Below are 57,026 nucleotides of genomic sequence, written 5' to 3' on the forward strand. Positions count from 1 at the left end.
GTGTCGTCGGGTTCGTCCTGCACGAGCAGCACGCTGACGCCCAGCCATGTGCTGAAGGCGATGGGAGTGCTGAGCGAGGGGAATCCGGACGGGGCCTGCGGCCGACGCGGTGGGGGGGGTGGGGCTCAGATCAGGCCGAGGGAGCGGACCGCCTCGCGCTCCTCCTCCAGCTCCTTGACGGAGGCGTCGATACGGGTGCGGGAGAACTCGTTGACGTCCAGGCCCTGGACGATCTCGTACGCGCCGTCCTTGCAGGTGACCGGGAAGGAGGAGATGAGGCCCTCCGGAACGCCGTACGAACCGTCGGACGGGATGCCCATGGAGACCCAGTCGCCGTCGGCGGTGCCGTTGACCCAGGTGTGGACGTGGTCGATGGCGGCGTTGGCGGCGGAGGCGGCCGAGGAGGCGCCCCGGGCCTCGATGATCGCCGCGCCGCGCTTGGCGACGGTCGGGATGAAGTCCTCGGCGAGCCACTTCTCGTCATTGACGACCTCGGCGGCGTTCTTGCCGGCGATGGTGGCGTGGAAGATGTCCGGGTACTGGGTGGCGGAGTGGTTGCCCCAGATGGTGAGCCGCCTGATGTCGGAGACGGTCGAGCCGGTCTTCTTCGCGAGCTGGGTCAGCGCGCGGTTGTGGTCGAGGCGGGTCATCGCGGTGAAGCGCTCGGCCGGTACGTCGGGCGCGGCGGCCTGCGCGATGAGCGCGTTGGTGTTGGCCGGGTTGCCGACGACCAGGACCTTGATGTCGTCCGCGGCGTGGGCGTTGATGGCCTGGCCCTGCGGCTTGAAGATGCCGCCGTTGGCCTCCAGGAGGTCACCGCGCTCCATGCCCTTGGTACGGGGGCGGGCACCCACGAGCAGCGCGACGTTGGCGCCGTCGAAGGCGACGTTCGGGTCGTCCGAGATGTCGATGCCCTGAAGGAGCGGGAACGCGCAGTCGTCGAGCTCCATGGCGGTGCCCTCGGCGGCCTTGAGCGCCGGGGTGATCTCGAGAAGCCGCAGCTTGACCGGCACGTCCGCGCCGAGCAGCTGGCCGGAGGCGATGCGGAAGAGCAGGGCGTAACCGATCTGGCCGGCCGCGCCGGTGACGGTGACGTTCACGGGAGTGCGGGTCATGGCGTTCTCCGTATGACAGCTGGCGGTGGGCGTCCCTGTCCCGAGGGGTGGGACGTACAGATGATCGATCTCTTGGCGTCAAGATAGATCAGCCGTCAGGCTATCGCGCATCCGGGATCCCGGACGTCCGGGTCGGTGTGGCCCACCCCACAGAAGGGCCGCCACTACGGCAAAAGGGGGGCGGCCGCCCGGTCCGGGAGAGGGAGGACCGGAGCGGCCGCCGGGTGGGGGTACCGATTGCCGGACTCCCGTGGGGGTACGGTGCGCGTGCCCACTTTGCCGACGGCCATTCCTGCCCGCTCCGAAATCTTTTCGGCCTCGCCGCTCCCCCGCGTCCTACCGCGTGCACCCCTTCTGGCCCGCTGCCAACGTCGCGCAGGCCGTCGCCTCGCCGGCGTCCTTCACGGCCACCATCGGCGTGTACGCGATCGTGTCGCCCGCGACGGTGATCGTGCCGGTCTGCTTCGCCTTGCCGACCGTCACCACCACCTCGTCCCCCTGCGCGGCCTGCGTGATCCGGCCCCACGCCGCGCCGCACGTCTCGCTGTAGCGCACCTCGACCACGGCCGAGCCGACCGTTGCGGTCCTGGCGGTCGTCACCAGGTCACCGCTGCATCCCATGCTCTCCGCGTCCTTGCCGGTGCAGGAGGCGCCGCTGCACTTCACCCCGGCCGGCAGATCGGGGTCGGTCGTCACGGACGGCGAGGGCGACGCGCCGGCCTCCTCGTTCTTCGTCCCGCGGCCGCCGTCGGTGAGGTAGAACACCGCGGCGATCACGACCAGCACACCGACGACTCCCGCGAGGAACATCGTCAGCCGCCGCTTGCCACCGCCGCCGGACGCCCCAGGCCCCGGACGAGGGCCCCGCGGAGGCTCGCCGTACGGACTCGGCGCCCCCGGCACCGCTCCGGACGGCGCCGCTCCGGACGGCACCGCTCCGGACGCCGCCGTCCCCGCCGTACGACCACCCGTCGGCGACGGACCCCGATACCCCGCGACACCCCACGAGTTGCCGCCGGAGGATCCGCCCTCCCGGACGTCATCCCCAACGGAGTCCCGGACCGGGGAGTCCCGCACCGAGGAGTCCCGCACCTCCGGCGCGGTCGGCTGGGCCGGCACCGAGGGCGGCACGGTCGGCGCCACACCCGCCGGGCCCGCCACGCCGGGCGTCACCGTCGCGCTCCCGCCCTTGCGGACGGCCTTGGCCGCCTTCGCGCCCCCCTTGGCGTTGGCCGGCGGCGCCCCGAACTCGCCCAGCGCGGCGCGCGCCTGGGAGATCCGGATCGCCTCCATGGTCATGTCGTGGCGCATCTCCGAACGGCTCCACGCCCGTTCGGCGAGCTCCCACATCGTCGTCAGATGGATGGGATTGGTGCCCGTGACCTCGGCGAGCGCCACGATCGCGCCCTTGGGCGCGAGCAGCCGCCCGTTCAGATACCGCTCCCAGGACGTCTTGCTGTAACCCGTGCGGTCGGCCAGCGCCGCGATACTCAGACCGCTGCGGTCCACGAGCCGTCGTAGCTGGCTCGCGAACTCCCTTACCTGCGGGTCCAGTTCATCCGGCAAGTCCTTCCAACGAGGCATTGCTTCCCCCCTCTTCCCCCGGTTCGTGCTGGTGTTTCTCGCGTTCCCCCGCGCGTGGTGCCCTCCGCCGAGTCCCCGTTCTGGCTACCCACGGGGATGCGCCCGGCAAGGATCTCAGTTCCCGGGATGGGGGCGCGCGGGAGCATGGGGACCGAGGGCACGCGCCGTCGCACGCCCATCGGGCTGCGTCCAGTGTTCCACCGGCCTCCCCCTCCAGCCGAGACAACCCTGGCAGTAAGCCCTTGCAGACACTCGGGGACGCCCCGGACCGTCCCGATCGACCACGCTAGCCCGCTTGTCGGACGACTTCCTTGCAAATCCGCGAACTTGTCCACACATCGACACACAGAAATCACATAAACGATCACTCACGCCACATGCGCTGTATTCGGGCAAGTCCGACGCGACAGCCTCAACAGGCTCAGCCCAGCGCCACGGCCCCGATCACCGCCGTCAGCACCAGAGCCCCGACGAGCACGACGGCGACCATCAGCAGCCGGCTCGACGGCGGCCGCGGCTCCTGCGGCGGCGCGTCCCACCAGGGAAGGGTGGGATCGTCCTCGTACTCCTCGTGCTCCCCGTACTCCCCGTACTCCTCAGGCCGTTCCTGCTGTTCGCGCTGTTCGCGCTGTTCGTGCTGTGCGCCCTGTTCCCGTCCCGGCTTCGGTGGCACCGTCGCCGGCTTCGGCCACGCCCGCACCGCCAGTTCCCACCGCACGCCGAAGCGTTCCGCCTCGTCCTTCTCGACCCCCGCCACCCGGCACAGCGCGGCGACCGCCTGCCGGGGCGGGGGCTGGGTGGCGTTCAGGTAGCGCTGCCAGGAGGACTTGCTGTACGCGGTGCGCGCGCCCAGCGCGACCAGGCTCAGGCCCGTACGGTCCTTGAGCTGCCGCACCTGCTCCACGAAGTGCCGCACCTCCGGCGGCAGATCCTCCGGCAGCGGCTGCCAGGCACCCATCCCTCACCTCCGAACCAGACCCGATCGAGTGACGACTCCAAGCAGCGGCTTGGTTCCCGGCGGGCCCGGCTCGCGAGGGTGGACGTGCTTCAGTTCTCCACGGTGAAGTGCAGCGCGTCCTTCAGGAACGGGATCTTCAGCAGCGGGTCCGGCTGTGCCATCAACGCCAGCAGCACGATCACGAGGCCCAGCACGGCGTAGGTCACCATGTCCGTGAAGCGCGAGCGCACGGCGAGCATCCCGACGCTCGGCAGCAGCCAGCGCAGCACCGCGCCGGTCAGCAGGGCGCTGCCGATCAGCAGCGTGCCGACGCGGAAGACGTCGAGCGCGGTGATCAGCAGGCCGATCCCGACGAGGCCGAGGACGAGAAGGACGGGCCACTGCCGGGCGGGCGCCGGCGCGTCACCGGGCGCGGCCCGGCCGCCGCCCTCGGGGCGTGCCGTGTCCCTGGTGAACAGCGGGAACCGGCGGGTGGTCCGCCGGGGCACACCGCCGGCGTCCGGCGCGCTCACCGGGTCCCGGACCTCGATCTCCTCCGCGCTGTCGGCGCGACGCTCAGCCGACACCGCGCTCCGCCGCCTCGACCACGTTGACCAGCAGCTGCGCCCGGGTCATCGGGCCCACGCCACCGGGGTTCGGGGAGATCCAGCCGGCCACCTCGGCGACACCGGGGTGGACGTCACCCACGATCTTGCCCTCGGCGCTGCGCGAGACACCGACGTCGAGGACGGCCGCACCCGGCTTCACGTCCTCGGGGCGGATCAGGTGGGCGGAGCCCGCGGCGGCGACGATGATGTCCGCGCGCCGCAGATGCGCCGCCAGGTCCCGCGTGCCGGTGTGGCACTGGGTCACCGTCGCGTTCTCACTGCGCCGGGTCAGCAGCAGCGGCATCGGGCGGCCGATGGTCACACCGCGGCCGACGACCACGACCTCGGCGCCCTTGATCTCGACGCCGTAGCGGCGGAGCAGGGTCAGGACGCCGTTCGGGGTGCAGGGCAGCGGGGCCGGCTCGTTCAGGACCAGGCGGCCGAGGTTCATCGGGTGCAGGCCGTCGGCGTCCTTGTCCGGGTCCATCAGCTCCAGGATCCGGTTCTCGTCGATGCCCTTGGGCAGCGGCAGCTGGACGATGTAGCCGGTGCAGGCCGGGTCCTCGTTCAGCTCGCGGACGACCGCCTCGATCTCCTCCTGGGTGGCGGTCGCCGGCAGCTCGCGCTGGATGGAGGCGATGCCGACCTGGGCGCAGTCGCGGTGCTTGCCGGCGACGTACTTCTGGCTGCCGGGGTCGTCCCCGACGAGGATCGTGCCGAGGCCGGGCGTGACGCCCTTCTCCTTCAGGGCCGCCACGCGGGCGGTCAGATCGGACTTGATCGCGGCTGCGGTGGCCTTGCCATCGAGAATCTGGGCGGTCATGGCCCCCATCCTCCCGGATGACGCCCTCCCGGTTCCACTCGGTCCGGCCTCACCTGGCTCGCGCCCGGCCCGCGAAGATCCAGAAGATTGCATCTGCACAACAGCTCCCGCCACAGACTGGACAAAATCGCACCGTACCTAGAACGATGAACGGCGCAGTTTCGCGGATCGTGTTCGGGGGGCAAACCGCTCAAATCGTGAAGTTCCTCCGCGCAGTGCCGCATCGTCCCCGCATTCGCAACGGAGGAAACCGGCCATGAGCTTCGGCCAGCCCAACCAACCTTACGGTCAGCCCCAGGACCCACAACAGGGCTACGGGTACCCGCAGCAGGGACAGCCGCCGGGTTACCCGCAGCAGGGGCAGCAGCCGGGTTACCCGCAGGGACAGCAGCCGGGTTACCCGCAACAGGGGCAGCCGCCCGGTTATCCGCAGGGACAGCAGCCCGGTTACGGCTACCCGCAGGCACCGCAGGGCGTCCCGCCGCAGGGTGGCTACGGCTACCCGCAGCAGCCGGGTTACCCGGGCGGCCCGGGCGTTCCTCCCCGCGTCGCCTCCATGGGCCGCCGCTTCGGTGCCCGGCTGATCGACGGCGTGGCGTTCACGGTCATCTACTTCATCCTCGCCGCCATCGGTGTCGCCGGTTCCTTCAGCGCGGCCCAGGACTGCGACCCGTCCGCCGCCGACTACAACACCTGCATCAACGACGCCAGCTCGAGCATGGTGGCCTCGATCGGTGCCGTGGTCGGTGTCTTCGCGCTCATCGGCCTGCTGTACGAGTGGCTGATGGTCGGCCTGGTGGGCGCCACGCTGGGCAAGATGGCCGTCGGCCTCCGGGTCGTGAAGGCCGACACCGGCCAGAAGCCCGGCCTGGGCTCCTCGTTCATCCGCTGGATCATCCCGATCGTGGGCAGCCTCGCCTGCGGTATCGGCCAGCTCCTCGTGTACCTGTCCCCGTTCTGGGACAAGTCGGGCCGCCAGCAGGGGTGGCACGACAAGGCCGCGAGCACCATGGTCGTGCAGAACTGACCGGCGCCCGCCCAGCCGCTGATCGATTTCCGCCGGAGCCGACTGCCCCCTCAGGACGGGCAGTCGGCTCCGGCGCGGTCTGCCGGCCTTCCGCTCGCACACACCGCCACACACCGCGGACGAAATGCCGCTGGACAACCACGGGGCCCTCAAGAACGATGAGTGCCGCAGTGTCGCGGGGAGCGCCGGGGGGACGAAACCGCAGATGCAACGCCTTCCTCCGAACCGTGTCACGCATCGTCCCTGCGCACGAAGACAGACGGAGGAAGACCACCATGAGTTTCGGCGACCCGAACAACCCCTACGGGAACCCACCGCAGCAACCGGCCGCACCCGGCTACGGCTACCCGCAGCAGCCCCCTCCCGGAGCCCCGCCTCAGCAGCCGTACGGCGCATACCCTGCCGCTCCTCCGGTGCAGCAGCCCTACGGCGGCTACCCGCCTGCCGGTCCCGCCACCATGCCCGGCATCACCAAGGCCGCACGGACCATGCTGGGTCTGGTCGCCCTCGCCCACGTGATCATCGCCGGTGCTTACGTCTGGGTCCTCTCCCGGTGGGACCAGGAGATGTCCGAAGCGGGCATCAGCGGCGACAGCGAAGCGGAGCGCATCGCCGACGTGGGCAAGGGCTTCGTCGTCTTCCTGGTCGGTCTCGCCACGGTGTTCGCGATCCTCGGTCTCGTGCTGCTGCTGCAGTACGCCAAGGGCGGCAACGGCGTCCGCGTGTGCTCCATCGTCTACGGCTCGTTCGCCATCGTCACCGGCATCTTCATGCTCGCCGCCTACGGCCTCGGGCTGCTCATCATGATCGCCGCCGTCCTGCTGATCGTCTTCGCCGCGAAGCGCCCCAGTGCGGAATGGTTCCGGCGCCCGCGTTACTGAGGCGTCACAGGACCCGCACCGAAACCCCCCTGGCCAGGGCTCAGTTCCCGCCAATCCCACCCGAGGGCCGTGTCTCACCCGTTCGAGGGGGACACGGCCCCGCCGCGTCGCCCTACCCTGACGGGACAGCCGTCAGGCACGGGGAGACGCACCTTGTACAGCATCATCGTGGTACCTCCGCCGACCACGGAGGACGACAACCACCGCACCCAGATCCGGCTGGCGCCCGGCGAGCGGCTCGGCTTCGGGCGTTCGGCCGCCGACAACGACCTCACGATCGCGCACGACGGGGTCTCCCGCAGAGCCGGGGAGATCACCGCGCAGGGCGCCTTCTGGATACTGAGCAACCTCAGCCGGGAGCAGACGTACGTCGTCGAGAACCCGGAAGGGGCCGGCGAGCACATCAAGGTCGGGCCGGGGCGCCTCGACGCACCGGTCCCCTTCGAGTTCTCGCGGATCGTGCTGCCGGCGGCCGGTGACCTGCTGCCGATCGAGGTGTGGGCGCCGCGCCACGACTACCTCAGCTCCGAGGGCGGCCTGGACGGCGCGACCACCGCCCCCGCCTTCTCGGTCGACCGCACCAAGCGCTACTTCGCGGTCCTGGCCGCCCTGTGCGAACCCCGCCTGCGCGGCGAACCGCACGCCCCGCTGCCCACGGTCGACCAGGTCGTGGACCGGCTCCGCCCCAACTGGCCCGCCGCGTCCCGCGCCACCGTCCAGTGGAACATCGACTACCTCGCCGTGAAGCTGCGTCTCAAGCCCGGCCCGGAGACGGCGGACACCGGACCGCGGCTCAACGGCAAGAAGGAGTCACTGGTCTCGCTGGCGCTGCGCTTCGATCTCGTGCGGGAGGACGACCTGATCGTGCTGCGCGAGCCCGCGTCCTCGACGGCCCCGGCGCCCGGCCGGGCGGCCCGGTGACCGAGCCGTACGCCGTGCCGGTGCCGAAGGGGTACCGGGTGGGCGGGTGGGAGGTGCGGGAGCCGATCGCCACGGGGGCGTTCGGGAGCGTGTACGCGGGCAGGCGCGTCGGAGCCGGACCGGACCGGCCGGCCGAGGTGGCCCTGAAGTTCCTGCCCACCGGCACCGGAACCCCGCGCCAACTCGCCCACCTGCGCGAACTCATCGAGCGTGAGGTCGAGTTGCACCGCAGGCTGAAGCAGCCGCGGCTGATCCGGATGTACGAGACCCTCGTCGTCGACGACGCGGACCACCCGGCCCTCGACGGCGCCACGGTCCTCGTACTGGAGAAGGCGCAAGGGTCGCTGTCCGCGTTGCTGGCGCACACGCCGAGGCCGCAGGGCGGGCCGGCGCTGCTCGCGCAGATCTGCGAAGGTCTGGCGCAACTGCACCACGCGGGCTGGGTGCACGGGGACCTCAAACCGGCCAACGTGCTGCTGATGAAGGACGGTTCGGTACGGCTCGCCGACTTCAACATGGCGGCGGAGCTGGAGGGCACGCACGCGTACACGCCCGCCTTCTCGACCCCCGACTACACGCCGCCGGAACTGCTCTGGTCGGAGATCGGCGAACGCGGCCGCCGTATCCGCCCGTCGGCCGACGTCTGGGCGTTCGGTGTCCTGGCCCATCTGGTCCTCACCGGCTCCTTCCCGCTCCCCGGCGCCACGGCGACGACCCGCCGTGACGCGGCCGCCGCCTACGCCCGCGGCACCGACGAGCTGCGTCTGTCGCCCGAACTCCCGGACGTCTGGCGGGAGATCGCCCGGGACTGCCTGACCCGTACGCACGCCGACCGGATCGGCACGCAGGACCTGCTGCGCCAGGTGGAGGCCGCGGCGGGCACCGGCCGCTCGCCGCGCCTGCCGCGCTCCCTCCTCCCCCGCCGCCGCTCCCGCCGTACGACGATGCTGGCCGCCTCGACCGCCGTGGTGGCGGTGTCCGCCCTCGGCTACGGCATCAACACCTGGGCCGGGGCCGAGGGGGCCGGTGGGTCGGGCGGCGAGACCACGAAGGTCACGGCCGCCACCTACGGCGCCGCCGAACTCCGTACGGACAAGGGCGTCCCGGTGGCCTACCGCCGCCTCATCGTCGACGCCGCCCACGACTGCGTCCAGCCCGAGGTCACCCCCGCGCTGATCGCCGCCCTGCTGAAGGCGGAGAGCAACTTCGACCCGAACCTCTCCGACCCGTCGGTGGGCAAGGAGGGCGAGTACGGCATCGCCCGCTGGACGCCGAGCCTGCTGCGCTGGTACATCCGCGCCGACGGCGTCCCCGCGAAGGAGACCCCCAAGCCTCCCCTCACGCCGGCCGAGTCGATCCCGGCCGTGGGCCGCTACCTCTGCTTCATGGAACCGCGCCTGAATCAGACCGGCTTGTCCGGCGACCGCCAGGTGCTGCTGGCGGCCGCGTACCGGACCTCCACCAAGGTCGTGAACAACGCGGGCGGAGTTCCCCCGCAGTACCGCGACTACGCCGCCCGCGTCGCCCACTACCTCAAGGAGTACACACCGCCCGGCAAGAAGTGACCCTGAGAGTTCCGAGGTACCGCCCGTGGCCGCCCGGCGCCATCGTGGTCGTGTCCACCAACGGGGGTGGCAAGACCGGAAGGACACCGACCATGAAGCGCATGCTCGCCTCGCTGGGTGCGGCGGCCGTACTCGCCACGGGCGCCGTCGCCCTGACGCCGACGGGCGCCGCCGCGGCACCGAACGGCTGCTGGGGCAGCGGGCCGAACAACTCCCGCTACTGCCACAACTACCAGGGCGGCAACGTCATGTTCAACGGCGCCGTCGCCGGCTACCTCAACGCGGGCGACAACTGGTTCGTCTGCCAGAAGAAGTTCCCGGGCCAGGAGAACCCGCCGGTCGGCGACGCCCGCAACGACTGGTGGCTGTGGACCCAGGCCGACACCAACGTCAGCAACGGCGGCTGGGGCTGGTTCCCGGCCAACAAGGTGTCCGGGGGCGTGAACTACGGGGCGGTCCCGGGGCTGCGCACCTGCTGAGCGCCCCACGACCAGCGGCCTCCGGCTCCCTCGGGGGAGGGCCGGAGGCCGCGACGCGCCATGCCGTGCCAAAGCCTCGCTGCCGCGGTTAGGTCTCCCTTACCCTTCCCTGGGTTGAACGTTGAACTGGGGATCTTGAGGGGGACGGGTCCATGTACAGCGTCATCGTCGTGCCGCCGGCCTGCGGCAGTGTGGACGACCAGGTGCGGATCGCCACCGGTGAGCGGCTCCCGTTCGGCAGGGCCACGCCGGACGGCGGCCTGACCATCGCGCACGAAGGGGTGCCCCGGGTCGCCGGGGAGATCACGGCACACCGGTCCTTCTGGCTGCTGAGCAACCTCAGCGAAGACCAGACCTATGTGGTGGAGAACCCGGAGGGCGCCGGAGAGCACCTCAAGGTGGCGCCGGGCCGACTGGAAGCCCCCGTGCCGTTCGAGTTCGCGCGGGTGGTCCTGCCCGCCGCGGGCGACCTGCTCACCTTCGACGTCTGGGCACCGCGCCATGCCTTCCGCAGCGCCGACCGCCGGGGCCTCCCCGGCGCGGCCACGGCACCGGCGTTCGCCCTGGACCGCACCAGCCGGTACTTCGCGGTGCTGGCCGCCCTGTGCGAACCCCGGCTGCGCGGGGAGCCGCACGCGCCGCTGCCGGCGGTGGAGCAGTTGGTGGAGCGACTGCGCCCGGCCTGGCCGACGGTCAGCCGCTCGGCCGTCTACTGGAACATCGACTACCTGACCCTCAAACTCCGGTTGCGCCCCGGCCCCGACACCGCCGAACCCGGCCGGCGCGTCAACGGCAAGAAGGAGTCACTGGTCTCGCTCGCGCTCCGCTTCGACCTGGTCCGCGAGGACGACCTGGCCGTGCTGGCCGCCGACGTCGGCCAGGTGGCCCGATGACCGGCCCGTCGTCGTACGCCGTCCCCGTCCCCAAGGGCTACCGAGTCGGCCCCTGGGAGGTGCGCGAGCCCCTCGCGTCCGGCGCGTTCTCCACCGTCTACGCGGCCCGGCTCACCGGGGAACAAGGCACTGGGCAGAACGCGGAACTGCCGGGCCGGGCCGCCCTGAAGTTCCTGCCCACCGGCACCCGCACCCCGCGGCAGCTACGGCATCTACGCGAACTGGCCGAGCGCGAGGTGGAGTTGCTGGGCCGCCTTCGCGCGCCCCGGCTGATCCGCATGTACGACACCCTGACGGTCGACGACCCCGGGCACCCGGAACTGGACGGCGCCACCGTCCTCGTACTGGAGCAGGCCGAGGGCTCTTTGGACGCCGTACTGGAACGCGACCCGAAGCCGGAGTCGGGCCCGGCCCTGCTGGCCCAGATCTGCGAGGGGCTGCACCAGCTGCACCACGCCGGCTGGGTGCACGGCGACCTGAAACCGGCCAACGTGCTGCTGCTGGAGGGCGGTTCGGTACGGCTGGCCGACTTCAACATGGCGGCGGAGCTGGAGGGCACGCACGCCTACGCGCCCGCCTTCGCCACGCCCGACTACACCGCACCGGAGCTGCTGTGGCCGGAGGTCGACGAGCGGGGCACCCGGATCCGTCCGTCCGCGGACGTATGGGCCTTCGGCGTCCTCGCGCATGTCACCCTCACGGGCCTCTTCCCGTTGCCGGGCGGCAGCACGCAGGCACGCACGGACGCGGCGACGCGCTACGCACGCGGCACCGAGGAACTGCGGCTCTCCCCCGAACTCCCCGAAGCGTGGCGGGAGATCGTCCGGGACTGTCTGGCCCCCACGCACGCGGAACGCGTCGCCCGGATCCCTGACACCGGTGCGCTCCTGCGCCGCGTGGAGGAGGCCGCGGGAGCCTCCCGCTCGGCCCGTCTGCCGCGGTTGCGGCCCCGGCGGTGGCGGCGTCAGGTGCTGGTCGCGGCGGTCGTGGCGACGGCGGTGCTGGGCGGGACGGCGGTGACGTACGTGCTCCGCGACGATCCCCCCGCCGCCGCGGCGCCTCCGAGCTGCGAGAAGCCGGCGGTGTACGAGGACGAGACCCACGGCCGCGGTTACACCGCGGGCTGGAACAACACCTGGGACTTCACCATCAAACGGGGCGACGGCGGCAGCCAGGTCCGCGAGGCACAGTGCCTGCTCAGGTACCTGCACGGCATCACCGAGGTCGGCGAGGTGGACGGCGACTTCGGGCCGTTGACGCACGGCGCGGTCGTCGCGTTCCAGAAGCGGGCGGGACTGGACGCGGACGGGATCGTGGGACCGAAGACCTGGCAGGCGCTGCGCAAGGGGCGTGCCCCCGGTCCCGTCAACCAGGGGCACGCCACTCCGCGGTCGGCTAGCGCAGCCCGGTCGGCTTGATGTTGGGGGCCGCGGCGGCGAACTTCTTGAACGCGGCCTTGGTGCCCGGTCCGGCGATACCGTCGATCGCGCCGCCGTAGCCGTAGCCCCTCTTCAGCAGGCGCTGCAGCGCCTTCACCGTGTTGGTGCCGGGCTGTCCGTCGATCGCGCCGGTGTAGCCGTGGTACCTCTTGAGGCACTTCTGGAACGCCTTCCAGCTGCCGCTGCCGAGCTGCCCGTCGATCGCGCCGGTGTAGCCCCAGTGCTTCTTCAGGAACAGCTGGACCCTCTTCGCCTGCGCCTGGGTCAGGCCGAGGTTGTTCGTCGCGAGCGTGCTGATCTCCCCGGAACTCGCGGCCGGCTTCGTGACCGGCTCGGACGCCGCGAAGCCGGTACCCGCGGTTGCCAGGCTCCCGGCGGCGATCCCGACGACGGTGACGGCGCTGACGAGCGTCCTTGTCAGGATGCTTGATCGCATGTGCTTCCCCGTTCAACTCAGTGGTCGTTTGACACAGATGAGTTTCCGGGGGCACGCACGGGAGCGGTACCTGAATAGTTAGAGGGAGCGGATGAAGGCGGCCCAGGCGCGGGTGGGGAAGATCAGGGCGGGGCCGTCCGGGTTCTTGGAGTCGCGGACGGGGGTGATGCCGGGGAGGTTGGCGGCGACCTCGACGCACTCACCGCCGGTTCCGCTGCTGTAGCTGCTCTTGCGCCACTGCACGGAGCTCAGGTCGATGTTGCTGTTGGGATTCATTCCGGCTTTCCTCTGCTGCTGCCTCGATCATGGCCAGGGAGGCCTCCGGTGGCAGTGCGGCGGCCCTGAGCAGATCGTACGACTCGCGGTAGTCCATCACGAGGGCTGGAAAGTCGACGACTTGGCCGCTGTGCAAGCCTTCCGTGTATACCAGCGGTGGCGCGTCGTAGAAGGTCATGATCCGCGTCAGCCCTGTCATGAATGGGTGCACCGATGTTTCCGGGACGATCTGCACAATGGACCGCGTGGTCCTGGCCACCTCGACGATGTGATCCAGCAGTTCAGCCATTCCCGCAGGGGGCAGCACCCGTCGCCGGATGACCGACTCATCGAGGATCGCCCAGAACTTCGGCGGCGACTCCCTCGCGAAGAGCCTCGCCCGCTCCAGACGGGCCTTCACGACCTCCTCGACTTCGGCCTCCGAGGCCCGCGGCATCGCCGACGAAGCAACCGCCGCTGCGTACGCCCTCGTCTGGAGCAGCCCGGGCACCAGGGTGGGAGCCCAGTCCTCGATGGTCCGTGCCAGCTTCTCCAGGTCGGCGACGTCCGCGAAGTGCGGGGCGATGCCCACGCGCCGCGCCTTAGCCGCGTCTTCACACCGCCGCTGGAAAAACCCGTCCGTGCCGAGGCGCTGATCCACATGGCGGGCCAGATCCACCGGCATTCCCCGCTCCCCGCGCTCGATCTGGCTCAGGAACGGGATCCCCCGGAAACTCCCCTCCGCCAACTGCTCCAGCGTCAGCCCCGCTTGTTCTCGCTTGTAACGCAACTCAGCGCCATAGAAGCAGGGAACACTCACCGACGCGTCAGGGTCCTTCTTCGCAGGCACAACCACCACCACCATTTCCCAAGCTGCCGTGCGAACCCGAAACCTCTTTCACGGTACGCAACTCGACGCCACTCTGTGAGCGATCCACCACAGAACGCACACGGAGGCGTACCCCCATGCATCCCCACCCCCACCACGAAACCGACACCTGCGTCGAAGACCTCCGCACCGCCCTGGAGGCGAACGGCATCACGCTCCCCTCGCTCGGCGTCGACCTGCCGACCTTCGCCGGCGCGCTCCCCACGCGGCCTCTCATCGCGCTCGGAAACTGCAACCAGGCCACCGCCCGCGCGCTCGTCGCCGCCCTGCGCAAGGCGGCCGGCCAGTGACCGGACCCCTCTTCCTCGAACTGCTCGCGCTCCCCAAGGCCGTACCGGAGGTACGCCACGCCGTACGCGAGCACCTCGGCGCGTCCTGCCCCGAAGCCCAGCTCTGCGTCAGCGAGTTGCTCACCAACGTCATCCAGCATGTCGGCGAGGGCACCCAGGTGACCATCCGCCTGTTCCGCACCCCGCACGGCCGTACCCGTCTGGAGGTCACGGACCCCGACGCGCACGCCTGGCTGGTCACACGGCACGCGGGGCCGACCGACGAAGCGGGCCGAGGGCTGCCGCTGATCGACGCGCTGGCCCTCCGCTGGGGCGTCTGGCTGACCCCGGCCGGCAAGACGGTGTGGTGCGAAATGCCTTGATAGGACACGTACCTACAGAATTTCAGGTTCCCTCATGTGTACGTCTCCCCGGAAGCTGTGGCCACATCGGACCACGGGGGAGAAACGTGTCGAGGCGATGGGGACAGCACCACAGGAGACGTCGTGCGTACGCCGCGGCGTGTGCGCTCGCGGCCGTCGTCGCGGTCGTGGTGACCGGATGCACCCAGGACGGGACCACAGCCGCGCCCCGGGCGACGGGGCTCCGGGACCTCACGTACGTCGAGGAGACACGGCTGTCGGACGCCGAGCAGCGCCTGGTCCAGCTGTGCATGGAGAGCCACGGTTTCCCCTTCCGGCAGCGCGAGCGGCTCACGGTGGAAGAGGAGCGGCCCGTCGGCTACGTCCAGGACGACGTGGCCTGGGCGCGCGAGCACGGCTACGGCAGCCGGATCCGGGAGAAGACGGACCGCGCCCGGCGGGAGGACCCCAACCACCGCTACCGCGCGCGACTCCCCGCGACCCGGCGCACCGCCTTCGACACCGCGCTCGACGGCGGCCGCGACGCGAAGCAGCTCTCGGTCGACGTCCCGGGCGGCGGGACGATCCGCAAGCGGGTGGGCGGCTGTCTGGCCGAGGCAGAGACGAAGCTGTACGGCGAGCTGCGGACGTGGTCCCGCGCCGACGCGGTCGCCGGCAACCTGCGGCCGCTGTACGTGTCCGATCTGCTGAAGGACAAGCGGTTCACCGCGGCCGTGGCGGCCTGGGCGCGCTGCATGCGACAGTCCGGCCACGCCTACGCCGACCCCGCCGAAGCCCGGGAGGACGTGGGGAGGCGGGCCGCGTCCCGGTCGCGCGCCGAGGCGTTCCGGTTCGAGAAGCGGGTCGCCGTCGCGGACGCCGAGTGCGCCCGCGAGACCTCGCTCAGGGCCACCGGCAAGGCACGCGAGGCGTACTACGTCGACCGGCTGCGCGACCGTTACGGCGCGGACCTCGACACGTACCAGCGGCTGCGACTGCGTGCACTCGACCGCGCCGAGAAGATCGTCGGCCCTCGGGCCTGACGCGATTTCCAGTCTTCCGCCGCGCACGCGGCGGAGTGGCATGCCTCACCGGAGGCAGGCAGACACCTACAACGGAGGACCCCATGCGCAGAACAGTTGCGGCATTCACCACGCTCGGGCTGGCGGTGCTCGGTCTCACCGCCACCGCCACCTCGGCCCACGCCGGTGCGGTCTGCGACAGCAAGTGGCCGGGCCGGGACGGCATGGTCCGGGCCTGGCAGCTGGCCGACTGCAGCGGCACCTACCTCGGCGGGACCGAGAGCTACGACTCGGACTGGGGCAACAGCAGCGGCCCGTTCCAGGGCACGGACGAGAACCGCGCGACCTCGGTCATGAACAGCGGCACCTACGGCGGTAACGACGTCGTCGCCTTCTACCGGCTGACCGGCTACCAGCACAAGGAGGGCTACGGCTGTCTGAAGCCGGGCGAGCTCTACGTGGACGACCTGTCCCGCAACAAGTTCACGGCCGCTTCCAACGGGACTCGCTACAACATGGACAACAGGATCTCGTCCCACCAGTGGGTGACCGCGAGCGCCTGCCGCGCCGGGAGCTTCATCAGCTGAGCCGACTGACAGGTCCGCACACATGGTCCGCCGGGTTGCTCACCCGGCGGACCACGCCGCGTGTCCGCCGGACGAGGATGCCCTCCCTTGTCCTGTACCTCGGGGCCCCACACTCACTTTCGCGCGATAGCCTCACAGCAACTCATGTGCCGAAAGAGCACGTTGGGGAAGGAAACCAGTCGGGGGATCCATGACAGACCATCGGCGGCCCGGGCCGCCCGGCGCTCCGGCGTTCGATGACGGCACCCTGGAGCAGGCGGGCACAACCCCGCTACAGCCCACCGATCCCGGGCGTATCGGCCCCTATATCCCGCTCGGGCGGCTCGGCAGCGGCGGCATGGGGAGGGTGTACCTCGCCCGCCTCGCCGACGACACCCCCGGACTCGCCGCCGTCAAGGTGATCCGCCCCGAGTACGCCGAAGACCCCCGCTTCCGCCGGCGTTTCGAGCGGGAGGCCGCCGTACACGGCCGGGTCCACAGCCCTCGTGCGCCACAACTGCTCGGCACCGGGTTCGACGACACGCTGCTGTGGATGGCCACGCAGTACGTGCCCGGCCTCAACCTCGCCGACGCCGTCCGCGACTGCGGCACGCTGGGGCCGGCCGGCGTGTGGCGGCTCGTCGCGGACCTCGGGCAGGCCCTGTCGGCGCTGGCCGCCGCCGGTGTCGTACACCGGGATCTCAAACCGTCCAACGTGATCCTGTCCCTGCAGGGCGCGCACGTCATCGACTTCGGTATCGCGCAGGCCGCCGACAGCAGCGCGATCACCTCGACCGGGAACAGGGTCGGCACGCCCGCCTTCATGTCACCCGAGTATCTGCGCGAGGGGCGGTGCGACACCGCCTCCGACGTGTTCTCGCTCGCGGGGAGCCTGAGTTACGCCGCCACCGGGCACGCCCCCTTCGGGGACGGAACGGGCGTCGACGTGATGCATCGCGTCGCGTTCGAGGAACCGAAGCCCGGGGTCATGGCCGAACTCGCCGCCGTGGACCCCGCCTTGGCCGCCCTGCTGTCCGCCTGCCTCGCCAAGGATCCCGTGGGCCGCCCCACCCCGCAGCAGCTCACCGACGCCGCCACGGCCGCCGGTCACGGCCGCGCGGCCGTCTGGGACGAGCCGCTGAGCGCCCGGCTGCTCGCCCGCCGACGGGCCTGCGACGTCCTGGAACGTGTCGCCGTCCAGGAAGCCGTTCCACAGACCGTCCAGTTGCGTACGCCCTCGGCGGGCGCGGCCTTACCCGCCCCCGGCCCCGCGTCCGGGCCGCCCGCGCCGCCCGCACCGCCCGCACCGCCCGGGAAGTCGACCACCTCCGCGCAGGCCCCGACCCCCGAGGACGGCGGCGGGCGGAGGAAGCGGACGGTGTACCTCGCCGTCGCCGCCGTGCTCGCCGTATGTGCCGTCACTGCAGGAGCGTTACTCCTCACCCGTCCGCCCCTCGGCGACACGGCCTCGGCCGCGCCGACGGCAGTCGGTACCACCGCCCCCGACGACGCTCAGGGCGCTCCGCTGCCCTCCTCCTCCGCATCGCCCTCCGGCGACAAGGACGAAGATCAGGAGGAAGGCGGGACGAAGGAGAAGGAGGACCAAGCCGCCACGGGGGAGGCGTCGCCCGACCCGAACGCGCCCGGCGGCGACGCCGGCGGAGCACAGGCGCCCCCCACCGATGAATCCTCCGACTCCTCCGGCTCCTCCGGCTCCTCCGACGGCGACGAGAACGGCGGCAGCGGCGGCGGGAACCCGCCGACCCCCGCACCCACCAAGACCGCGACCACACCCGCCACCCCGCCCTGGATCTCCCAGTGCACGTACTACTCCGGCACGGAGCTCACCGTCCACGGAGACAAGGGGCAACGCGTGGTCCAGGTGCAGTGCATGCTCACCAAGCGCGGCTACAGCGTCGGCGAGGCGGGCGTGGACGGCCAGTTCGGCGGCGCCACGCTGGCCGCCGTGAGGAAGTTCCAGAAGGCCAAGGGCCTCGCCGTGGACGGCGACGTCGGACCCGACACCTGGGCGGCGCTGCGCAGTTCGACGTAGCCTCCGCGCTTCTCGTGCACAACACACGGCAATGCACGCAACTCCCCCTTATCCTTCCGCTAGTTCATCCACGGGGGAGGAATGACACATGCACAGCATCATCGTTGTGCCCGGAGGCAGCTCACGCCCCGGCGAACAGTTCCGTCTCGCGCCCGGCGAGACCCTGTCCTTCGGGCGCGGTGACCGTACCGGACTCACCATCCCGCACGAGGGTGTCTCCCGCGACGCCGGAGAGATCAGGGCCGTCGACGCGCACTGGACGCTCAGCAACCTCAGCGGCGGGCAGACGTACGTCGTGGAGAACCCGGAAGGCGCCGGCGAGCACGTCAAGGTCGCGCCGGGGAGGCTCGACGCGCCGATCCCGTTCGAGTTCTCCCGGATCGTCCTGCCCGCCGGCAGCGAGCTGCTGAGCTTCGACGTCTGGGCCCCGCGCCACGACTACCTCGACCGCCCCGGCCCGAGGGCCGGCGTGCCCACCGCGTCCGCGTTCCCGCTCGACCGAGGCAAACGCTACTTCCAGGTACTCGTCGCCCTGTGCGCCGCCCGCCTGCGCGGCGACCCGCACGCCCCCCTGCCCACCGCCGAGGAACTGACCGACCTGCTGCGGCCCAACTGGCCTTCGGTGTCGCGCACTTCGGTGCACTGGAACATCGAGTACCTGTCCATCAAGCTGCGGCTGAAGCCGGGGCCGGACGCCACGGCCGAGGGCGGTCCCCGCCTCAACGGCAGGAAGGAGCGGCTCGTCTCGCTCGCCCTTCGCTTCGACCTCGTACGGGAGGACGACCTGGCCCTGCTGGACGAAGGGGCCGCGTGATGACCATGGACACCTCGCTAACAGTCCCCGTGCCGAAGGGGTATCGGATCGGCGCCTGGGAGGTGCGCGAGCCCATCGCCTGCGGGTCCTTCGCCAGCGTGTATGACGCGCGCCGGGTGGACCCCGCCGACGGTCTCCCCTCGGAGGCCGCCCTGAAGGTCCTGCCCACCGGCACCCGCACGCCACGCCAACTGCGCCACCTCCAGGAACTCGCCGAGCGCGAAACGGAGTTGCTGCGCCGCCTCCAGCGCCCCCGCCTGATCCGCATGTACGACGCCCTGACCGTCGACGACCCGGACCTGCCCCACCTCGACGGCGCCACCGTGCTCGTACTGGAGCGCGCGGAAGGCTCCCTGGACCAGCTGCTCGCCCGGCGGAGCGAGCGGCGGACGTCGGGCGGTCGTGCCGTCGCCGTGCCCGCGGGCCCCTCGCTGCTCGCCCAGATCTGCGAGGGCCTCGCCCATCTCCACCACGCCGGGTGGGTCCACGGTGACCTCAAGCCGGCCAACGTCCTGCTCATGGCCGACGGTTCGATCCGGCTGGCGGACTTCAACATGGCCGCCGAACTGGAGGGCACCCACGCCTACGCGCCCGCGTTCGCGAGCACCGACTACTCCCCGCCGGAGCTGCTGTGGGCCGAGGTCGGTGAGCAGGGGCACCGTATCCGGCCGACCGCCGACATCTGGGCCTTCGGCGTGCTGGCCCACGTCGTCCTGACCGGCGGCCCTCCGCTGCCCGGCGCGACACCGGGCGCCCGCAGGGACGCGGCGCTGCGCTACGCCGACGGCCGCGCGGAGCTGCGTCTGTCGCCGGAGCTCCCCGGCGCATGGCGGCAGATCGTCGCCGACTGCCTCGCCCCCACGCACGCCGCCCGCGCCCCGCACACCGCCCAGTCCCTGCTCCGCCGCGTCGAGTCCGCGGCGGGCGCCGTCCGCTCCCCACGGCTGCCCCGGCTGCGGCCACGGCGCGGCCCGCACTCCGCCGTCCTCGGCTCACTGGCCGCCGTCGCGGTAGGGGCGCTGGCCACCGCCGGCGTCCTCGCCCTGCGCGAGCCCGCGCCCCAGGGGTACGCCCGCTGCGACCGCGGTGACGTCTGCTTCTTCACGGAGGCGGACGGGCAGGGCGAGATGTGCGCCTGGTACGACTACGACGACGACTGGACCGGCGGGATCATCACCTGCGACTGGGCCGGCACGACGAAGCCCAGGTCCGCCTTCAACAACGGCTACGAAGGCGATCCGCTCGACGACGTCCGGCTGTTCGGCAAGACCCGCCGGGAGGAGGCGATCGGGTGCGTCCAGTCCAACGCCAAGGTCAACTTCCAGGACGGCGGTCTGCTCGTCCGCTCCCACGAATGGGTGCCGGACTGCTGATGCCCTACAACTCTGCAGGTTCCCCGGCGGCGCTGTTTTCCGGACGATCGGTGCGTCCGGTCATGGCAAGGCCATGACAGTCAAGGAAAACGGGGGAACCACCATGGAGACACGTGGGTTCGGCCGCCGCAGGACCACCAAGACCCTCGCGTCCGCCGCGCTGACACTGGCGGTGGGCGTGGGGCTCGGCACCGGGACGTCGTACGCCGGCGCACCGGCACCGGCACCGGCACCGGTCTCGGCAGCGGACGGCATGGCCGCGGCGGCCAAGCCGAAGTTCCAGATGCCGTTCAAGTGCGACACCCGCTGGCGGATCGACACCTGGGGGCACAACCCCGCCGTGGACATCGTGGTGAAGGGCAACACCGGGTCCAGTGGCAAGCCGGTCCACCCCGGCTACAAGGGCACGGTCGTCCAGACCTTCTGGGACCGGGGCGCCGGCAACGTGATCATCATCAGCCACGGCAGCGGCTGGTACACGGCGTACTACCACCTGAAGGAGAAGCACGACAAGTACGTCCAGAAGGGCGACGGCGTCGGCGCGAAGACGCTGATCGGCCACATCGGCGCCACCGGCGGCAACAGCGGTGACTGGGCGCACCTGCACTACGAGCAGCGGTACCGGACGGACGGCATTCCGACCGAGGCCCACCGCAAGCCCGTGCACTTCAACGGCGTCAAGTACACGGGCGCCGCCGAGACCTGGAAGGACGTCAAGAGCAGGAACTGCTGAGACGGCGCGGAGGGCGCGCGCCGTGCGTACGGCGCGCGCCCCTCACCCGGGACGGCTCAGTGGAAGAAGTGCCGCGTCCCGGTGAAGTACATCGTGATGCCCGCCTTCTTCGCGGCCTCGACCACCAGCTCGTCGCGGACCGAACCGCCGGGCTGGACGATGGCCTTGACCCCGGCCTCGCTCAGCACGTCGATGTTGTCCGGGAACGGAAAGAAGGCGTCCGAGGCGACGTACGAGCCGCGGGCGCGCTCGGCGCCGGCCCGCTCGACGGCCAGCTTGCAGGAGTCGACGCGGTTGACCTGCCCCATGCCGACGCCCACCGACGCACCGTCCTTCGCGAGGAGGATGGCGTTGGACTTGACGGCCCGGCACGCCTTCCAGGCGAACGCGAGATCCGCCAGCTCCTCGGCGCCGAGCGCCTCGCCCGTGGCGAGGGTCCAGTTGGCCGGGTCGTCGCCGTCGGCCTGGAGGCGGTCGGTGACCTGGAGGAGGACGCCGCCGTCGACGGGCTTGACCTCGACGGGGTTGCCGGGGCCCTCGGGGCAGCGCAGGACCCGGATGTTCTTCTTCTTGGCCAGGGCCTCCAGCGCGCCGTCCTCGTAGTCGGGCGCGACGATGACCTCGGTGAAGATCTCGGCGACCTGCTCGGCCATCTCCTTGGACACCGGGCGGTTGACCGCGATGACGCCGCCGAAGGCGGACAGCGGGTCGCAGGCGTGCGCCTTGCGGTGGGCCTCGGCGACGTCGGCGCCGATCGCGATGCCGCAGGGGTTGGCGTGCTTGATGATCGCGACGCAGGGCTCGGCGTGGTCGTACGCGGCACGGCGGGCGGCGTCCGTGTCCGTGTAGTTGTTGTACGACATCTCCTTGCCGTGCAGCTGCTCGGCCTTGGCCAGGCCGCCGCCACTGCCGTCGACGTAGAGGGCGGCCGACTGGTGCGGGTTCTCGCCGTAGCGGAGGGTGTTCTCGCGCTGCCAGGTCGCGCCGAGGAAGTCGGGGAACTCGGAGTCGTCGACGGGAGCGTAGGAGGAGGCGAACCAGCTCGCGACGGCCACGTCGTACGCCGCCGTGTGCTGGAACGCCTCGGCCGCGAGCCGCTTGCGGGTGGTGAGGTCGAAGCCGCCGTCGCGGACGGCCGCGAGGACGTCGGCGTAGCGCGCCGGGCTGGTCACGACCGCCACGGACGGGTGGTTCTTGGCGGCGGCGCGCACCATGGAGGGGCCGCCGATGTCGATCTGCTCGACGCACTCGTCGGGGGTGGCCCCGGACGCGACGGTCTCGCGGAACGGGTAGAGGTTGACGACGACGAGGTCGAACGGCTCGACGCCCAGCTCGGCCAGTTGCCGCCGGTGGTCCTCCAGGCGCAGGTCGGCGAGGATGCCGGCGTGCACGCGCGGGTGCAGCGTCTTGACGCGGCCGTCCAGGCACTCGGGGAAGCCGGTGAGCTCCTCGACCTTGGTGACGGGGACGCCGGCGGCGGCGATACGGCCGGCGGTGGACCCGGTGGAGACGAGCTCCACGCCCGCCTCGTGCAGCCCGCGCGCGAGGTCTTCGAGACCGGTCTTGTCGTAGACGCTGACGAGCGCGCGACGGATGGCCCGCTTGGTGCTCTCGGCCGTGACAGTGCTGTCGGCGGTCACTGGATAACTACCTTTCGTCCCTCAATGCGATAGCCGTTGCGGGCGAGCCGCCCCACGACATCGACGAGCAGCCTTCGCTCGACTTCCTTGATGCGCTCGTGCAGAGCGCTCTCGTCGTCCTCGTCCCGGACCTCGACCACGCCCTGAGCGATGATCGGCCCGGTGTCGACGCCGTCGTCGACGAAGTGGACGGTGCAGCCCGTGACCTTGGCGCCGTACGCGAGGGCGTCGCGGACGCCGTGGGCGCCGGGAAAACTGGGGAGCAGGGCCGGATGGGTGTTCACGAACCGGCCGCCGAAGCGCGCGAGGAACTCCTTGCCCACGATCTTCATGAACCCGGCGGAGACGACGAGGTCGGGCTGGTGGGCGGAGACGGCCTCCGCGAGGGCCATGTCCCACTCCTCGCGGCTGCCGTAGTCCTTGACCTTCCGCACGAAGGTCGGCAGTCCGGCGCGCTCGGCGCGCGCGAGTCCCTCGATGCCCTCGCGGTCGGCGCCCACGGCCACGATCTCGGCGCCGTACGCCTCGGGGCCGACGGCGGCGATCTCGTCGAGCAGCGCCTGAAGGTTGGTGCCGGATCCGGAGACCAGCACGACGAGGCGCTTGGCCACGGGCTTGGCGGCCACGGCGGGGCCCTTTCTCGGGGGTGCGTTCTTCGTGCGGCCGGCGGCATGGACGTGCACGGGTCACCGTTTGTACGTTCATACGAATGCATCGCGCCCCGGGATACGGGGAAGTCTACGAAGCAGCCGACCGTCAGCAACGATACCGGCACACCGGGCGGCCCCCATGGGACGGGGGCGTGGCCGGAAGGTAGCGTCTGCGGGGAGCGGGCTCGGGAACGCGGTCGGTGTGCGGTGCGTTCACGAAGTGACAGCTCAACGCGAGACAGCCGGGCCGACTGCCGTAGGCAGCCGTGCCCACAGGCCGAACGCAGTCGTATCCAGCCGTTCCACAAGGGGAAGACGCTCACTTGATGCCGGACCGCAGCCTGCGACTCCTCACGCTCCCCCCGCAGTCGGTGCAGGGAGGGGAGCACAGCGGCGTGCTGCTGCGGGAGCGCCCCGCCTCGCCGCCCGACGCGCCCTCGGGCGGGCAGAACGGCGATGCGCGCGGCCGCGGCGGCCCGGCGCAGCAGGACAACCCCTTCGCCCCGCCGCCCGAGGGCACGCCGGATCGCCCGTGGCAGCCGCGTCGCCCGACGGGCGAGGACGGCTCGCAGGGCTCGGGTGACGGTGACGGCCGCTCGCCCTGGGGCAGCCAGTGGAGCGACCGCCAGCCGGGCCGCTCCCCCGACGGCTTCGGCGAGCGCCCGCGCGGCGGTCAGGACGGTCCCGGAGGAGGCGGCCCTGGCGCGGGCATGCGCTGGGACCCCACCGACCCCGCGCAGCGCCGTGCGCGGTACGCCCTGCTCTCCGGTATGTGGGCCTTCTTCTTCGCCCTGTTCAGCTGGCCGTACGTGGCCCTGCTGCTGGGCGCGCTGGCGCTGTACTGGGGCGTCACCAGCCTCCGCGCCAAGCCCCGCACCCCCGACCCGGACGCCCCGGCGCCCCGTACCACGGGGCGCCCCCAGACCACCGCCGCGGTCAGCGGCCTGGTCACGGCGTCCCTCGCGATCGCGGTGGTCGCCGCCGGGTTCACGGCGCAGATGGTCTACCGCGACTACTACACGTGCACGAACGACGCGCTGACCAATGAGGCCAAGCAGGCGTGCAACGAGCTTTTGCCGCAGGAGCTGCGGGGGGTCTTGGGGACGACCGACTGAGGCGTGCGGGTTCGGCCTGTGGGCCGGGCTGCTACTTGGGGGACGTGTCCGCTTTCGCGTCCGGGGCGTCTGAGTCCTTCGGGGCGTTCGGTTCGATCTGGTCGTCCCGATCCTCTGTAACCTTCGAGGCTGTGGGGGCCTCCGGGGCATCTGCGGTCACCGGGCCCTCTGAGGCCGGTGGTGCCTGCGCCGCCGAAGGTTCCGGTGTCTCTGAAGCTCGCTGCGCCCCCGTAGCTCCCGGCGCCTCTGAAGCCCCCGGCGCCTCTGAAGCTCCCGGCGCCTTTGAAGCTCCCGGCGCCTTTGAGGTGTCCGTCACCTCCGAGGCCGGCGGCGGCTCCGGTGGGGAACCGGTGGATGAGAAGTCGTGCGGCTCGAAGGTGGTGTCGTGGTCGTACTCCAGATACGGGATCTCCTGCTCGGACGCCTCGCCCGCGGCATCCTGGGCGTGCGCCTGGAGCCGGGCGCCCTTGTCGTGCGCCGTGGAGCGAACCTCCTCGGCGTTGCCCTGCCCCGGCCTCGCCCGCTCCCGCGCCGACGCCCTGATCGGTGCCTCCTGGTCGTAGACCGAGCGCCCCGTCCTCGACTCCGTCGACGCCTCCATGCCCTCCCCTGACGCCGCCCGCGCCAGCCACCCGCCGATCAACGGCAGCCGCTCCCGAAGCCGGCGCCCGCCCTCGCCCGGGCCGCTCTCCTCCGGCGCCTCCGCACGGGGCCTGCCGATCCGAGCCCCCTGCGCCTCGGTTCCCTGCGCCTCGGTCACCTGGCCCGCCCCCAGCCCCCGCACCGCTCGGGACCGCCACCACCGCGCCACCACAGCCACCGGAACCGCGACCACCGCGACCCAGCCCAGCGTCGCCGCCCCGGCCTGCCACCACACCGGTCCGAACCGCGCCAGCACCCCGACCCCCAGCGGCCCACCCGACAGCGCGGCCAGCACGGCGACCAGGACCGCGCAGGACACGGAAGCCTGCGCGGCGACCACCGCCGTACGTCCACTCGCCCAGACGACAAGGGGCGTTTGCGCGGGCTGAGAGCGGGGCTTCGCCGCTTCTTGACCGCCCCTGGTCCGAGGCCCGCCGGAGGCCCGGCCACCTTTGGTCCGAGGCCCGTCAGGTGCCCGCCCGCCCGTCGTCCGAGACCCGTCTGACGCCGACCCGCCCGCCTGCCGAGAGCCCCCGCCCACCGCCACCCCGGCGACGAACCACCCCACCACCACCCCGGCCACCACCGGCACCGCCCCGACGCCCCACTGCACCGGCGCTCCGACCCCCGCTCCCGGTACCGCCTCCAGCAACGGAAACGGCGGCAGCAACGGCGCTGGGGCCGAGGACGCCGGCCCCACCACATGTCCCACCCCGAGCACGAAGCCCGGCCCGAGGGCGTACGACGCCGCCCACACCGCCGCGTTCGGCACCAGCGACACACACAGCAGCAGCACCGCGAACCGCCCCGACCACCCCTCCGTCAGGTGCAGGAACGACGCCCGCGCCGCCCCGCCGTGCCACACCAGCGACCCGCCCACCAGCAGCGCCCCACCTCCGACGAGCGCCGCCGCGCCGGCCCCCGCGGCCCGCGCCGCGACACCGAGCCGGGCACGCGCCCGCACGCCGGGCACCAGTCGCCGCACCCGCCGCGGCAACGCGACCAGCACGCCCTCCACCACCTCGGGCGGCCGCCCGCACGCCGTCCACACGCCCGCCCCGGCCGCCCCCATCACGAGCAGCGGCACGAACGACCCGGTCCACAACCACGCCGGCCGCAGATCACCCCCCGTGGCGTACACCGCGGCCCCGACCCCGACCCCGAGGTACCCGAGCACGACGCCGGCCCACGCCGTGCGCCCCGACACCAGCGGCTCCCCGTCACCGCCGTCCGCAGCCTGGTCCCGCGCCGCCCGGTGCACGAGCCACACCGGCAGCATGAGCAGCAGCAACGGTGTGACGCCGACCGGCGCGGGGACACCGGAGAGCGTGTCGGTGCGGACCAGTTCGGCGCCGTGCGCCAGCAGCCACAGCACGGCGGCGATCCGCAGCGCGCCTCCCGGTCCGCTGTCCGGGTACGGCGAACTGACCCACAGCACCATCACCAGTACGGCGAACACACCCAGCCCCAGACCCGCCGCCACGGCGCCGCTCAGGAGACTGGCGCCCAGTCCGGGCGAGCGGTGGCGCATGCGCGTGAGCAGGGGCGTACGGCGAGCGGTCATCTCGATCACGACCGCCATGCTCCCAACGACACGCGCTTTTCCGTCGTAACGGGCAAAGCTCCGATGTGTCGCTCAATATATGTTTATGTACTTTTTCGTACGGAAGGGTGGCGCCCGGTGACGCAGAGCCCTGCAATCCCGCTCCCCCCGCCCGAGGAACGCCGATGCCTGCGGGAGGCCGCCTCATTGACGCAGGCTCAGCTCGCGGCACGGGTGGGCGTGAGCCGCGAGACGGTACGCGCGTGGGAGGCCGGCCGTACGTCACCGCGCGGCCGGAGGAGGCAGGCGTACGCCCAACTGCTCACCTCACTGGCGGAGAAGACGGCCGCTCAGGAGCCCGCGCCGGAGGTAGCGGCGGAGGGGAAGGGGGCGGTGGAGGTAGAGGTAGAGGTAGAGGTGGAGGGCGAGGTGACAGCATGTCAGCAGGACCTTCTCACCCCCGCCCAGGCCTTCGACGCGCTGTACGCCTTCTGCGCCCCCACCCTCGTACGGCAGACCTACCTGCTCACCGGGCGCCGCGAACTCGCACGCGAATCGGTCGAGCATGCCTTCCAACTGGCCTGGCAGCGTTGGCCGGAGGTGGCCCGCGACCGGGACCCGGCGGGCTGGGTGCGGGCGACCGCGTACGACTGCGCCCTGTCCCCCTGGCACCGGTTCCGCCCCCGCTACCGGCACCCCGAGCCGCCGCCCGCCGACGCGTCCGACCGGGCCCTGCTGGACGTACTCCTCACCCTCCCGCCGCCACAGCGCCGCACCCTTCTGCTCTACGACGGGGTGGGCCTCGACCTGCCCGAGACGGCGGCCGAGACGGAGGCGAGCACGCCCGCGACCGCGAAGCGCCTCCTGCACGCCCGCGCCACGGTCGCCGAACGTCTCCCTGCCCTGTCCGACCCCGGCGAACTCCACCGCCGACTGGCCGAACTGGGCGCCACGGAGCGCTTGCGCGCGGCCAAGCCGGTGACGGTACGCGACGGCAGCGAACGCCGGGCACGCTTCTGGACCCGGGCGGCGATCGCGTTCACGGTGGCGCTCATCGGCACGACGACGTTGACGCTGCGGACGGCCCCGACCCACTACGAGCCACCGGTGCCCCCGGGAGAGGCGGTGCTCGGCGTGCCTCCGAGGGTGGCGCCGGGGCCGTTGTCGGAGACGCAGCAGAAGCTGCGGGACAAGCTTCACGCGCAGATGCAGCACGGCCCGGAGAAGCTCGCACCACAGGCCGGCTGAGCCACCGTGCCGGGGCTGCGGGCGCGCGAAACACCGGTGGGCCCGCCCCCACGCAGGGAACGGGCCCACCGGTGTTCGGTCAGGTGCCTGGAAGTCTGGCGCCCTGGGAAGGTCCGGAGCCTCGAAGGTCAGCCGCCGAGGATCTCGCGCGCCAGCTTGGCCGTCTCGGTGGGCGTCTTGCCCACCTTGACGCCCGCGGCCTCCAGGGCCTCCTTCTTCGCCTGGGCGGTGCCGGACGAACCGGAGACGATGGCGCCGGCGTGGCCCATGGTCTTGCCCTCGGGCGCGGTGAAGCCCGCGACGTAGCCGACGACCGGCTTGGTCACGTTCTTCGCGATGAAGTCCGCGGCCCGCTCCTCGGCGTCGCCACCGATCTCGCCGATCATGACGATCAGGTCGGTCTCGGGGTCGGCCTCGAACGCGGCGAGCGCGTCGATGTGCGTGGTGCCGATGATCGGGTCGCCACCGATGCCGACGGCGGTCGAGAAGCCGATGTCACGCAGCTCGTACATCATCTGGTACGTCAGCGTGCCGGACTTCGAGACCAGGCCGATACGGCCCGGCTTGGTGATGTCGCCCGGGATGATGCCGACGTTCGACTGGCCGGGCGTGATGATGCCGGGGCAGTTCGGGCCGATGATCCGGGTCTTGTTGCCCTTCTTGCCGGCGTACGCCCAGAACGACGCCGAGTCGTGCACGGCGATGCCCTCGGTGATCACGACGGCCAGCGGGATCTCGGCGTCGATGGCCTCGACGACCGCGTCCTTGGTGAACTTCTCCGGCACGAAGATGACGGAGACGTTGGCGCCGGTCTTCTCGATGGCCTCCTTGACGGTGCCGAAGACGGGTACCTCGGTGCCGTCGAAGTCCACGGTCTGACCCGCCTTGCGCGGGTTCACGCCGCCCACGACGTTCGTGCCGTCACCGAGCATGAGCTTGGTGTGCTTCATGCCGGTGGCACCGGTCATGCCCTGGACGATGACCTTGCTGTCCTTGTTGAGCCAGATAGCCATGGTGTGTTGGTGTCCTCGTCCTGAGTGCTTACTTGGCGGCGTGGGCCAGCTCGGCGGCCTTGTCGGCCGCGCCGTCCATGGTGTCGACGCGCTGGACCAGCGGGTGGCTCGCGTCGGTGAGGATCTGCCGGCCGAGCTCGGCGTTGTTGCCGTCGAGACGGACGACGAGCGGCTTGGTGACCTCCTCGCCGCGGTCCTCAAGCAGCTTCAGGGCCTGGACGATGCCGTTGGCGACCTCGTCACAGGCGGTGATGCCACCGAAGACGTTGACGAACACGGACTTGACGTCCGGGTCGCCGAGGATGATCTCCAGACCGTTGGCCATGACCTGGGCGGAGGCGCCACCGCCGATGTCCAGGAAGTTGGCCGGCTTGACGTTGCCGTGCTTCTCACCGGCGTACGCGACGACGTCCAGGGTCGACATGACCAGGCCGGCGCCGTTGCCGATGATGCCGACCTCGCCGTCGAGCTTGACGTAGTTGAGGTTCTTCTCCTTGGCGGCGGCCTCGAGCGGGTTGGCCGCGGCCTTGTCGTGCAGCTCGTCCCAGTCGTGACGGAACTCGGCGTTGTCGTCGAGCGACACCTTGCCGTCCAGGGCGATGACGTCACCGGAGGCGACCTTCGCGAGCGGGTTGACCTCGACGAGGAGGGCGTCCGACTTGATGAAGGTGTCCCACAGGGTGATGAGGACGTTCACGACCTTGTCCGCGACCTCGGCCGGGAACTTGGCGGCCTCGACGATCTCGCGGGCCTTGGCCTCGTCCACGCCGTCGATGGCGTCGATCGCGATCTTGGCGACGGCCTCCGGACGGGTGGCCGCCACCTCCTCGATCTCCATGCCGCCCTCGACGGAGGCGATGGAGAGGAAGGTGCGGTTGGCACGGTCGAGGAGGAAGGAGACGTAGTACTCCTCCAGGATCTCCGGGGCCGTCTCGGCGATCATGACCTTGTGGACCGTGTGGCCCTTGATGTCCATGCCGAGGATGTCCGTCGCGCGGGCGACGGCCTCGTCCGGGGTGGCGGCGAGCTTGACGCCACCGGCCTTGCCACGGCCGCCGACCTTCACCTGTGCCTTGACGACGGACTTGCCACCGAGGCGCTCAGTGGCTGCGCGGGCCGCCTCAGGCGTGTCGATGACTTCACCGGCCAGCACCGGTACATCGTGCTTGGCGAAGAGGTCCCTCGCCTGGTACTCGAACAGGTCCACGCGCTTCCGTCCCTATCAGTGATCTCGCGGTTCGTTGGATGCGTGGGCGTGCCGCGAAGGGCAACGTGACGGTCCGCATGTGTCACAAGGGAGGCGCACACGGTGTCCGAGCGCGCGGCATGTCCGTCTCGCAGGTTATCGCCGCTGGGCGGGCCTCTCTAAATCGCATCTCACACGTGAGCGGTGATACCTGTCACATGATGCCGCGATCAGCAGAGATCACTGGCACGGCGTGCCGAATGTGAGGGCATGAAGAAGGACCTCACCGGGTTGGGGTTGACCCGGTGAGGTCCCTTGAACAGCCCGAAGGGGGCGCATGGGCCACCCCTGAGGGCTCTGGGCGGGTGATCCCCACCCCAATGGGGATCACCCGGCCGTTCCGCGGGGTTCCGGCCGGACGGGCCGACGGCGTTCGGCCGTCCGGGGCCGGCTGCCCCGCGGAGTCGGTCGGCCGCCGGGTCACCTGGGTGACCCGGCGATACGAGGGTCAGATGCCGTACGTGCGGTCAGATGCCGTACGTGCCGCCGTAGTGCAGTTCCTGGGCGGCACGGGCGGTCTGGGCGACCTGGGCGTCCTGTACGTAGCCCGGGGCGACCGAGTGGGCCACGCCCTGCGTGCCCGCGGCAGCGTTCCCGGCCAGCGGGCCGGCCGAGCCCTGGACCGTCCCGGTCAGGTCCCCGGCGAAAGGCGCGACCTCGCCCGCGACACCGTGGGCGAAGGGGTCGACCTCACCGACGACACCGCCCGCGAAGGGCCGCACGTCGCCCGTGACGCCGTACGCCAGCGTCGTGGCGCTGCCGCCGACGCCCCGCACGACCGGCTGGACGGTGTCCACCACCATGTCGACGACGGGCTGCACGGCGCCGGTGACGCCGTACGCGAACGACTGCGCGTGAGCGGCGACGCCCTCGGCGAAGGGGACGGCCTGCCCCGCCACCCCGTGCGCGAACGGGTCGACCTGCCCGACGAGGCCGCCCGCGAACGGCTGCACGTCACCGGTCACGCCGTACGCCGCCGCACCCGCGTCCGCGACGGCCTGCTCGGCGACCGGCACCACGCCGTGCACGGCGGTGCCGGCGACGGGCGGCAGGACCGCACCGCCGCCGTCTCCGACGACCTGGCCGGCCAGTCCGGCGGCGTACGGGGGTACGTCCGCGGCCACGCCCCCCACGACCTGGTGCGCGTCGGCGACGGCGCCGGAGGCGACGGGCTGCACGTCGGAGACGGCGCCCTGGGCGAGGTGGTGCACGTCGCCGACCGCGCCGTGGGCCACCGGCCGCACGCCCTGGACGGCACCACCGGCAACCGAGTGGACGCCGTGCACGGCATCGGCGGCGACCGGCTGGACGCCCGCGACGGCCTGGCCGGCCACGGCCTGTACGTCGGCGGCGAAGCCGTGCGCCAGCGCCGTGGCGGCGTCGACCGTGTGCCCGGCGGTCGCGGCGACGCCGGCGACGGCACTCTGAGCGACCGGAACTACGCCGTCCACCGTCTGGCCGACGACCGGCCGCACTCCGGCCACGGTGTGGGTGGCCACCGGCTGGATGCCGTCCACCGCGTGCCCGGCGACCGGCGTCACCCCGGCCACGGTGTGGGTGGCGGCGGGGGCGACGCCGGCTACGGCGTGCTGGGCGGCCGGGGCGACACCCTCGACGGCGTGTCCGGCGACGGGCAGGACGCCGTTCACGGCCTGGCCGGCGATCGGCGGGACGACCGCGTCGGCGGTCTGCTCGACGACCGGCGTGACCGTGCCGGGAACGGTGCTGACCGTCCCGACGACCCGCTGCTGGACGCCGCCGACCGTGCCGGTGAGGTGGCTGGGGACGGCGGAGACGGATGCCTCGGCGGCCCCCGTGACGGCGGTGGCCCGGCCGGTGGCGGTGGACTGCGCGGTCGCCGCCGTGGCGGTGGCGCGGCCCTTGGCGGTGGCCACGGCCGCCTGGGCGACGTCCTGTGCGGCCGCTCCGGTGCGGCCCGCGCCGGCGACGGCGTACTGCGCCTTCGTCCGTACCGCGGCCTCGACGCCCTGCGCCTGCGAACGCGCCACCGCCTGGGTGCCCTGCAGCTTCGTCTGGGCGGCGGCGAGCGCCTCCTCCAGCTCGGGGGCGAAGGCGGCGAGGGGGCCGAAGAGGTAGTCGATGGTGCTGGGGACTTCCCGGGTGCCCTGGGGTGCGTTCCTGAGGTCGGTGACGGCATCGGCGGCGACCGCGGAGAGGTCGGCCTCGGCCCGCAGGGCGGCCTGCGCCGCCTTGTCCGCGCGGGCGGCCTTGGCGCCCTGGATGAGATGGGCCGCGGCCTTCGTCTTGCTGGCCTGGGTGGCCTGGGTGGCCTGAGTGGCCTGAGTGGCCTGGGTGGCGGACGGGACCGTGACCTTGGCGTCCACGTAACGGCGGGCCTGGTCGGCCGTGCTCGCGGGCGCCGTCCTGGCCGTGTCGACGACCGTGCCGGCGGCGCCGTGGCTGATGCCGGAGACGGTGTCCGTCACGCCGGAGACGACGCCGTTGACGGTGCCGGTGACCGCGCCGAGCAGGCCGGGGGCGTCGGCGGTGTCGGCCGTTGTGGCGGTCGCGTCGATGGTCGCGTCGGTGGTCGCGTCCGGTACGGAGAGGGTGGAGGCGGGCAGCTCGTCCGCGCTGGCGGCGGTCGAACCGAGCGCCCAGGCACCGGTGACACCGGCGGCTATGACGATCGAACGGCGGATGTTCTTGTTCATGCGTACGTCGGATCCCTAGATCTTGGGGCTCCGAAGGTCCCGGGGGAACGCGGATGCGCAAAGCTCCGGGGCTTCGGACGGTTGGGGACATTCCGGCGCCGATTCCGGTCGCGGTCCGGGGAGTCGAGGACCAGCGGGACCGGGTACGGCTCCGGCGGCTTCCGTCCGGGAGATGTCCGGGGGGACATCCGGAACTGGGGGGTCCGGACGGGCGGGCAGACCTGTTTCCGCCCCCGCGCGGCAGGTCTACGGCGGGGAGGGCCGGCCTACTGGCCTAGGCGGGGGAAACCGGAACGTCCCCGTCCCTGTCCTGGATCTCGTGCACGTCGACGCGGGCAGCGGCGCCGGGAACCAGCCGCAACGGAGCCCGCGGGCTCACCGAGACGGCGTGCGCGTCCCCGTGCCGGGGCGTGCCGCTGTCGCCCGCCGAACGGTTGCCCACCGCGCCCGGATGATCGGCCGGCACCCAGTGGACCGGGGTGTCGGCGGAGGGCGCGGTGCGGTGCGCGTCGGTGGTTGCCGAGGCGCCGGGCGCGGCGGCATCGGCGACGTACCGCGGACCGTGGGTGACGGTCATGGAGGTACGGGAACGGCCCTCGTCGTCACGGCCGCCGCCTTCGGCGGGCACCGACGATTCCGGCTGCGGCGTCATGGTGACGGGCGCGGGCAGGGGGTGGCCGGGGACACCGGGGTTGGCCGGCAGACCGGGGAGGCTTGGAGTGCCGGGGAGGCCCGGGGTCCCGGGGAGGCCGGGGGTCCCGGGGAGGCCCGGGGTGCCAGGGAGACTTGGGGTGCCGGGGAGGCTCGGGATATCGGGAAGACCAGGGTGGTCGGGAAGACCCGAGGGGCGAGGAAGGCCGGGGATGCCGGGGAGACCGGGGGTGCTCGGCGCGTCGGTCAGCCCGTTGCTCACCGACTCGACCAACCCGCCGAACGGCTCGACGACGCGGTCACCCACACCCTGGACGACACGCTCGGTGACGGAGCGGAGCCCCTGGTCGGCGGACTCGGGCGTTCCGGCGGCCGGGGGCCGCGGAGTTGCAGGGACGGCCGGAGCAGCCGACGCGTCGTCGTGCACGCCGGGCTCGGCCGACGCGTGAAGACCGGGCTCGGCCGCTGTGTGCGCGCCCGTTCCGACCTGGGCGTTCGCCACCCTCTCGACCGCGTACGCCCGCTCCCCGCACAGGAACCCGAGGGCGAACAAGCCACCCACCAGCAGCGCCACTTGCAGCGCACGACGCCCGGCCGCCATGCGCAGGACGCGCAGAGCGGCGACGGGCACAGCGGCTGGCCAGGTCAAGGCGAGGTGGGTCCTCCCGTGCGGCGGAACGAAGTACACGTGACGAGCAACGAGTCGGCGCGACGCGGTACGGACGAGCGGCGCGCGGGCGCACCGCTGAAGAGGCAATGATCCTTGCACGCCCCTCCCGCGGTCGCGCAAGCCCCCCGCTACCGATGGGCACTCATGTCCGTTTTGCTGGCCCAAGTCGGTCGTCACCAGGTCGACAAATCACCAGAACATCCTCGCCCTTCGCGTCCCCCTTCCCTTCACCCTTGCCCTTCCTCAGCCCGCGTCGGGCACCGGAATCGGCCGCTTCTCGATGGCCGCCGCCATCACCTCGGGGAACAGGTCGGGCGTGCAGGCGAAGGCCGGGGCGCCCAGCGCCGCGAGCGCGGCCGCGTGCTCCCGGTCGTACGCGGGCGCCCCCTCGTCCGACAGCGCCAGCAACGCCACGAACTGCACCCCTGACGCCTTCATCGCGGCGACCCGCTTGAGCATCTCGTTCCGTATGCCTCCCTCGTACAGGTCGCTGATCAGCACGACCACCGTCTCAGCGGGCCGGGTGATCCGCGACTGGCAGTACGCGAGCGCCCGGTTGATGTCCGTGCCGCCGCCGAGCTGCGTGCCGAAGAGGACGTCGACGGGGTCGTCGAGCTGGTCGGTGAGGTCGACGACGGATGTGTCGAAGACGACGAGCCGCGTGCTGATGGACCGCATGGACGCCAGCACGGCTCCGAACACGGACGCGTACACCACCGACGCCGCCATCGACCCCGACTGGTCGATGCAGAGAACGACCTCCTTCTTCACGGACTGCGACGCCCGCCCGTACCCGATGAGCCGCTCCGGCACGATCGTCCGGTACTCGGGGAGGTAGTGCTTGAGGTTGGCCGCGATCGTGCGGTTCCAGTCGATGTCGTGGTGGCGTGGCCTGGTGACGCGGGCGCTGCGGTCGAGGGCACCGGTGAGGGTGGCCCGCGTGCGGGTGGCGAGCCGCTTCTCCAGGTCCTCGACGACCTTGCGCACGACGGCCCGTGCCGTCTCCTTCGTGGTCTCCGGCATCGCCCTGTTGAGCGACAGCAACGTGCCGACGAGGTGCACGTCCGCCTCGACCGCCTCCAGCATCTCCGGCTCCAGCAGCAGCGTGGACAGCCCGAGCCGGTCGATGGCGTCCCGCTGCATGACCTGTACGACGGAGGACGGGAAGTACGTCCGGATGTCCCCGAGCCACCGCGCCACGGACGGCGCCGACGCCCCGAGCCCTGCCGAACGGTTCTTCCCCGACTGTCCCTTGTCCCCCTTGCCGTAGAGAGCGGACAGCGCCCCGTCCATCGCCGCGTCCCGCCCGGAGAGCGCGCACCCGGTGCCGTCGGCGTTGTCCCCGCCCAGCACCATCCGCCACCGCCGCAGCCGTTCCTGAGCGGGGTCCATGGCCTCGGTCGTCATCGGCACGCTCCCTCACGAGGCCGCTCCCACAACGGCATCACCGGCACGGTCGTTGTCGTTGCCCTGCTCTGCGTCGGCAACCCGTGCGGTTGACCGACAACGCCCACCGCTCCGGCCCGCCGCGCCCTCGGCTCGCTCACTCCGTCAGTCGTCATCCCGTCGCCCCCACAAGGTTGTTCTGGCCCAGGCCGCCTTCGGCGTCCTCTTCCGCTCCCACCCCGTCCAGCCCGAGCAGCAACCGCACCACCGGCAACACGGCATCCGCCCGCTCCGCGTCGAGCTCGGCGGCGAAGCCGGGTATGCCGGAGCCGCCGACCCCCGTACTCCGCTGCCCCGGACCGCGTCGGACCAGCTCGCCCAGGGTCCGCCGCACCCCCGGCTCATACGCCGAGAAGGTGCGCCTCAACAGCGGCAAGACGTCCGTGAACGCCTCCGCCGGTACCCCCGTCAGCCACGCGTCGACCAATCCGAGCAGTCGCTCGTCATGCACGAGCAGCATCCCGCCACCGGAACCGCCTCCCACGAACCCCTCGATCCACACCGCCGCCTCCGCCGGCGGCGTCCCCGGTGACAACGCGAGCCCCATGAGCCGCGCCGCCTCGTCCTGCGCCAACTCGCCGTCGTCCAACAACAACCGCACCGCACGCCCCCGGATGACACCCGGCACGGTCTCCCGCAAGGACAGCACCCGAAGCACCGCATGCCAGCGCTCGCGCAGGCCACCGTGGCCGAGGGCGGGCGAACTACCGGAAGTGCCGCGTCCTGCCGCGCCCTCCTCGCCCCGAGCACCGCGCCCGGCGACGGCGGCTTCCCCCTGGCCGCCAGGCCCGGCAACGGCGGCCTCGCCCTGGACACCCGGCCCGGAAGCAGCGGCCTCCGCCCCACTCCCCGTGGCCGACGCCTCGTCCCACGCACGCTCCCCCGCAGCGACCGCGTCGCCCAGCAAGCCCACCGCTGCGTGCACCGCGTCCACATGGCGCCGCATCTCCTCGGCCGCGTCCGCGTCCAGCGCGGCACAGGCCGGGGGCAGACCGACGAAGACGCGCTCGGCGAGGCCCGCGGCGACCTCCGCGAGCGCCCCGGTGTCCGTGCCGCGCACATCGCCGTAGCGGAGGGAGCGGACCAGCGCCGGCAGCGCCTGGGCCAAGTGGCCGACGTCGGCGTCGAGGGCGGCGCGGTCGGCGAGGATCCGCATGACCCCGGGCAGCGCGTCCGGCAGGTCGGCCAGCAGGCAGTGCTCGGCGAGGGCGGTGACGTCGGGGAGGCCCTGTGCGGCGACGGCGTCCGCCTCCGCCTTGGCGGTCGCCGCGGCGAACACGGTGGTCCCCCACACCCCGGCTTCGGCGACCCGCACGGACAGCTCGGGTTCCCACCGCAGCCGCCACGTCTCCCGGAACGTCCCCGTGCTCCCCCGCGACGCGACCGGCTCACCCCACTCCACGCCGAGCAGCCGCAGCCGGTGCAGCAGCCTGCTGCGCTCGGCGTCGTTCTCCTTGCGCAGGTCGAGCTCCAACTCCCGCTCCAGCGCCTCCGGTTTGAGCCGCAGCCGGCGCTGGATCCGGTCGAGGTCCCGCTGCAACGGCACCGCCGGCGCCGACCGCGGCACCTCCCCCAACACGTCCCCCACCACCAGCCGGTCCCGCACCAGCGCCAACGGCACGTCCGAGCCCTCGCACATCACCGCCCGCACCGCGTCCGTCGTCTCGCTCAGCCCCGGCAACGGCCGCCCGCGCATCGCCGCGAGCGTCTCCGCCAGCCGCACCGCCTCGATCACGTGCGCCGAGGACACGAGCCGGTCCTCGTCCCGCAGCAGCCCGGCCACCTTGGTCATCCACCGCTCGACCGGTCGGTCCGGCACGCCGAAGAGGTGGCCGTACCACCCCGGCGAGTCGATGCCCGCCCCGTATCCACTGGCCCGGGCCAACCGGCGATACGTCCACGGCACCCAGGTCATGTCCGCCTTGACCTTGGGCAGCCCCTTCAGCAGCGCCCTGTCGGCGGCCACGGTGCTCCGCTGCCGCAGCGCGGGCACGTGCCACGCCCCGCACACCACGGCCACCTCGTCCCCGAACTCACGCTGGGCCGAGCGCACTTGGAGCCGCATGTACGCCTCCCGCACGAGATCCCGCTCGTGCCCCCCGCACCCGTACGCCTCCCGCAACGCGCCCATGGCCTCTTCCAGTCCGGCGAACGGCGCGAACGCGTCCGCGTCGCCCACCCCGCGGTGCTCGACGACGTCCTCCCACCACCGCTCGGGGTCGTCGTACCCGGCGGTCTCGGCGAGCACGGCGAGGGGGTCGAGCCGGACGTCGGCACGGGGGCCGCCCTCCTCGTCGGGTGTGCCGTCACCGGCCGAGCGGGGTGCGGGCTCCGGCTGAGCGTCGGCGTCCGGATCACGTCCCTCACCCGACTCCGTATCCAGCGCGGCCGCGTCCTGTTTCCGCCACGCCAGCGTGTGCGTGGCGGGCAGGTCGATGAAACGGGCCGGGACCTGGTGTTCCAGGGCCCAGCGGAGCGCGACCCACTCCGGGGAGAACTCGGCCAGCGGCCAGAAGGCCGAGCGGCCCGGCTCGTCCACGGCGTGGGCGAGAAGGGCGACCGGCGGTCGCATGGCCTCGTCGGCGACGAGCGGGATCAGGGCGTCCGCCTCCGGCGGTCCCTCGATCAGCACGACCCGCGGCCGGGCCGCGTCCAGCGCCGCCCGCACGGCCCGCGCCGACCCGGGCCCGTGGTGCCGCACGCCGAGCAGCAGCGGTCCCGACGGCTTCGACGCGGGGGCGGGCGTGGCCGAGGTGTCCGACTCGGCCCGCACCTCACCCACCTGGTAGGCACTCGCCTCCACGCCTCCGTTGCCGGCCCCGCCGACGCCCCCGCGCACAGCCCTGTCAACGCCTGTCACACCGAACCCCCTCTCCTTCTCAGGACGGCTGCTGACCCCCCTCACGGGCCGCCCACCCGCCTTGGATCCACCCGGCACGAGGACACCGCCTCCATGGGCCGCTCGGCCACAGACCCACCCGGCTTGGATCCACCCGTCTTGGACCCGCCGCCCGGACGGCCCCACCCCAGGTCGTCGTTCACGCGCTCACCTCCCGGCACGCCCGGTAGAAGTCCGTCCACCCGTCCCGCTCACGCACGACGGCCTCCAGGTACTCCTTCCAGATGACCCGGTCGGCCGCCGGGTCGCGGACGACGGCGCCGAGGATGCCCGCGGCGACGTCGCCGGACCGCAGCACGCCGTCACCGAAGTGGGCGGCCAGCGCGAGGCCGTTGGTGACGACGGAGATCGCCTCCGCCGTCGAGAGCGTGCCGCTCGGCGACTTCACCTTCGTGCGGCCGTCCGAGGTGACCCCGTCGCGCAGCTCGCGGAACACGGTCACGACGCGGCGGATCTCGTCGACGCCGTCGGGCGCGGCCGGCAGGTCGAGGGAACGGCCGATCTGGTCGACGCGGCGCGAGACGATGTCCACCTCGGCCTCGACGCTCTCCGGCAGCGGCAGCACGACCGTGTTGAAGCGGCGGCGCAGAGCGCTGGAGAGGTCGTTGACGCCACGGTCGCGGTCGTTGGCCGTGGCGATGAGGTTGAACCCGCGGACCGCCTGCACCTCCTGCCCCAGCTCGGGTATGGGCAGCGTCTTCTCCGACAGGATCGTGATCAGCGTGTCCTGCACGTCGGCCGGGATACGGGTCAGCTCCTCGACGCGCGCCGTCATCCCCTCCGCCATGGCCCGCATGACGGGGCTCGGCACCAGGGCGTCACGGCTGGGCCCGTGCGCGAGAAGCTGCGCGTAGTTCCAGCCGTACCGGATCGCCTCCTCCGGTGTGCCCGCCGTGCCCTGCACCAGCAGCGTCGAGTCGCCGCTGACGGCCGCCGCCAGATGCTCGGAGACCCATGTCTTCGCGGTGCCGGGCACGCCCAGCAGGAGCAGGGCGCGGTCGGTGGCGAGCGTGGTGACGGCGACCTCGACGATGCGGCGCGGGCCCACGTACTTCGGTGTGATCACCGTGCCGTCCGGCAGCATGCCGCCGAGCAGATACGTGGCCACGGCCCACGGCGACAGCTTCCAGCGGGCCGGGCGCGGACGGTCGTCCTGTGCCGCCAACGCGGCGAGTTCATCGGCGAAGGCATTCTCGGCGTGCGGTCGCAACGCCTCGGCCGCCTCCGTCCTCCCCGCGTCGACGGGCGTCGGCTCAACGGACACAGACATGGCGAAGTCCCCCTCCAGCTCGGCCGGTTCGAATCTGGTATCCACCGTGCACCACGCCACTGACAATGCGTTCCGACCTGCGCAAACGCGTTCGCGATCCCGCTGACGAGTCCTCGGCCCGGGCCGATTGTCAGTGGGGGGATCTACCTTCGATGGCATGACTCAGCAGGGGGTGCGCTGGACCGCGGACCAGGTGCTGGCACTGGCGCCTGACTCCGCGTCACGCAAAGCGGGAAGCAAACTCGGTGCGGCGGGACCGTGGTCCGAGGCGGGTAGCTCCGACGAGGGGACGGTGTGGGGGCTGTGCAAGGGCAGTGGCAGCAAGCCGTATCAGACGGTCATCGACATCGCGGACGCGTCCGGGCCCGCGTACAAGTGCAGTTGCCCGAGCCGGAAGTTCCCGTGCAAACACGCGCTCGGGCTGCTGCTGCTCTGGGCGGGCGGGGAAGGCGCGGTGCCGCCCGGGTCGCCTCCGGACTGGGCGGCGCAGTGGATAGAGGGGAGAAGGCAGCGGGCGGAGGAGAAGCGGACGACGGGCGCGTCCGGTTCCTCGTCCGCCTCCGGTGACCCGGAGGCGGCACGGCGCAGGGCGGAGCGCCGGGCCGTACGGGTCACCGCGGGCGCGACGGAGCTGGAGCAGCGCTTGGCGGACCTGCTGCGCGGCGGCCTGGCCGGCGCGGAACAGGCGGGGTACGGACTGTGGGAGGAGACGGCGGCCCGCATGGTCGACGCGCAGGCTCCCGGTCTGGCGGCTCGGGTGCGGGAGTTGGGGGCCGTCCCGGCGTCCGGCCCCGGCTGGCCGGTGCGGCTGCTGGAGGAGTGCGCCCTCCTCCACCTCCTCGACCAGGGCTGGCTGCGTCGCGAGCGCCTGCCCGACGACCTGGCGGACACGGTCCGCTCCCGCATGGGGCTGCCCTCATCGGCGGACGGCCCGCCGCTGCGGGACCGCTGGCTGGTCCTCGCCCAGTACGACACGGCGGACACGAAACTGACCACGCGCCGGATATGGCTGTACGGCGCCGACTCGGGCCGCACCGCGCTGCTCCTCTCCTACGGTGCCGCCGGCCGAGCCCCGGAGCTGGCGCTGCCGGTGGGGCTGGCCCTGGAGGCCGAGGTGTCGGCGTACCCGGGCGCCGGACAGGTGCGGGCGGCTCTGGGCGAGCAGTTCGCGCCGCCCGCGCCCGCGGCGATACGGCCACCGGGTGTGACGACGGCCGAGGCGACCGCCCGGTACGGCGAGGCACTTCGCGCCGACCCTTGGCTGGACTCCGTCCCGGTGACGTTGGACCGGGTCGTACCGACCCCGGACGGCGACTCCTGGCAGTTGGCGGACGCCGACACGGACACGGCTCTGCCGCTCACCCCGGCCGCCCGTGCCCGTCCGGGCCTGTGGCGCCTGGTCGCGCTGTCGGGCGGCACGCCGATCAAGGTGTTCGGCGAGTGCGGCCACCGTGGCTTCACCCCGTTGACAGCCTGGCCGGACGGGGCGGGAGAGGCGGTGCAGCTGTGCTGAACGGCACGTGTCGCGGCACCCGCCGCCCTGGTGGGCGCCCTCCATCCCACGCCGGGCACCGGACCCGCCCTGGCGGACACCCACCCTGGACCTCCCTCGACCGCTCCACGGCGCCCCACTCGAAGGCAGACCCCACCCGAAGGCAGGCCCCGCCCGAAGGCAGAGAGGAATGACCCCATGAACAGTCCCTCCGTTCCCGTGGCTTCGCCGGCCCTCGGCGCCTGGGAGGAACTCGTCACGGCGGCGCTGCTAGGGACGGATCGCCGTACGCCCCCGGGCTGCGTGCCGGGCCGGGAGACGCCGGTGGCGTTGCTGGACGCGGCGGCCGCGGAGACCCTACGGCGGCGGGCCGGGCTGCGCCCGGCGCGAGCGGCGCAGCGGCCGCAGCCGGCGCCCGAGGACCCGCGACCGACGCTGCCCCCGGCGGCGGCCCGCAGGCTGGCGATGCTGCTGGCCGACCGTCCCGGCGCGGCCGGCGGCGGACGCAGAGGCACGGCGCCCGACCTCATGGAGCTGCTGCCCCAGTGGCTCGCGACGGCGAACGACCGCGGTTTCGCGCCGCCCCCGCAGGCGCTGCCCGCGCTGCTGGACGCGGCACGGGGGCGTACGGATCTGCGGCCGGCGGCACTGAGGTTCGCGGGCCCCCGGGCGGTGTGGCTGGCCCGGCTGAACCCGGACTGGCGCTTCGCCCTGCGTGCGACCCCGGGCGGAGGCGCGGCGCTGCCGCACCTCGCTGACTCGGCCGAGGTGCAACAGCTCTGGCGGGAAGGGCTGTTCGCCGAACGGGTCGCCCTGCTCTCCGCGATACGCGCACATGAGCCCGCAGCCGCGCGCGAACTGCTGGCCACGACCTGGGCGACGGAGCGGGCCGAGGACCGGCTGATGTTCCTGGACTCGCTGCGGACCGGGCTCGGCCCGCAGGACGAGCCGTTCCTGGAGCAGGCGCTGGCCGACCGGAGCCGTAATGTGCGGGCGACGGCGGCGGAGCTGCTCTCCGCGCTGCCGGGCTCTGCGCTCGCCGCACGGATGGCGGTGCGCGCCGGGGCGTGCGTGGCGCTGGACCACACGCGCAACACGCCGACGATCAGTGTCGAGGCACCGCACGAGTGCGACGCGGGCATGGAGCGCGACGGAGTCGTGCCCAAGGCTCCGGCGGGGCGGGGTGAACGGTCGTGGTGGTTCGGCCAGTTGGTGGAGGCGGCGCCGCTCGGGGCGTGGCCGGGGCGGCTCGGCGGGCGTACACCTCAGGAGATCGTGGCGCTGTCGGTGGCGGACGACTGGCAGGGCGAGCTGCACGCGGCGTGGTGCCGGGCGGCGGTACGGCAGCGGGACGCCGACTGGGCGAGGGCGCTCCTCGGGTCACCGGCCGCCCCGGAGGCCGGGGGTCCGGGTGCGGTGTCCCTGGCCGAGCGCGCGAAGCTCCTCGGCACGTTGGGCTCCGCCGAGCGTGCCGAGTGGGTCGCCGGGTTCATCGCGACGCACGGTCTGTCGGAGGCGTTTCAACTGCTCGGCGTGTGTGCGGTTCCGTGGGCGCCGCCGCTCGGGCGGGCGGTCGTGGACGCGCTCAACATCGCGAGGGACGCGGGGAGTTATCCATGGAGTTTCAGCGGCGTGATGGGTTTGGCCGAGCGCTGCCTCGACCCGGCCGAGGCAAGCCGCCTCGACGGCCTGCTGGCCGTACCGGACGAGCCGGAGGACGCGTCGCCGGGAGCCGGTGGGTACTGGGCGGAGGCGTTCCAGCGGCTGGTCACGACGCTGCGGTTGCGGGCGGCCATGCTCGCGGAGCTGGACTCGCCGAGCCGGTCCGGTGTGTGAGGACAAGGCCGGTTCAGGGTCGATGCGGGGGTATGGAGGCGGCACCTCAAAGGGCGGCCACCCCCACTCACCCGCGGAGAAAGACCCGCTCACCCGCAGCGAAGCCGGCTCAGCCGCCCGACGCAGCCGGCTGACGCACGTTCGCCCGCACCCAGTCCACGATCGCCTGCGTCGTCGCCCCGGGCGTGAAGATCTCCGCGACGCCCTTCTCCTTCAGCGGCGGAATATCCGCTTCGGGAATGATTCCGCCACCGAAGACCAGGATGTCCTCCGCGTCGCGCTCCTTGAGGAGGTCGATCACGGCGGCGAAGAGGGTGTTGTGGGCGCCGGAGAGGATGGAGAGGCCGATGGCGTCGGCGTCCTCCTGGATGGCGGTGTCGACGATCTGCTCGGGCGTCTGGTGAAGCCCGGTGTAGATGACCTCCATGCCGGCATCGCGCAGCGCCCGCGCGATGACCTTGGCTCCCCGATCGTGGCCGTCGAGCCCCGGCTTGGCCACCACCACGCGGATCGGACCGGCTGCCACACCCATCACTGCCTCCATGAAGCGACTACATCCATCCGTACCGACAAGTACCGCTCATATACGAGTTATGCCGCACTCGGCGCGCATGCCACACATGATGCGCGTGTCGCACTTTTCCGCCGCTCACGCGCCGGACGCGCCCTCCCCGGCACGGACTCCCCGGGCCACGCCGCCGGGGAAGTGAACGAACGTTATCTCCAGCATCCCGCAACCGGCAGTTTCGCGGTGCAGACCGAGGGGGAAATCACACGGTGGGACACGTTCGCCGCGCACCGTTCCACATCTTTGCGGCACATGGGCCGCAGCAGTCTGCGGCACACGCGTCGCAGCGGAACCACGCGCAACGGGAGCCGCAACGAGGTCGCCGCACCACGCGCCGCACATCGCGCGACGTGGCGGTGGGGCGCATCGACGGTGGTACGCAGGGCACGTAGGGCAGGTAAGGCACGACAGCGGGGAGCCTCGTCGCCGACACCGGCAGGGAGCCTCGTCAGGCGATCGATCGGCGCACCACGGCCCCCAGGGCCGGCCCGCGTCACGCGCCTCGCTTGCCCCAGGCGCCCTCCGCACGCCTCGCCGACCACCTCCGCAGCGACTGCCACGAGGGCACACGGGGGCCGGAGTCGTCCTCCTGCGTGCCGCAAGGAGGTCGGCCATGAAGGTCACCGGGGCAGCACTCTCCTTTCTTCCGCTCTGTCGGCGCCTGCTCCCGAGCAGACTGGCCGGCCTCTCCGTGGCCCTGCTGAAGGCGACCGCCCTGGAGATCGCGATCCTCGCCGGACATCTGCTCCTGTATCCCTCCGGCATCGCGCAGGAACGCCGGTCCACCCCGGCACTCCCCCCACCGGACACCGCCCACCTGCCGACGGAGAGCAAGCCCCCCGTCGTCCTGCTGCACGGCTTCATAGACAACCGCTCGGTCTTCGTCCTGCTGCGCCGCAACCTCGCCCAGCACGGCAGGCACCAGGTCGAGTCGCTCAACTACTCACCGCTGACCTGCGACATCCGCGCCGCCGCCGAGTTGCTCGGCCGCCACATAGAGGAGATCTGCGAGCGCACCGGCAGCCGCCAGGTGGACATGGTCGGGCACAGCCTCGGCGGGCTGATAGCGCGCTATTACGTGCAGTGCCTCGGCGGCGACCTCCGGGTCCGTACGCTCGTCACACTCGGCACACCGCACTCCGGCACCCGGGTCGTCCCGCTGGCCAACGCGCACCCGATCGTGCGTCAGATGCGCCCCGGCTCACCGATCCTCACGGAACTGGCAGGTCCGGCTCCCGGTTGCCGTACGCACTTCGTCGGCTTCTGGAGCGACCTCGACCACCTGATGGACCCGCTGGAGACGGCCTGTATCGACCACCCGGACCTGCTGGCGCGGAACGTCCGCGTGAGCGGCGTCGGCCACCTCGCCCTGCCGGTGCACCCCGCCGTGGCGACCGGGATACGGCAGGCTCTCGACACCGCGGAGACGGGAGCCGAAGCAGCCGCGCAGGCCGACGGCCTGACAGTGGCGTGACAAGCCCGTGCCGCCGGCCGCCGACGGCACGTCTCCACAGCTGACACACACTCGCCGCACAGCCGGGACAGCCCAGAGACGTCGAACAATCTTCGAACACAAGGCCAAACTCGCGCCCACAGTCCGCCAAAACACGGCCGAATGCCCGTTTCCTGCGCGCGCGAAACCTGCCGAAGATTGTCGTGCCCGCATACCGCCGGGTACAGTCGCCGCACTGCTCTGGCAGCCCCTGTTGTCGAGGCGAGAGAGAAGTTGGTGAACGATCGTCACCCGTCGGGGACCATGACCTCCCCGGCTCCGGCTTCCGATGCCGCCTCGGCGCACTACGCGTCGTACGGCGCCCAGGAGGCCCACTACGGTGACGCCACCACGTACGCCGCCTACGACGCCACCGCATTCGACGCCGCCGGCCACACCACCACGACGTTCGACGCCGACCCCCTGTTCGGCAGCCTCCCGGGCGAGAACACGGGCGCGTACGACGCCACGCAGTGGTCCACGGGCAGCCAGCAGACCCTGAACTACGACGCCTACGCGGCCCAGCACCACGCCGCCTACGACACCGGCGCGTACGACACCACGGCGTGGACGACCGGCCAGCAGCAGTTGTCGTTCGTCCCGCAGCAGGCCACCGGTCACGACGCCTCCGGCCAGTGGGACGCGAGTGCCTGGGTCCAGCCCGACCAGTCCGGCACCCCGGCCGACCAGACCCAGCACTGGGAATGGGGCACGCAGACCTTCGAGACCGGGGCCTACGACGCCACGCAGTGGAACTCCGACGGCGGCACCGACAGCACCGCGCAGCCGACCGACGAGTACGAGCAGTCAGCAGAATCCTTCGACCAGCAGGCGACCGCTCACTTCGAGCAGATCGAGCAGGCCGTCCCCACCGGCTACGACGACCCCGCGCGGGACGACGCCGAGCTGACCGCCACCGGCCAACTCCCGGACGTGGCCCCGCTCCTCGACGACCAGGAGGAGTCCACCCCGGCCCCCTCCGGTCGCGCCGCCTCCCGCAGTGGGGCGCGCTCCCGTCGCCGTACGCCCCCCAAGCGCTCCGCGATGCTCACGATCGCCGTGCCCTCGGCGTGTGTGATGGGCGTCGCGGGCATCGCGGCCGCCTCGGTCGGCACCCTGACCGACGACCAGGACACGGTGACGACCGCTTCGGACGGCGAGGCCGTGAAGCCGTCCACCGCGAACAACAAGCTGGACGCCCAGCTTGAGATCCTCGCCGCCGGCGCCGACGACTTCGGCGACCGGGTCAGCCGTACGCAGGAGCGGATCGACCTCAAGGCCCAGCAGGAGGCCGAGAAGCGGAAGGCCGCCGAGGAGGCGGCCCGCAAGGAGCGGCTGCGCCCGAAGTTCGCCCTTCCGGTCGCGCAGCACGGGCTCAGCGCCTACTACGGCCAGTCCGGCATCAACTGGATGTCCCTGCACACCGGTATCGACTTCCCCGTCTCCTACGGCACGACCGTCATGGCCGCGACCGACGGCACCGTCCGCACGCAGTGGAACAGCGCCTACGGCAACATGATGATCGTGACCGCGAAGGACGGCACGGAGACGTGGTACTGCCACCTCTCCAGCTATCGCGTCGCCTCCGGTACGACGGTGAAGGCCGGCGACCCCATCGCGTACTCCGGCAATTCCGGCAACTCCACCGGCCCGCACCTGCACTTCGAGGTCCGGCCGGGAGGCGGCTCGGCCATAGACCCACTGTCCTGGCTGCGCAGCCACGGGGTCGACCCGACGTAGGAATGCCCGGCCTGCCCGACCTGGGCGACCTGGGCGACGCCACGCCTTCCCTGTGTGCCCCCGATTTTCAGCGTTCCCACTGTGCCCCCGCCTTTCCGCGGAGGCACAGGTGTCCGCGCTACAGCTTCTCCACCGGCGCGTACCGCAGCAGCAGCCGCTTCGGCTTGGCGTCCCCGAAGTCGACCGTCGCCTCGGCGTTCGCGCCCGTGCCCTTGACGGCCATCACGGTGCCGAGGCCGAACTGGTCGTGAGTGACCCGGTCGCCGACCGCCAGCTGGACCACCGGCTTCTCGGAGGTCCGCCGCGTGGCGAAGCCCGACGCGCCCGACGCCGAGGAGCGCGAGCGGGACGATGACAGCGAGGCCGCCACGCCGGCCGCGGGACCGGAGGACACCGGTGCGCTCGCCCCCGTCCGCTTCCAGTCCACATGCGTCGCCGGGATCTCCTCCAGGAAGCGGGAGGGCGGGTTGTACGACGGCTGCCCCCACGCGCTGCGCAGCGTCGAGCGCGTCAGATACAGCCGCTCACGCGCGCGCGTGATGCCGACGTAGGCAAGGCGCCGCTCCTCCTCCAGCTCCTTGGCCTGACCGAGGGCGCGCATGTGCGGGAAGACGCCGTCCTCCATGCCGGTGAGGAAGACGACCGGGAACTCCAGGCCCTTGGCGGTGTGCAGGGTCATCAGGGTGATGACGCCGGAGCCGTCCTCGTCCTCGTCGGGGATCTGGTCGGAGTCGGCGACCAGGGCGACCTGCTCCAGGAAGTCGGCCAGCGTACCGGCCTCGCCCTCGCCGCGCTCCTGCTCGAACTCCAGGGCGACGGCGGCGAGTTCCTGAAGGTTCTCGATACGGGTCTCGTCCTGCGGATCAGTGGACGCCTGCAACTCGGCGAGGTACCCGGTGCGTTCGAGGATCGCCTCCAGTACGGTCGCCGGTCCCGCGCCGGACTCGACGATCGTACGGAGCTCCTCCATCAGCGTGTTGAACCGCTTGACGGCGTTGGTCGACCGCGCGGCCATGCCGTACGCCTCGTCGACGCGCCGCAGCGCCTGCGGGAAGCTGATCTTCTCCCGCTGGGCGAGGGCGTCGATCATCGCCTCGGCGCGCTCGCCGATGCCCCGCTTGGGCACGTTCAGAATCCGCCGCAGTGGCACGGAGTCCTCGGGGTTGGCAAGGACCCGCAGGTAGGCCAGGACGTCCCGGACCTCCTTGCGCTCGTAGAAGCGGACACCGCCGACGACCTTGTACGGCAGGCCGACGCGGATGAAGACCTCTTCGAAGACACGGGACTGGGCGTTCGTCCGGTAGAAGACGGCGACATCGCCGGCCTTCGCCTCGCCCGCGTCCGTCAGTCGGTCTATCTCGTCGGCGACGAACTGCGCCTCGTCGTGCTCGGTGTCCGCGACATAGCCGGTGATGCGCGCGCCCGCGCCCGCGTTGGTCCACAGGTTCTTGGGGCGGCGGGACTCGTTGCGCTCGATGACCGCGTTGGCGGCGCTGAGGATCGTCTGCGTCGACCGGTAGTTCTGCTCCAGCAGGATCGTCGTGGCGTCCGGGTAGTCCTCCTCGAACTGGAGGATGTTGCGGATCGTCGCGCCGCGGAAGGCGTAGATCGACTGGTCGGCGTCACCGACCACGCACAGCTCGGCGGGCTCGATGTCGTACTCGCTGGGCGGCACGTCGACGGGGTGCTCGCGGGTGCCGACGAGCTCGCGGACCAGGGCGTACTGGGCGTGGTTGGTGTCCTGGTACTCGTCCACGAGGACGTGCCGGAAGCGACGGCGGTAGTGCTCGGCGACGTCCGGGAAGGCGCGCAGCAGATTGACCGTCGTCATGATCAGGTCGTCGAAGTCGAGGGCGTTCGCCTCGCGCAGCCGCGACTGGTACATCGCGTAGGCCTGGGCGAGGGTCTTCTCGAAGCCGTCGGTCGCCTGCGCGGCGAAGTCCTCCTCGTCGATCAGCTCGTTCTTGAGGTTGCTGATCTTGGCGCTGAAGGACTTGGGCGGGAACCGCTTGGGGTCGAGATCGAGATCCCGGCAGACGAGCGCCATCAGCCGCTTGCTGTCGGCGGCGTCGTAGATCGAGAAAGATGACGTGAACCCGAGCTTCTTGCTCTCTCTGCGCAGGATGCGCACGCACGCGCTGTGGAAGGTCATCACCCACATCGCGTTCGCGCGCGGCCCGACGAGCTGCTCGACGCGCTCCTTCATCTCGCCCGCGGCCTTGTTGGTGAAGGTGATCGCGAGGATCTGCCCCGGATGCACGTTCCGCTCGGCCAGCAGGTGGGCGATGCGGTGGGTGAGCACGCGTGTCTTGCCGGAGCCGGCGCCGGCCACGATGAGCAGCGGGGTGCCGGAGTGGACGACGGCGGCACGCTGGTTGTCGTTCAGCCCCTCCAGCAGCGCGGCCGCGTCGAGCGCAGGGCGCGGGGCGCCGTCGCGGTAGTAGGCGTCCCGGTCCGGCGGCACGTCGAACTTCCCGCCGAACAGATCGTCCGGAACCGGCTCCGGAGCGTGATCGTCCTCGGGCGGCGGCGGGGGTTCCTCCTCGTGGGCCCGTGGGGCCTGGAGGTCCGCCAGGAAGCTGTCGTCAAAGAGGCTGCTCATCGCTCTCCGAGTCTAGGGCGCCCCACTGACAGCCCGCCGCCGCCCCGAGAACATCGCCCGATTCGACACCCGGAACCCGCCGAACCTGCCACCCCAACCCGCCCTCACCTTCCGGAACCACCCGCCCACAATCCGTGACCGCCCCCCGCCCCCCACCCCGGCCGGCGGCGCCGCTCCACGCATCACTGGCCACCCCGAGCGCAGGTCACCCCAAGCCCACGAGTGACGATCACACGATCGAGCTACCCCGCCCACGAGACGACCGAAAGCCGCCACCGGGGGACGACATGCACCAGCACCCCTCATATCCACACAAGTGGCGACACACCCCGCCCGATCGACCACGGTCGGCGACCACCTGACCCGAGGTCACGAAAATGTATCGGGCATATCGAACATCAACCTTCACAGGCGCCACACGAGTTGGCTACCGTGCCCGACAGGCCGTACGACCCCCTCCGGCGAACGTCGCCGATTCGCGCGGCCTCCGTCGAGTCCGGCACGCCGCCGCGCAGCCGGAGCCGGGGACCCACCCAACTTGGGGTGAATCGGCCCGATCCCGCTCGGGACAGGCCGTAGGGCAACCCTTCCGAACCACCCGCCCGAACCCGACAGCTAACTCGGTAGGCGGAACGTGGAAGGAGTCGCCTCCCTTGGCGTCGCACCGCAAGTCGCGTCCCGCTGGTACGCGCGTAGCAGGCATACGGACCCCCGCCCTCGCCACGGCGGCCCTCACCTCCGTGGCGCTGCTCTCCCAGTCGGCCGACGCGAGCCCCTCGACGGACGACAAGCCGAGCCTCGAAGAGATCGAGAAGAAGGTCGACGACCTCTACCGCCAGGCGGAGTCGGCGACCGAGAAGTACAACGCGGCCAAGGAGAAGACCGCGAAGCAGCGCAAGCGCGTCGACACCCTCCTCGACGACGTCGCCAAGCGCACCCAGCGGCTCAACGAGGCGCGGGAGAAAATGGGCCGCAACGCCGCCGCCCAGTACCGCACGGGAGCCGCCGCCCCCGACACGGCGACCTTCCTGCTGGCGGACACCCCGCAGGACTACTTCGACCAGACCCAGCTCATGGACCGCCTGACCGGTCGTCAGAAGGAAACGGTCGACGAGTACTTCACCCAGCAGTCCGCGACGATGAAGAAGCGCCAGGAGGCCGGCCAGAGCCTCGAGACGCTCACCGAGTCGCAGAACGACCTGCGAACGGCCAAGGCCACCGTCCAGAAGAAGCTCTCCGACGCCCGCGACCTGCTCTCGAAGCTGACGGCGCGGGAGAAGGAACGCCTCGCCGCGATCGAGAAGCGCAAGCAGGAGGAGGCGGCACGCAAGGCGGCGGAGCTGGCGCGGCAACAGGCGGAGGCCGAGCGTCAGCGCCAGGAGGCCGCCCAGCGGCAGGAGAGCGGCGGGTCGTCGTCCGAATCGAGCGCCTCGGACTCGTCCGTGCCGGACTCCTCGTACGCCACCAAGGCCGAGAAGACCCTGGCCTTCGCCCGCGCCCAGATAGGCAAGCCGTACGTCTGGGGCGCCACCGGCCCCGACTCCTACGACTGCTCCGGCCTCACCCAGGCCGCCTGGAAGGCCGCCGGCGTGGACATCCCCCGCGTCACCTACGACCAGGTCGACGCCGGCACGACGGTCTCCCTCTCCAACGCCCAGCCCGGCGACCTGGTCTTCTTCTACGACGATGTCACCCACGTGGGCATCTACATCGGCAACGGCATGATGATCCACGCCCCGAAGCCCGGCGCCTACGTCCGCGAGGAGTCGGTCTACTACGACGGCGAGTCGTCGATCCACAGCGTGGTCCGCCCGGCCTGACACACGCACGCGCGCGTGCCGTCGTCATCGAGCACGCGCGCGTGAGGCGTCCACCGCCGGAGCGCGGTACGGCCTACGCCGAGGTCACGTCCACAGCACAGCGATGAAGACGTTCGCCATGGTCAGCAGCCCCACCAGTCCGAACAGGCTCTTGTCCGCCTTGTCCTCGTCCCGCTTCACATAGACGAGTCCGAGGATCACGATCAGCAGCGCCAGCTTCACGCCGATCTTGATGTTGTCGACGGACTGGTCGTCCGCCTGGTTGAGGCCGACGAGGATCACCCCGGTGACCAGCATGGTCAGCGCGCCGTGCAGCATCGCGGGGACGAACCGGGCGGTGCCCTGGCCCATCGCCTTCATCTGGGTGAGGAAACCACCGAGCAGCGCGGCGATGCCGATGATGTGCAGGCCGACGAAGAGATGGATGAGTACGTCCATGGAGCCGGAGCCTAATCAGCGCCGCGCGACCATCCGACACCGCCCCACTCCCCTCACTCACCGTCACCGCGCCACCTTCCTTCCCTCACCGCGACACTCAGTGATCTTGCATATATGCACCCCATAGCACCCCACCACTCCCACGGCTCCCGAAACCGCCACATCGGTCAGCACTCCGCGTGAACCCGCCGTCCTCGCCCAGGGATCACGGTCACTTACGGTCACCCCCGGTCCGCTCCCGGCACTTCCGCACAACGCGTCACCGACCCGTCACAGCAAGGTTTAGCGTCCTCCACCAGGTGACCGGCTCCCCACCGCCGCCCGGGCCAGGGGCGGCAGTCGGACACCACCGCCGAGAAAGGTCCGGCGGCGGCCCGCTCCCCCTGTGTGAGCCGCCGCCGGACGCGTGACCCGCCCCCGGGCGGTCGTACGTCCGCTCTCCCAGGCGCTCATACGCCCGCCGCTTCCCCCAGGGGCGTCATACGTCCGCTGCCCTGGCGGACGTACGGGACGAGGCGGTCGTACGAAAGGACGTGCAGTCCCCATGGCAGCGCACCGAAAACCCCGTCAACGCTCGGTCGGCGGCAACACGGCCCGCACGGCATGGACCATCGCCCTGGCGGGCGCGGCGACGGCGACGGGGTTCGACGGGACCGGACACGCCGAGCCGCGGCTGACACCGGCGCAGGTCAAGGCGAAGGTGGACAAGCTGTACCAGGAGGCGGAGGTCGCCACCGAGAAGTACAACGGCGCGAAGGAGCAGGCGGACGGGGCCGAGCGGCGGATCAGGACGCTGCAGGACGAGGCCGCCCGCAGGACGGCGAAGCTCAACTCGGCCCGGGACGCGCTGGGTTCGATGGCCGCGGCCCAGTACCGCGACGGCGGCTTGGACCCGGCCCTCCAGCTCGCGCTCTCCGACGACCCCGACCGCTACCTCGACGGGGCGGAGTTCGCCGAACGCGCCGGCAACCGGCAGGCGGCCTCCGTCGCGAGCGTCCGCAAGCAGCTACGGGAGATCGAGCAACTGCGTGGGGCGGCACGCGTCGAACTGTCCTCCCTCAAGTCCCGCCAGGCCGAACTGCGACGGCACAAGAACACGATCACCGGCAAGCTGGACGCGGCCCGGAACCTGCTCGCCCGACTGACCGCCGAGGAACGCGACCGCCTGCGCAGCAGCGGCGGCACGGACCGCGCCGCCCGCTCCTCCACCGGCGGTCGCGACGCCCTGACGCCCCCCGGTTCCGCCACGGCGCAGGCCCCCAACTCCCGCGCCGCGGCCGCTATTTCGTACGCCTACTCCAAGCTGGGGAGCCCCTATGTCTGGGGCGCGACCGGCCCGGACGCCTTCGACTGCTCCGGCCTCACCCAGGCCGCCTACCGCTCAGCGGGCCTCTCCCTGCCCCGAACGACCTACACCCAGATCGACGCCGGCCGCCGCGTCTCCCGCTCCGAACTGCTCCCGGGCGACCTGGTGTTCTTCTACTCCAGCATCAGCCACGTCGGCCTCTACATCGGCAACGGCCAGATGATCCACGCCCCGAACCCCTCGGCACCGGTCCGGGTCGCCCCGCTCGACGAGATGCCGTTCGCGGGGGCCACGCGGGTGGTGTGAGCGGGCCGGGCAGGGCCCTGGGGGGCCGTGGGGGCGGGGTTCAGACCAGGCGCCGTGCCGTCGCCCACCTGGTCAGCTCGTGCCGGTTGGACAGCTGGAGCTTTCTCAGGACCGCCGAGACATGGGACTCGACCGTCTTCACCGAGATGAAGAGTTGCTTGGCGATCTCCTTGTAGGCGTAGCCACGGGCGATCAACCGCAGCACCTCACGCTCGCGCTGGGTGAGGCGGTCGAGGTCCTCGTCGACCGGCGGAGCGTCGGTGGAGGCGAAGGCGTCCAGCACGAAGCCGGCGAGACGCGGCGAGAACACCGCGTCGCCGTCCTGGACACGGAAGACGGAGTCGACCAGGTCCGTGCCCGTGATCGTCTTCGTGACGTAGCCACGCGCGCCTCCCCGGATCACCCCGATCACATCCTCCGCCGCGTCCGAGACGGACAGCGCGAGGAAGCGGACGGGCCGCTCGGTGTCCGCCATCAACGCGGCGCACCGGCGCAGGACTTCGACCCCGCCGCCACCGGGCAGGTGCACGTCGAGGAGGACGACCTCGGGCCGGGTCGCGGTGATGACCGTGACCGCCTGGTCGACGTCCGCGGCCTCGCCGACGACCTCGACGCCGGTCTGCTCGGTCCGGCCGATCTCGGCCTGGACTCCCGTACGGAACATGCGGTGGTCGTCGACGAGGACCACGCGCACATGCCGCTCGGCCGCGCCCCCGTCGGTCGGCTCCACCGGCTCGTTCGCCTCGGTCGGCTCGCTCATGACGTCTTCTCCGCCCTCTCCATCTCCAGCTCGACCTCCGTGCCGCCACCGGGTACCGCCCGGAGCCGGGCCGTACCGCCGTTGCGCTCCATGCGGCCGATGATCGATTCTCTGACGCCCATGCGGTCGGCGGGTATCGAGTCGAGGTCGAAGCCCGGACCACGGTCCCGGACGGACACGAAGACGGTCTTCCCCTCCACCTCGGCGTAGACCTGCACGGCGCCGCCCTCGCCACCGTACTTGGCGGCGTTCACCATCGCCTCGCGCGCGGCCTGCATCTGTGCGCCGATCTTCTCGTCGAGCGGGCAGTCGCCGACGACCACGACCTCTATGGGGACGCCGTGCTTGTCCTCGATCTCGGCGGCGTTGCGCCGGACCGCGTCGGCGAGGTCGGCGGGCTCGTCGGCCTCGTCCTTGCCGGTGCCCTCGGGTTTGTAGAGCCAGGTGCGCAGGTCGCGCTCCTGGGCGCGGGCGAGACGGCGGACCTCGCCCGCGTTCTCCGCGTTGCGCTGGATCAGGGTCAGGGTGTGCAGCACCGAGTCATGGACGTGCGCGGCGACCTCGGCGCGCTCCTGGGCGCGGATGCGCATCAGGCGCTCCTCGGAGAGGTCCTGGGTCATCCGGACCAGGTACGGGCCCGCGAGAAGCGTTATGCCGACGAGGACCGCCAGGGCCGCCTGCAGGACGGAGCCGAGGTGGGCGGCGGAGCCCTGCAGGACGAAGATGCCGGAGACGCCGGCCGTGACCAGGACGACGCCGGCCGCGGCGCGCAGCAGGGTGAGGGTGCGCCGGTGCCGGCCGACCTCCATCCAGCGGGCCCGGCGGGCGTTGTCCGCCTGGCGCCAGACCAGGGCGACGCCCGCGCCGACGAGCACGGCGGGCAGGAGGTATGCCTTGGCGCCGTTGCCCAGGTCCACGCTGCCGACGAAGATCATCGCCACGACGACCATGAGGAGCAGCGCGACGATCTGCCCCTTGTCCGGTTTGCGGGCGACGAGTCTGCGGCGGCCGTCGGCCGCGGTCTCGGTGGCGAAGGGGGACGGCTTCTGCGCGTCGACACCGCCGACGCCGAGCGGCACGAAGAACCAGAACGCGGCATACAGCAGCGCGCCGAGGCCGTCCGCCATGAACAGGCCGACGAACACCAGCCGCACCCAGATGACGGGCAGGCCGAGATGTCCGGCGAGCCCCCGCGCCACGCCCCCGAGCCAGCGTCCGTCGCTGCTGCGGTAGAGCTTGCGCGGCGGCCGCGGTTCGACGAGTGGCGCTGCTGCGGCTTCCGGCATGCCATCGATGTTCACACGCCCGGCCGGCCGGGGCATCAGGGTCGGCCCCCGAGACTCCCCTGATCTTCGAAACCCGCCGCCTCGCACACTTCCCCCGCACCCGCCTCAGGGCGATATCAGGGTCCGACCAGGGTCGTTCCGACTCCCATCCCGCCGACCCGCCCGTCACCATGGACCCATGACTGATCACCAGCACGCCGCGGACTCCGTGCCCGAGCCGGACGCCGTGCCCCCCGCGGGCACCCGGCCCGACGCGGCGTCCGCGCGCGCCGCGGGTGAGGAACCGCGCGCACACGCGGGCGCGGAAACAGGAGCGCCCACGGAAGCGGGCGCCGTCGACCCGCCGCACAGGTTCCGGCGCGACCGGCGGCACAAGATGCTGGCCGGCGTGTGTGCCGGGCTCGGTCGGCAGTGCGACATGGACCCGGTGATCTTTCGGATCACCCTCGCCGTGCTCTCCGCGACCGGCGGCATCGGCCTCCTGTTCTACGGCTTCGCCTGGCTCTTCGTCCCGTACGACGACGAGGAGGAGAACGAGGTGCGCAAGCTGCTGACCGGCCGCGTGGACGGCCAGGCGCTGACGGCCGTGCTGTTCGCGCTGATCGGCTGCGGCGTGTTCCTGACCTTGCTGAGCAACGGCGGCGTGCTGGTCTTCGCCGTGGTTCTCTCCCTCCTCCTCGCGGGCGCCGGGTACTGGTCGCGGCACCGCAGCGCCCCCGATCCCGACCCGCTCGCCGCCCAGGCCGTCGCCGACGCCCCGCCGGAGGCCCAGGCACCGCCTGCCCCCTCCGCCTACCCCTCCTGGTGGCGTGACCCCATCGTCAAGGACGGCACTCACGAGGGCGGCACGGGCTATCTGTGGGGTCCTCGCGACTCCCGTGACCGCGACATCGCGGCGGCGGTCAACATCAGCCTCGGCACCACCTGGAACAGCCGCGAGGACATACGCGCCCGCCGTCCCCCTGGCCCGAAGCCACGCGGCCCGCGTTGGATCGGTGGCTGGGTGTTCCTCCTGGCTCTGCTGGCGGGCGCCCTCGGCACGAGCGCGACCTGGGAGGACCACGCCCTCGGCACCAGCCTGCAGACCGGACTGGCCTGCGCCCTGCTCGTGATCGGACTGGGCATAGCGGTGAGCGCGTTCCTGGGCCGCACAGGAGCGGGCTCCATCTTCCTGGCGATCATCACCGCGGGCCTCCTGGCCGCCTCGGCGGCACTGCCCGGGGACATCGGCACCCGCTGGGTCGAACGGAACTGGCGGCCGGCGGCCGTGGCGGACGTACGGCAGCATTACGACCTCGGCACGGGCGTCGGCACCTTGGACCTGAGCCGGGTGCGGTTCACCGAGGGCCGGACGGTGACCACACGGGCGGACGTGGGCATGGGCCGCCTGAAGGTGATCGTCCCGAAGGACGTGACCGTGAGACTCAGCATCGACGTGGGGGTGGGCGACATCCAGTTGCCGGGCGACGACAGACAGGACGTGGACGTGGCACCGGGCAAGCACAAGGAGCTGACCCTGACACCGACCACGGGCACCAAGGAGGCGGGCACGCTGGACCTCGATCTCAGCGTCGGCGTCGGACAGGCGGAGGTGAGCCGTGCTGCGTCATGAGTTCCAGCCCGGAAGG

At 71.9% G+C, this 57,026-nt stretch carries 48 protein-coding genes and 1 riboswitch (1 of these 49 running past the window's edge); of the genes, 25 read left to right on the forward strand and 23 right to left on the reverse strand.

Translation table 11 applies throughout. The features are described from left to right. Positions 1-125 precede the first annotated feature (125 nt). The 5 genes from ABZ078_RS18385 to ABZ078_RS18405 all read right to left on the reverse strand — a co-directional run bounded on the left by ABZ078_RS18385 (position 126) and on the right by ABZ078_RS18405 (position 5,067). Entirely contained in the window at positions 126-1,115 is a 990-nt protein-coding gene (locus ABZ078_RS18385) for a malate dehydrogenase (RefSeq protein ID WP_356576438.1), read from the reverse strand. A gap of 336 nt (positions 1,116-1,451) precedes the next feature. Beyond that, on the reverse strand, positions 1,452-2,699 hold the full coding sequence (locus ABZ078_RS18390; RefSeq protein WP_356576440.1) for a DUF2690 domain-containing protein: 1,248 nt from the start codon (positions 2,697-2,699) through the stop codon (positions 1,452-1,454). 421 nt (positions 2,700-3,120) lie between these two features. Next, positions 3,121-3,657: a helix-turn-helix transcriptional regulator gene (locus ABZ078_RS18395; RefSeq protein ID WP_356576442.1), complete on the reverse strand. Its 537-nt coding sequence runs from the start codon at positions 3,655-3,657 to the stop codon at positions 3,121-3,123. Positions 3,658-3,746: 89 nt separating this feature from the next. Further along, entirely contained in the window at positions 3,747-4,223 is a 477-nt protein-coding gene (locus ABZ078_RS18400; protein WP_356576444.1) for a DUF3017 domain-containing protein, read from the reverse strand. Further along, positions 4,213-5,067 carry a bifunctional methylenetetrahydrofolate dehydrogenase/methenyltetrahydrofolate cyclohydrolase gene (locus ABZ078_RS18405; RefSeq protein ID WP_356576446.1) on the reverse strand — a complete coding sequence of 285 codons (855 nt, stop codon included), beginning with the start codon at positions 5,065-5,067 and terminating at the stop codon, positions 4,213-4,215. The genes ABZ078_RS18400 and ABZ078_RS18405 overlap by 11 nt, the downstream gene beginning before the upstream one ends. A gap of 256 nt (positions 5,068-5,323) precedes the next feature. On the opposite strand from ABZ078_RS18405, the gene ABZ078_RS18410 reads away from it, so the two are divergent. The 7 genes from ABZ078_RS18410 to ABZ078_RS18440 all read left to right on the forward strand — a co-directional run bounded on the left by ABZ078_RS18410 (position 5,324) and on the right by ABZ078_RS18440 (position 12,251). After that, on the forward strand, positions 5,324-6,094 hold the full coding sequence (locus ABZ078_RS18410) for an RDD family protein (protein WP_356576448.1): 771 nt from the start codon (positions 5,324-5,326) through the stop codon (positions 6,092-6,094). A gap of 275 nt (positions 6,095-6,369) precedes the next feature. Then, positions 6,370-6,975 (forward strand): hypothetical protein, encoded by a 606-nt coding sequence (locus ABZ078_RS18415; RefSeq protein WP_356576450.1) that lies wholly within the window; start codon positions 6,370-6,372, stop codon positions 6,973-6,975. Between the two features lie 153 nt (positions 6,976-7,128). Next, positions 7,129-7,896, forward strand: coding sequence for an FHA domain-containing protein (locus ABZ078_RS18420; RefSeq protein ID WP_356576452.1), 768 nt, complete (start codon positions 7,129-7,131; stop codon positions 7,894-7,896). Then, positions 7,893-9,461 (forward strand): protein kinase, encoded by a 1,569-nt coding sequence (locus tag ABZ078_RS18425; RefSeq protein ID WP_356576454.1) that lies wholly within the window; start codon positions 7,893-7,895, stop codon positions 9,459-9,461. Before ABZ078_RS18420 ends, ABZ078_RS18425 begins: the two co-directional genes overlap by 4 nt. A gap of 92 nt (positions 9,462-9,553) precedes the next feature. Beyond that, a complete protein-coding gene (locus ABZ078_RS18430; RefSeq protein WP_356576456.1) occupies positions 9,554-9,940 on the forward strand; it encodes a hypothetical protein in 387 nt (128 codons plus the stop codon). A 152-nt stretch (positions 9,941-10,092) separates the two neighbouring features. Further along, on the forward strand, positions 10,093-10,833 hold the full coding sequence (locus ABZ078_RS18435) for an FHA domain-containing protein (RefSeq protein WP_356576458.1): 741 nt from the start codon (positions 10,093-10,095) through the stop codon (positions 10,831-10,833). Then, entirely contained in the window at positions 10,830-12,251 is a 1,422-nt protein-coding gene (locus ABZ078_RS18440; protein WP_356576460.1) for a serine/threonine-protein kinase, read from the forward strand. The genes ABZ078_RS18435 and ABZ078_RS18440 overlap by 4 nt, the downstream gene beginning before the upstream one ends. Here the strand turns inward: ABZ078_RS18440 and ABZ078_RS18445 are convergent. From ABZ078_RS18445 to ABZ078_RS18455, 3 genes are all read right to left on the reverse strand, one after another. Further along, on the reverse strand, positions 12,229-12,708 hold the full coding sequence (locus tag ABZ078_RS18445; RefSeq protein ID WP_356576462.1) for a peptidoglycan-binding domain-containing protein: 480 nt from the start codon (positions 12,706-12,708) through the stop codon (positions 12,229-12,231). The two genes, ABZ078_RS18440 and ABZ078_RS18445, sit on opposite strands and share 23 nt — an antisense overlap. Positions 12,709-12,786: 78 nt before the next feature. Further along, a complete protein-coding gene (locus ABZ078_RS18450) occupies positions 12,787-12,984 on the reverse strand; it encodes a DUF397 domain-containing protein (protein ID WP_356576464.1) in 198 nt (65 codons plus the stop codon). Then, positions 12,908-13,813 carry a helix-turn-helix transcriptional regulator gene (locus ABZ078_RS18455; RefSeq protein ID WP_356576466.1) on the reverse strand — a complete coding sequence of 302 codons (906 nt, stop codon included), beginning with the start codon at positions 13,811-13,813 and terminating at the stop codon, positions 12,908-12,910. Before ABZ078_RS18455 ends, ABZ078_RS18450 begins: the two co-directional genes overlap by 77 nt. Before the next feature lie 116 nt (positions 13,814-13,929). Here ABZ078_RS18455 and ABZ078_RS18460 point away from each other — a divergent pair, with 116 nt between their 5' ends. The 8 genes from ABZ078_RS18460 to ABZ078_RS18495 all read left to right on the forward strand — a co-directional run bounded on the left by ABZ078_RS18460 (position 13,930) and on the right by ABZ078_RS18495 (position 21,044). Further along, positions 13,930-14,142: a hypothetical protein gene (locus ABZ078_RS18460; protein ID WP_356576468.1), complete on the forward strand. Its 213-nt coding sequence runs from the start codon at positions 13,930-13,932 to the stop codon at positions 14,140-14,142. Continuing rightward, complete coding sequence (locus tag ABZ078_RS18465) at positions 14,139-14,504, forward strand: ATP-binding protein (protein WP_356576470.1); 366 nt, start codon at positions 14,139-14,141, stop codon at positions 14,502-14,504. The genes ABZ078_RS18460 and ABZ078_RS18465 overlap by 4 nt, the downstream gene beginning before the upstream one ends. Before the next feature lie 86 nt (positions 14,505-14,590). Continuing rightward, positions 14,591-15,526: a hypothetical protein gene (locus ABZ078_RS18470; RefSeq protein ID WP_356576472.1), complete on the forward strand. Its 936-nt coding sequence runs from the start codon at positions 14,591-14,593 to the stop codon at positions 15,524-15,526. 83 nt (positions 15,527-15,609) lie between these two features. Continuing rightward, positions 15,610-16,092: a hypothetical protein gene (locus ABZ078_RS18475; protein ID WP_356576473.1), complete on the forward strand. Its 483-nt coding sequence runs from the start codon at positions 15,610-15,612 to the stop codon at positions 16,090-16,092. Positions 16,093-16,282: 190 nt separating this feature from the next. After that, positions 16,283-18,124: a serine/threonine-protein kinase gene (locus ABZ078_RS18480; protein WP_356576475.1), complete on the forward strand. Its 1,842-nt coding sequence runs from the start codon at positions 16,283-16,285 to the stop codon at positions 18,122-18,124. 88 nt (positions 18,125-18,212) lie between these two features. Beyond that, on the forward strand, positions 18,213-18,938 hold the full coding sequence (locus ABZ078_RS18485; protein WP_356576477.1) for an FHA domain-containing protein: 726 nt from the start codon (positions 18,213-18,215) through the stop codon (positions 18,936-18,938). 5 nt (positions 18,939-18,943) lie between these two features. Beyond that, entirely contained in the window at positions 18,944-20,311 is a 1,368-nt protein-coding gene (locus ABZ078_RS18490; protein ID WP_356576621.1) for a protein kinase, read from the forward strand. Between the two features lie 103 nt (positions 20,312-20,414). Then, complete coding sequence (locus ABZ078_RS18495) at positions 20,415-21,044, forward strand: M23 family metallopeptidase (protein WP_356576479.1); 630 nt, start codon at positions 20,415-20,417, stop codon at positions 21,042-21,044. Positions 21,045-21,100: 56 nt separating this feature from the next. Here ABZ078_RS18495 and purH read toward each other — a convergent pair whose 3' ends face one another. Both purH and purN read right to left on the reverse strand, forming a co-directional pair. After that, on the reverse strand, positions 21,101-22,684 hold the full coding sequence (gene purH / locus ABZ078_RS18500) for a bifunctional phosphoribosylaminoimidazolecarboxamide formyltransferase/IMP cyclohydrolase (protein ID WP_356576481.1): 1,584 nt from the start codon (positions 22,682-22,684) through the stop codon (positions 21,101-21,103). Further along, positions 22,681-23,310: a phosphoribosylglycinamide formyltransferase gene (gene purN, locus ABZ078_RS18505; RefSeq protein WP_356576483.1), complete on the reverse strand. Its 630-nt coding sequence runs from the start codon at positions 23,308-23,310 to the stop codon at positions 22,681-22,683. Before purN ends, purH begins: the two co-directional genes overlap by 4 nt. Positions 23,311-23,660: 350 nt before the next feature. On the opposite strand from purN, the gene ABZ078_RS18510 reads away from it, so the two are divergent. Continuing rightward, complete coding sequence (locus ABZ078_RS18510; protein ID WP_356576485.1) at positions 23,661-24,449, forward strand: hypothetical protein; 789 nt, start codon at positions 23,661-23,663, stop codon at positions 24,447-24,449. Positions 24,450-24,480: 31 nt separating this feature from the next. On the opposite strand, the gene ABZ078_RS18515 is transcribed toward ABZ078_RS18510, so the two are convergent. After that, a complete protein-coding gene (locus tag ABZ078_RS18515; RefSeq protein ID WP_356576487.1) occupies positions 24,481-26,673 on the reverse strand; it encodes a DUF6350 family protein in 2,193 nt (730 codons plus the stop codon). A 99-nt stretch (positions 26,674-26,772) separates the two neighbouring features. On the opposite strand from ABZ078_RS18515, the gene ABZ078_RS18520 reads away from it, so the two are divergent. Then, positions 26,773-27,882, forward strand: coding sequence for a helix-turn-helix domain-containing protein (locus ABZ078_RS18520; protein WP_356576489.1), 1,110 nt, complete (start codon positions 26,773-26,775; stop codon positions 27,880-27,882). Between the two features lie 128 nt (positions 27,883-28,010). Here the strand turns inward: ABZ078_RS18520 and sucD are convergent, their stop codons facing one another. From sucD to ABZ078_RS18555, 7 genes are all read right to left on the reverse strand, one after another. Then, positions 28,011-28,895, reverse strand: a complete 885-nt coding sequence (gene sucD, locus ABZ078_RS18525; RefSeq protein WP_062151071.1) for a succinate--CoA ligase subunit alpha — start codon at positions 28,893-28,895, stop codon at positions 28,011-28,013. 28 nt (positions 28,896-28,923) lie between these two features. After that, complete coding sequence (sucC, locus tag ABZ078_RS18530; protein ID WP_356576491.1) at positions 28,924-30,102, reverse strand: ADP-forming succinate--CoA ligase subunit beta; 1,179 nt, start codon at positions 30,100-30,102, stop codon at positions 28,924-28,926. Positions 30,103-30,608: 506 nt separating this feature from the next. Beyond that, on the reverse strand, positions 30,609-32,816 hold the full coding sequence (locus tag ABZ078_RS18535; protein WP_356576493.1) for a hypothetical protein: 2,208 nt from the start codon (positions 32,814-32,816) through the stop codon (positions 30,609-30,611). 274 nt (positions 32,817-33,090) lie between these two features. Further along, on the reverse strand, positions 33,091-34,116 hold the full coding sequence (locus ABZ078_RS18540) for a hypothetical protein (protein ID WP_356576495.1): 1,026 nt from the start codon (positions 34,114-34,116) through the stop codon (positions 33,091-33,093). Positions 34,117-34,380: 264 nt separating this feature from the next. Beyond that, positions 34,381-35,544 (reverse strand): VWA domain-containing protein, encoded by a 1,164-nt coding sequence (locus ABZ078_RS18545; protein ID WP_356576497.1) that lies wholly within the window; start codon positions 35,542-35,544, stop codon positions 34,381-34,383. A 151-nt stretch (positions 35,545-35,695) separates the two neighbouring features. Beyond that, entirely contained in the window at positions 35,696-38,356 is a 2,661-nt protein-coding gene (locus ABZ078_RS18550) for a DUF5682 family protein (protein WP_356576623.1), read from the reverse strand. 265 nt (positions 38,357-38,621) lie between these two features. Beyond that, on the reverse strand, positions 38,622-39,752 hold the full coding sequence (locus ABZ078_RS18555) for an AAA family ATPase (RefSeq protein ID WP_356576499.1): 1,131 nt from the start codon (positions 39,750-39,752) through the stop codon (positions 38,622-38,624). Positions 39,753-39,909: 157 nt separating this feature from the next. Here ABZ078_RS18555 and ABZ078_RS18560 point away from each other — a divergent pair, with 157 nt between their 5' ends. Together ABZ078_RS18560 and ABZ078_RS18565 are read left to right on the forward strand one after the other, a co-directional pair. Further along, positions 39,910-41,265, forward strand: coding sequence for an SWIM zinc finger family protein (locus tag ABZ078_RS18560; RefSeq protein ID WP_356576501.1), 1,356 nt, complete (start codon positions 39,910-39,912; stop codon positions 41,263-41,265). Between the two features lie 177 nt (positions 41,266-41,442). Beyond that, positions 41,443-43,080 carry a DUF5691 domain-containing protein gene (locus ABZ078_RS18565; protein WP_356576503.1) on the forward strand — a complete coding sequence of 546 codons (1,638 nt, stop codon included), beginning with the start codon at positions 41,443-41,445 and terminating at the stop codon, positions 43,078-43,080. A gap of 109 nt (positions 43,081-43,189) precedes the next feature. Here the strand turns inward: ABZ078_RS18565 and ABZ078_RS18570 are convergent, their stop codons facing one another. After that, positions 43,190-43,612: a cobalamin B12-binding domain-containing protein gene (locus ABZ078_RS18570; RefSeq protein ID WP_356576505.1), complete on the reverse strand. Its 423-nt coding sequence runs from the start codon at positions 43,610-43,612 to the stop codon at positions 43,190-43,192. Positions 43,613-44,261: 649 nt separating this feature from the next. On the opposite strand from ABZ078_RS18570, the gene ABZ078_RS18575 reads away from it, so the two are divergent. Together ABZ078_RS18575 and ABZ078_RS18580 are read left to right on the forward strand one after the other, a co-directional pair. Next, positions 44,262-45,122 carry an alpha/beta fold hydrolase gene (locus ABZ078_RS18575; protein WP_356576506.1) on the forward strand — a complete coding sequence of 287 codons (861 nt, stop codon included), beginning with the start codon at positions 44,262-44,264 and terminating at the stop codon, positions 45,120-45,122. Positions 45,123-45,404: 282 nt separating this feature from the next. Next, on the forward strand, positions 45,405-46,880 hold the full coding sequence (locus tag ABZ078_RS18580; RefSeq protein ID WP_356576625.1) for a M23 family metallopeptidase: 1,476 nt from the start codon (positions 45,405-45,407) through the stop codon (positions 46,878-46,880). A 118-nt stretch (positions 46,881-46,998) separates the two neighbouring features. Here the strand turns inward: ABZ078_RS18580 and pcrA are convergent, their stop codons facing one another. After that, positions 46,999-49,482 carry a DNA helicase PcrA gene (gene pcrA, locus ABZ078_RS18585; protein ID WP_356576508.1) on the reverse strand — a complete coding sequence of 828 codons (2,484 nt, stop codon included), beginning with the start codon at positions 49,480-49,482 and terminating at the stop codon, positions 46,999-47,001. Positions 49,483-49,974: 492 nt separating this feature from the next. Further along, positions 49,975-50,128, forward strand: a riboswitch (cyclic di-AMP (ydaO/yuaA leader). Between the two features lie 7 nt (positions 50,129-50,135). Between pcrA and ABZ078_RS18590 the strand changes: the two genes are divergently transcribed. Continuing rightward, on the forward strand, positions 50,136-51,302 hold the full coding sequence (locus ABZ078_RS18590; RefSeq protein WP_356576510.1) for an NlpC/P60 family protein: 1,167 nt from the start codon (positions 50,136-50,138) through the stop codon (positions 51,300-51,302). A gap of 84 nt (positions 51,303-51,386) precedes the next feature. Here ABZ078_RS18590 and ABZ078_RS18595 read toward each other — a convergent pair whose 3' ends face one another. After that, on the reverse strand, positions 51,387-51,740 hold the full coding sequence (locus tag ABZ078_RS18595; RefSeq protein ID WP_356576512.1) for a hypothetical protein: 354 nt from the start codon (positions 51,738-51,740) through the stop codon (positions 51,387-51,389). Between the two features lie 544 nt (positions 51,741-52,284). On the opposite strand from ABZ078_RS18595, the gene ABZ078_RS18600 reads away from it, so the two are divergent. Then, on the forward strand, positions 52,285-53,352 hold the full coding sequence (locus ABZ078_RS18600; protein ID WP_356576514.1) for an NlpC/P60 family protein: 1,068 nt from the start codon (positions 52,285-52,287) through the stop codon (positions 53,350-53,352). A gap of 40 nt (positions 53,353-53,392) precedes the next feature. Here ABZ078_RS18600 and ABZ078_RS18605 read toward each other — a convergent pair whose 3' ends face one another. Both ABZ078_RS18605 and ABZ078_RS18610 read right to left on the reverse strand, forming a co-directional pair. Beyond that, entirely contained in the window at positions 53,393-54,112 is a 720-nt protein-coding gene (locus tag ABZ078_RS18605) for a response regulator transcription factor (RefSeq protein WP_356576516.1), read from the reverse strand. Continuing rightward, positions 54,109-55,434: a PspC domain-containing protein gene (locus tag ABZ078_RS18610; protein ID WP_356576518.1), complete on the reverse strand. Its 1,326-nt coding sequence runs from the start codon at positions 55,432-55,434 to the stop codon at positions 54,109-54,111. The genes ABZ078_RS18605 and ABZ078_RS18610 overlap by 4 nt, the downstream gene beginning before the upstream one ends. 142 nt (positions 55,435-55,576) lie before the next feature. Here ABZ078_RS18610 and ABZ078_RS18615 point away from each other — a divergent pair, with 142 nt between their 5' ends. Beyond that, positions 55,577-57,010: a PspC domain-containing protein gene (locus tag ABZ078_RS18615; protein ID WP_356576520.1), complete on the forward strand. Its 1,434-nt coding sequence runs from the start codon at positions 55,577-55,579 to the stop codon at positions 57,008-57,010. Next, a protein-coding gene (locus ABZ078_RS18620; RefSeq protein WP_356576522.1) for a hypothetical protein crosses the window boundary here: on the forward strand, positions 56,997-57,026 show its 5' end (the start). 222 nt of this gene lie beyond the right edge of the window; only the first 30 of its 252 coding nucleotides appear in the window; its start codon is at positions 56,997-56,999; its stop codon lies beyond the right edge, outside the window. Before ABZ078_RS18615 ends, ABZ078_RS18620 begins: the two co-directional genes overlap by 14 nt.

Origin of the sequence: Streptomyces sp. NPDC006385 (genome assembly GCF_040612485.1) — a bacterium.
Taxonomy (GTDB): Bacteria; Actinomycetota; Actinomycetes; order Streptomycetales; family Streptomycetaceae; genus Streptomyces.

What these genes read in the sequence shown, in the direction of transcription:
- ABZ078_RS18445 (WP_356576462.1), bottom strand. Translation starts at nt 12,708, where the DNA reads ATGCGATCAAGCATCCTGACAAGGACGCTCGTCAGCGCCGTCACCGTC.
- ABZ078_RS18485 (WP_356576477.1), top strand. Translation starts at nt 18,213, where the DNA reads ATGCACAGCATCATCGTTGTGCCCGGAGGCAGCTCACGCCCCGGCGAA.
- ABZ078_RS18560 (WP_356576501.1), top strand. Translation starts at nt 39,910, where the DNA reads ATGACTCAGCAGGGGGTGCGCTGGACCGCGGACCAGGTGCTGGCACTG.
- ABZ078_RS18435 (WP_356576458.1), top strand. Translation starts at nt 10,093, where the DNA reads ATGTACAGCGTCATCGTCGTGCCGCCGGCCTGCGGCAGTGTGGACGAC.
- ABZ078_RS18410 (WP_356576448.1), top strand. Translation starts at nt 5,324, where the DNA reads ATGAGCTTCGGCCAGCCCAACCAACCTTACGGTCAGCCCCAGGACCCA.
- ABZ078_RS18490 (WP_356576621.1), top strand. Translation starts at nt 18,944, where the DNA reads ATGGACACCTCGCTAACAGTCCCCGTGCCGAAGGGGTATCGGATCGGC.
- ABZ078_RS18440 (WP_356576460.1), top strand. Translation starts at nt 10,830, where the DNA reads ATGACCGGCCCGTCGTCGTACGCCGTCCCCGTCCCCAAGGGCTACCGA.
- ABZ078_RS18475 (WP_356576473.1), top strand. Translation starts at nt 15,610, where the DNA reads ATGCGCAGAACAGTTGCGGCATTCACCACGCTCGGGCTGGCGGTGCTC.
- ABZ078_RS18515 (WP_356576487.1), bottom strand. Translation starts at nt 26,673, where the DNA reads ATGGCGGTCGTGATCGAGATGACCGCTCGCCGTACGCCCCTGCTCACG.
- ABZ078_RS18600 (WP_356576514.1), top strand. Translation starts at nt 52,285, where the DNA reads ATGGCAGCGCACCGAAAACCCCGTCAACGCTCGGTCGGCGGCAACACG.
- ABZ078_RS18555 (WP_356576499.1), bottom strand. Translation starts at nt 39,752, where the DNA reads ATGTCTGTGTCCGTTGAGCCGACGCCCGTCGACGCGGGGAGGACGGAG.
- ABZ078_RS18460 (WP_356576468.1), top strand. Translation starts at nt 13,930, where the DNA reads ATGCATCCCCACCCCCACCACGAAACCGACACCTGCGTCGAAGACCTC.
- ABZ078_RS18430 (WP_356576456.1), top strand. Translation starts at nt 9,554, where the DNA reads ATGAAGCGCATGCTCGCCTCGCTGGGTGCGGCGGCCGTACTCGCCACG.
- ABZ078_RS18605 (WP_356576516.1), bottom strand. Translation starts at nt 54,112, where the DNA reads ATGAGCGAGCCGACCGAGGCGAACGAGCCGGTGGAGCCGACCGACGGG.
- ABZ078_RS18495 (WP_356576479.1), top strand. Translation starts at nt 20,415, where the DNA reads ATGGAGACACGTGGGTTCGGCCGCCGCAGGACCACCAAGACCCTCGCG.
- ABZ078_RS18570 (WP_356576505.1), bottom strand. Translation starts at nt 43,612, where the DNA reads ATGGGTGTGGCAGCCGGTCCGATCCGCGTGGTGGTGGCCAAGCCGGGG.
- pcrA (WP_356576508.1), bottom strand. Translation starts at nt 49,482, where the DNA reads ATGAGCAGCCTCTTTGACGACAGCTTCCTGGCGGACCTCCAGGCCCCA.
- ABZ078_RS18545 (WP_356576497.1), bottom strand. Translation starts at nt 35,544, where the DNA reads ATGACGACCGAGGCCATGGACCCCGCTCAGGAACGGCTGCGGCGGTGG.
- ABZ078_RS18510 (WP_356576485.1), top strand. Translation starts at nt 23,661, where the DNA reads ATGCCGGACCGCAGCCTGCGACTCCTCACGCTCCCCCCGCAGTCGGTG.
- ABZ078_RS18535 (WP_356576493.1), bottom strand. Translation starts at nt 32,816, where the DNA reads ATGAACAAGAACATCCGCCGTTCGATCGTCATAGCCGCCGGTGTCACC.
- ABZ078_RS18450 (WP_356576464.1), bottom strand. Translation starts at nt 12,984, where the DNA reads ATGAATCCCAACAGCAACATCGACCTGAGCTCCGTGCAGTGGCGCAAG.
- ABZ078_RS18595 (WP_356576512.1), bottom strand. Translation starts at nt 51,740, where the DNA reads ATGGACGTACTCATCCATCTCTTCGTCGGCCTGCACATCATCGGCATC.
- ABZ078_RS18405 (WP_356576446.1), bottom strand. Translation starts at nt 5,067, where the DNA reads ATGACCGCCCAGATTCTCGATGGCAAGGCCACCGCAGCCGCGATCAAG.
- ABZ078_RS18610 (WP_356576518.1), bottom strand. Translation starts at nt 55,434, where the DNA reads ATGCCCCGGCCGGCCGGGCGTGTGAACATCGATGGCATGCCGGAAGCC.
- ABZ078_RS18575 (WP_356576506.1), top strand. Translation starts at nt 44,262, where the DNA reads ATGAAGGTCACCGGGGCAGCACTCTCCTTTCTTCCGCTCTGTCGGCGC.
- ABZ078_RS18480 (WP_356576475.1), top strand. Translation starts at nt 16,283, where the DNA reads ATGACAGACCATCGGCGGCCCGGGCCGCCCGGCGCTCCGGCGTTCGAT.
- sucD (WP_062151071.1), bottom strand. Translation starts at nt 28,895, where the DNA reads ATGGCTATCTGGCTCAACAAGGACAGCAAGGTCATCGTCCAGGGCATG.
- ABZ078_RS18415 (WP_356576450.1), top strand. Translation starts at nt 6,370, where the DNA reads ATGAGTTTCGGCGACCCGAACAACCCCTACGGGAACCCACCGCAGCAA.
- ABZ078_RS18565 (WP_356576503.1), top strand. Translation starts at nt 41,443, where the DNA reads ATGAACAGTCCCTCCGTTCCCGTGGCTTCGCCGGCCCTCGGCGCCTGG.
- ABZ078_RS18580 (WP_356576625.1), top strand. Translation starts at nt 45,405, where the DNA reads ATGACCTCCCCGGCTCCGGCTTCCGATGCCGCCTCGGCGCACTACGCG.
- ABZ078_RS18395 (WP_356576442.1), bottom strand. Translation starts at nt 3,657, where the DNA reads ATGGGTGCCTGGCAGCCGCTGCCGGAGGATCTGCCGCCGGAGGTGCGG.
- ABZ078_RS18615 (WP_356576520.1), top strand. Translation starts at nt 55,577, where the DNA reads ATGACTGATCACCAGCACGCCGCGGACTCCGTGCCCGAGCCGGACGCC.
- ABZ078_RS18390 (WP_356576440.1), bottom strand. Translation starts at nt 2,699, where the DNA reads ATGCCTCGTTGGAAGGACTTGCCGGATGAACTGGACCCGCAGGTAAGG.
- ABZ078_RS18385 (WP_356576438.1), bottom strand. Translation starts at nt 1,115, where the DNA reads ATGACCCGCACTCCCGTGAACGTCACCGTCACCGGCGCGGCCGGCCAG.